The organism is Myxococcus hansupus, from assembly GCF_000280925.3.
Lineage (GTDB): Bacteria > Myxococcota > Myxococcia > Myxococcales > Myxococcaceae > Myxococcus > Myxococcus hansupus.
In genome coordinates, this window is the sequence record NZ_CP012109.1 from 1545511 (window position 1) to 1602766 (window position 57256).

The 57256-nt window shown below is 69.3% G+C and carries 48 protein-coding genes (2 of these 48 running past the window's edge); 36 read left to right on the forward strand and 12 right to left on the reverse strand.

What is annotated here, in order from left to right:
• The 3 genes in view from A176_RS06425 to A176_RS06435 are tightly spaced (at most 45 nt apart) and all read left to right on the forward strand, a layout consistent with a single transcriptional unit that may run on beyond the window.
• Nucleotides 1-1189, forward strand: the 3' portion of a protein-coding gene (locus A176_RS06425) for an acetyl-CoA carboxylase biotin carboxylase subunit (RefSeq protein ID WP_002634370.1). 164 nt of this gene lie to the left of the window's left edge; the window shows 1189 of its 1353 coding nt (coding positions 165-1353); its start codon lies off the left edge, out of view; it ends in the stop codon at nt 1187-1189.
• A gap of 45 nt (nt 1190-1234) precedes the next feature.
• The gene (locus A176_RS06430; RefSeq protein ID WP_002634369.1) at nt 1235-1447 is read left to right on the forward strand and encodes a biotin/lipoyl-binding carrier protein; all 213 of its coding nucleotides are present in this window, start codon (nt 1235-1237) and stop codon (nt 1445-1447) included.
• A gap of 2 nt (nt 1448-1449) precedes the next feature.
• Nucleotides 1450-2232, forward strand: coding sequence for an enoyl-CoA hydratase/isomerase family protein (locus A176_RS06435; protein ID WP_002634368.1), 783 nt, complete (start codon nt 1450-1452; stop codon nt 2230-2232).
• Nucleotides 2233-2266: 34 nt separating this feature from the next.
• Here A176_RS06435 and A176_RS06440 read toward each other — a convergent pair whose 3' ends face one another.
• The 3 genes from A176_RS06440 to A176_RS06445 form a co-directional block, all read right to left on the reverse strand.
• The gene (locus A176_RS06440; RefSeq protein ID WP_002634367.1) at nt 2267-2860 is read right to left on the reverse strand and encodes a response regulator; all 594 of its coding nucleotides are present in this window, start codon (nt 2858-2860) and stop codon (nt 2267-2269) included.
• A gap of 80 nt (nt 2861-2940) precedes the next feature.
• Nucleotides 2941-3405: a tetratricopeptide repeat protein gene (locus tag A176_RS39670; RefSeq protein ID WP_226994217.1), complete on the reverse strand. Its 465-nt coding sequence runs from the start codon at nt 3403-3405 to the stop codon at nt 2941-2943.
• Nucleotides 3405-4655 (reverse strand): FHA domain-containing protein, encoded by a 1251-nt coding sequence (locus A176_RS06445; RefSeq protein WP_226994218.1) that lies wholly within the window; start codon nt 4653-4655, stop codon nt 3405-3407. Before A176_RS06445 ends, A176_RS39670 begins: the two co-directional genes overlap by 1 nt.
• A 228-nt stretch (nt 4656-4883) precedes the next feature.
• Between A176_RS06445 and A176_RS06450 the strand changes: the two genes are divergently transcribed.
• Together A176_RS06450 and A176_RS06455 are read left to right on the forward strand one after the other, a co-directional pair.
• The gene (locus tag A176_RS06450) at nt 4884-6368 is read left to right on the forward strand and encodes a rhomboid family intramembrane serine protease (protein WP_021781089.1); all 1485 of its coding nucleotides are present in this window, start codon (nt 4884-4886) and stop codon (nt 6366-6368) included.
• Between the two features lie 41 nt (nt 6369-6409).
• The gene (locus tag A176_RS06455) at nt 6410-6985 is read left to right on the forward strand and encodes a hypothetical protein (protein ID WP_002634364.1); all 576 of its coding nucleotides are present in this window, start codon (nt 6410-6412) and stop codon (nt 6983-6985) included.
• Between the two features lie 45 nt (nt 6986-7030).
• Here A176_RS06455 and A176_RS06460 read toward each other — a convergent pair whose 3' ends face one another.
• The 3 genes from A176_RS06460 to A176_RS06470 form a co-directional block, all read right to left on the reverse strand.
• Entirely contained in the window at nt 7031-8029 is a 999-nt protein-coding gene (locus A176_RS06460) for an RNA ligase (ATP) (RefSeq protein ID WP_002634363.1), read from the reverse strand.
• A gap of 80 nt (nt 8030-8109) precedes the next feature.
• Nucleotides 8110-8973 carry a hypothetical protein gene (locus tag A176_RS06465; protein ID WP_226994375.1) on the reverse strand — a complete coding sequence of 288 codons (864 nt, stop codon included), beginning with the start codon at nt 8971-8973 and terminating at the stop codon, nt 8110-8112.
• 10 nt (nt 8974-8983) lie between these two features.
• Nucleotides 8984-10195, reverse strand: coding sequence for a hypothetical protein (locus A176_RS06470; protein WP_002634361.1), 1212 nt, complete (start codon nt 10193-10195; stop codon nt 8984-8986).
• A 267-nt stretch (nt 10196-10462) separates the two neighbouring features.
• On the opposite strand from A176_RS06470, the gene A176_RS06475 reads away from it, so the two are divergent.
• The 7 genes from A176_RS06475 (at nt 10463) to A176_RS06505 (ending at nt 21779) form a co-directional block, all read left to right on the forward strand.
• On the forward strand, nt 10463-12766 hold the full coding sequence (locus A176_RS06475) for an ArnT family glycosyltransferase (RefSeq protein WP_002634360.1): 2304 nt from the start codon (nt 10463-10465) through the stop codon (nt 12764-12766).
• Entirely contained in the window at nt 12763-13680 is a 918-nt protein-coding gene (locus A176_RS06480; RefSeq protein WP_002634359.1) for an ABC transporter ATP-binding protein, read from the forward strand. The genes A176_RS06475 and A176_RS06480 overlap by 4 nt, the downstream gene beginning before the upstream one ends.
• Nucleotides 13681-13683: 3 nt before the next feature.
• A complete protein-coding gene (locus A176_RS06485; protein ID WP_002634358.1) occupies nt 13684-14484 on the forward strand; it encodes an ABC transporter permease subunit in 801 nt (266 codons plus the stop codon).
• Nucleotides 14485-14675: 191 nt separating this feature from the next.
• Nucleotides 14676-15728 (forward strand): SPFH domain-containing protein, encoded by a 1053-nt coding sequence (locus A176_RS06490; RefSeq protein ID WP_002634357.1) that lies wholly within the window; start codon nt 14676-14678, stop codon nt 15726-15728.
• Between the two features lie 311 nt (nt 15729-16039).
• The gene (locus A176_RS06495; protein ID WP_044889601.1) at nt 16040-17932 is read left to right on the forward strand and encodes a CotH kinase family protein; all 1893 of its coding nucleotides are present in this window, start codon (nt 16040-16042) and stop codon (nt 17930-17932) included.
• Between the two features lie 194 nt (nt 17933-18126).
• On the forward strand, nt 18127-20133 hold the full coding sequence (locus A176_RS06500) for an ABC transporter ATP-binding protein (protein ID WP_144429505.1): 2007 nt from the start codon (nt 18127-18129) through the stop codon (nt 20131-20133).
• Complete coding sequence (locus tag A176_RS06505) at nt 20130-21779, forward strand: serine hydrolase domain-containing protein (RefSeq protein WP_226994219.1); 1650 nt, start codon at nt 20130-20132, stop codon at nt 21777-21779. Before A176_RS06500 ends, A176_RS06505 begins: the two co-directional genes overlap by 4 nt.
• A 15-nt stretch (nt 21780-21794) precedes the next feature.
• On the opposite strand, the gene A176_RS06510 is transcribed toward A176_RS06505, so the two are convergent.
• Nucleotides 21795-22073, reverse strand: coding sequence for a DUF5132 domain-containing protein (locus A176_RS06510; RefSeq protein ID WP_044889600.1), 279 nt, complete (start codon nt 22071-22073; stop codon nt 21795-21797).
• 77 nt (nt 22074-22150) lie between these two features.
• Here A176_RS06510 and A176_RS06515 point away from each other — a divergent pair, with 77 nt between their 5' ends.
• The 14 genes from A176_RS06515 (at nt 22151) to A176_RS06575 (ending at nt 39175) form a co-directional block, all read left to right on the forward strand.
• Nucleotides 22151-23197 (forward strand): hypothetical protein, encoded by a 1047-nt coding sequence (locus tag A176_RS06515; protein WP_021781088.1) that lies wholly within the window; start codon nt 22151-22153, stop codon nt 23195-23197.
• Nucleotides 23185-24036, forward strand: coding sequence for a 2OG-Fe(II) oxygenase (locus A176_RS06520; protein WP_002634351.1), 852 nt, complete (start codon nt 23185-23187; stop codon nt 24034-24036). The genes A176_RS06515 and A176_RS06520 overlap by 13 nt, the downstream gene beginning before the upstream one ends.
• Before the next feature lie 277 nt (nt 24037-24313).
• Nucleotides 24314-24817: a YcjF family protein gene (locus tag A176_RS06525; RefSeq protein WP_002634350.1), complete on the forward strand. Its 504-nt coding sequence runs from the start codon at nt 24314-24316 to the stop codon at nt 24815-24817.
• Between the two features lie 213 nt (nt 24818-25030).
• Nucleotides 25031-25159 (forward strand): hypothetical protein, encoded by a 129-nt coding sequence (locus A176_RS40760; RefSeq protein WP_002634349.1) that lies wholly within the window; start codon nt 25031-25033, stop codon nt 25157-25159.
• A 162-nt stretch (nt 25160-25321) separates the two neighbouring features.
• On the forward strand, nt 25322-26335 hold the full coding sequence (locus tag A176_RS06530; protein ID WP_226994376.1) for a hypothetical protein: 1014 nt from the start codon (nt 25322-25324) through the stop codon (nt 26333-26335).
• Nucleotides 26336-26338: 3 nt separating this feature from the next.
• Nucleotides 26339-27448 (forward strand): hypothetical protein, encoded by a 1110-nt coding sequence (locus A176_RS06535; RefSeq protein WP_002634347.1) that lies wholly within the window; start codon nt 26339-26341, stop codon nt 27446-27448.
• Complete coding sequence (locus A176_RS06540; protein ID WP_002634346.1) at nt 27445-28260, forward strand: phytanoyl-CoA dioxygenase family protein; 816 nt, start codon at nt 27445-27447, stop codon at nt 28258-28260. Before A176_RS06535 ends, A176_RS06540 begins: the two co-directional genes overlap by 4 nt.
• Nucleotides 28257-29183 (forward strand): phytanoyl-CoA dioxygenase family protein, encoded by a 927-nt coding sequence (locus tag A176_RS06545; RefSeq protein ID WP_002634345.1) that lies wholly within the window; start codon nt 28257-28259, stop codon nt 29181-29183. Before A176_RS06540 ends, A176_RS06545 begins: the two co-directional genes overlap by 4 nt.
• 14 nt (nt 29184-29197) lie before the next feature.
• Complete coding sequence (locus A176_RS06550) at nt 29198-30439, forward strand: cupin domain-containing protein (protein WP_021781087.1); 1242 nt, start codon at nt 29198-29200, stop codon at nt 30437-30439.
• 3 nt (nt 30440-30442) lie between these two features.
• Complete coding sequence (locus tag A176_RS06555) at nt 30443-31594, forward strand: cupin domain-containing protein (protein WP_002634343.1); 1152 nt, start codon at nt 30443-30445, stop codon at nt 31592-31594.
• The gene (locus A176_RS06560) at nt 31591-34743 is read left to right on the forward strand and encodes a type 2 lanthipeptide synthetase LanM family protein (RefSeq protein WP_002634342.1); all 3153 of its coding nucleotides are present in this window, start codon (nt 31591-31593) and stop codon (nt 34741-34743) included. The genes A176_RS06555 and A176_RS06560 overlap by 4 nt, the downstream gene beginning before the upstream one ends.
• A 28-nt stretch (nt 34744-34771) precedes the next feature.
• Nucleotides 34772-36208, forward strand: coding sequence for a S41 family peptidase (locus tag A176_RS06565; protein WP_002634341.1), 1437 nt, complete (start codon nt 34772-34774; stop codon nt 36206-36208).
• A 29-nt stretch (nt 36209-36237) separates the two neighbouring features.
• Entirely contained in the window at nt 36238-37170 is a 933-nt protein-coding gene (locus A176_RS06570) for a polyprenyl synthetase family protein (protein ID WP_002634340.1), read from the forward strand.
• Nucleotides 37154-39175 carry a RiPP maturation radical SAM C-methyltransferase gene (locus tag A176_RS06575; protein ID WP_049872241.1) on the forward strand — a complete coding sequence of 674 codons (2022 nt, stop codon included), beginning with the start codon at nt 37154-37156 and terminating at the stop codon, nt 39173-39175. The genes A176_RS06570 and A176_RS06575 overlap by 17 nt, the downstream gene beginning before the upstream one ends.
• Nucleotides 39176-39236: 61 nt before the next feature.
• Here A176_RS06575 and A176_RS06580 read toward each other — a convergent pair whose 3' ends face one another.
• Nucleotides 39237-40979: a hypothetical protein gene (locus A176_RS06580; protein ID WP_002634338.1), complete on the reverse strand. Its 1743-nt coding sequence runs from the start codon at nt 40977-40979 to the stop codon at nt 39237-39239.
• Nucleotides 40980-41009: 30 nt separating this feature from the next.
• On the opposite strand from A176_RS06580, the gene epmA reads away from it, so the two are divergent.
• The 3 genes from epmA to A176_RS06595 are packed head-to-tail and all read left to right on the forward strand — an operon-like array spanning nt 41010 to nt 43482.
• Complete coding sequence (gene epmA, locus A176_RS06585; protein WP_044889597.1) at nt 41010-42014, forward strand: EF-P lysine aminoacylase EpmA; 1005 nt, start codon at nt 41010-41012, stop codon at nt 42012-42014.
• Nucleotides 42011-42748 (forward strand): lysophospholipid acyltransferase family protein, encoded by a 738-nt coding sequence (locus tag A176_RS06590; protein WP_002634336.1) that lies wholly within the window; start codon nt 42011-42013, stop codon nt 42746-42748. Before epmA ends, A176_RS06590 begins: the two co-directional genes overlap by 4 nt.
• Nucleotides 42745-43482, forward strand: coding sequence for an inorganic pyrophosphatase (locus A176_RS06595; RefSeq protein WP_002634335.1), 738 nt, complete (start codon nt 42745-42747; stop codon nt 43480-43482). Before A176_RS06590 ends, A176_RS06595 begins: the two co-directional genes overlap by 4 nt.
• A gap of 6 nt (nt 43483-43488) precedes the next feature.
• Here A176_RS06595 and A176_RS06600 read toward each other — a convergent pair whose 3' ends face one another.
• On the reverse strand, nt 43489-44331 hold the full coding sequence (locus A176_RS06600; RefSeq protein WP_226994220.1) for an energy transducer TonB family protein: 843 nt from the start codon (nt 44329-44331) through the stop codon (nt 43489-43491).
• 172 nt (nt 44332-44503) lie between these two features.
• On the opposite strand from A176_RS06600, the gene A176_RS40855 reads away from it, so the two are divergent.
• The 6 genes from A176_RS40855 (at nt 44504) to A176_RS06625 (ending at nt 53743) form a co-directional block, all read left to right on the forward strand.
• Nucleotides 44504-44737 carry a hypothetical protein gene (locus tag A176_RS40855; RefSeq protein WP_002634333.1) on the forward strand — a complete coding sequence of 78 codons (234 nt, stop codon included), beginning with the start codon at nt 44504-44506 and terminating at the stop codon, nt 44735-44737.
• A 545-nt stretch (nt 44738-45282) separates the two neighbouring features.
• Nucleotides 45283-46728 (forward strand): nicotinate phosphoribosyltransferase, encoded by a 1446-nt coding sequence (locus A176_RS06605; RefSeq protein ID WP_002634332.1) that lies wholly within the window; start codon nt 45283-45285, stop codon nt 46726-46728.
• An 11-nt stretch (nt 46729-46739) separates the two neighbouring features.
• Nucleotides 46740-47717: a cysteine hydrolase family protein gene (locus A176_RS06610; RefSeq protein ID WP_002634331.1), complete on the forward strand. Its 978-nt coding sequence runs from the start codon at nt 46740-46742 to the stop codon at nt 47715-47717.
• A 263-nt stretch (nt 47718-47980) separates the two neighbouring features.
• On the forward strand, nt 47981-50482 hold the full coding sequence (tssI, locus tag A176_RS06615) for a type VI secretion system Vgr family protein (RefSeq protein ID WP_002634330.1): 2502 nt from the start codon (nt 47981-47983) through the stop codon (nt 50480-50482).
• A 48-nt stretch (nt 50483-50530) separates the two neighbouring features.
• Entirely contained in the window at nt 50531-52549 is a 2019-nt protein-coding gene (locus A176_RS06620; protein WP_002634329.1) for an amidohydrolase family protein, read from the forward strand.
• 12 nt (nt 52550-52561) lie between these two features.
• Entirely contained in the window at nt 52562-53743 is a 1182-nt protein-coding gene (locus A176_RS06625) for a hypothetical protein (RefSeq protein ID WP_002634328.1), read from the forward strand.
• Between the two features lie 342 nt (nt 53744-54085).
• On the opposite strand, the gene A176_RS06630 is transcribed toward A176_RS06625, so the two are convergent.
• The 3 genes from A176_RS06630 to A176_RS06640 all read right to left on the reverse strand — a co-directional run bounded on the left by A176_RS06630 (nt 54086) and on the right by A176_RS06640 (nt 57216).
• Nucleotides 54086-55201, reverse strand: coding sequence for a glycerate kinase (locus tag A176_RS06630; RefSeq protein WP_044889596.1), 1116 nt, complete (start codon nt 55199-55201; stop codon nt 54086-54088).
• Nucleotides 55202-55415: 214 nt separating this feature from the next.
• Nucleotides 55416-55904: a YkgJ family cysteine cluster protein gene (locus A176_RS06635; protein ID WP_002634326.1), complete on the reverse strand. Its 489-nt coding sequence runs from the start codon at nt 55902-55904 to the stop codon at nt 55416-55418.
• A gap of 10 nt (nt 55905-55914) precedes the next feature.
• On the reverse strand, nt 55915-57216 hold the full coding sequence (locus A176_RS06640) for a class I SAM-dependent rRNA methyltransferase (protein ID WP_002634325.1): 1302 nt from the start codon (nt 57214-57216) through the stop codon (nt 55915-55917).
• 29 nt (nt 57217-57245) lie between these two features.
• Between A176_RS06640 and A176_RS06645 the strand changes: the two genes are divergently transcribed.
• Nucleotides 57246-57256 carry the start of a hypothetical protein gene (locus tag A176_RS06645; RefSeq protein WP_044889564.1) on the forward strand. It continues 523 nt past the right edge of the window, so only the first 11 of its 534 coding nucleotides appear in the window; its start codon is at nt 57246-57248; the stop codon falls past the right edge of the window.

The window sequence follows — 57256 nt, forward strand, 5'->3', positions numbered from 1 at the left end:
GGCCAAGGACAGCTACCTGAACGTCGCCGCCATCCTGGAGGCCGCGAAGCAGACGGGGGCCCAGGCCATCCACCCCGGCTACGGCTTCCTGTCGGAGAACGGTGAGTTCGCCCAGGCGTGCCAGGACGCGGGGATTGTCTTCGTGGGTCCGCCGCCGGAGGCCATGGCGCGGATGAAGGACAAGAGCCAGGCCCGCAAGCTGGTGGCCGAGGCGGGCGTCCCGGTGGTGCCCGGCAGCGACGGCGTGGTGCCTGACGTGGCCAGCGCCCAGGCGGCGGCGGAGCGCATCGGCTTCCCGGTGCTCATCAAGGCGGCCAGCGGCGGCGGCGGCATTGGCATGGCGGTGGCCAACAACCCCGCGGAGCTGGAGAAGGCGTACCGCCAGTGCACGGACCGGGCGAAGGCCGCCTTCGGCAAGGAAGGCGTGTACGTGGAGCGCTACTTCCCGGCGCCGCGGCACATCGAGGTCCAGATTCTGGGTGACCACCACGGCCACCTCATCCACGGCCTGGAGCGCGAGTGCTCCATCCAGCGCCGCCACCAGAAGGTCGTCGAGGAGGCCCCCTCCGTGCTGTTCGCGGACGGGCGCAACCCGGAGCTGGCGCAGAAGCTGTTCAGCGCCGCCATCGCCGCGGCCAAGGCCTTTGGCTACGCCAACGCGGGCACGGTGGAGTTCCTGTACTCGGACGGGCAGGTGTACTTCATTGAGATGAACGCCCGTCTCCAGGTGGAGCATCCGGTGACGGAGCTCACCACGGGGCTGGACCTCATCGGCTGGCAGTTGCGCATCGCCGCGGGTGAGCGCCTCACCGTGAAGCAGGAGGACGTGAAGCGGCGCGGGGCGGCGCTGGAGTTCCGCATCTACGCCGAGGACCCGGTGAAGTTCTTCCCGTCCCCGGGGCCGCTGAAGGTGTTCCAGGCCCCCACGGGTGAGGGCGTCCGGCTGGACGCGGGCTACGGCGAGGGCAACACCGTCACGCCCAACTACGACCCGATGATCGCCAAGCTGATTGTCAGCGGTGAGACGCGGGCGCAGGCGATTGAGCGCTCCGTGGCGGCGCTGCAGTCCTTCCGCATCGAAGGCATCAAGACGAACATCCCGCTCCACCTGCGCATCGTGCAGGATGCGGCCTTCCATGCCGGCGAGCTGGACACGCACTTCCTGGAGCACCACGCCAAGCCGGCGTAGCGGGGCCTGGCTCCAGACCCAAACACCCCTGAGGAGGACGGATTCATGGCGGACGTAGCGGCGCACATCACCGGCACGGTGTGGAAGATCGAGGTCCAGGTGGGCCAGCAGGTCAACGCGGGCGACACGCTCGTCATCCTCGAGTCGATGAAGATGGAGATGCCCGTCGAGACGGAGGAGGGCGGGACGGTGAAGGAAATCCGGGTGAAGGAAGCCCAGTCCGTCAACGAGGGCGACGTCCTCGTGGTGCTCGGCTAGCAGTGGAGCCCGTCGTCGAGTCAGGGGCCACTCTGCGGGTCGAGGACCGCGACGACGGGGTCCGCGTGTTGACGCTGTCCAACCCGGCCCGGCGCAACGCGCTCGATGACGGGCTGCTGGCCCGGTTGGACGCCGCGCTGGAGCCGGCACCCCACGTGCGCGCCCTGCTGGTGCGGGGCGCGGGTGGGGCCTTCTGCTCCGGCTACGACTTGACGCACCTGGGGCCACCCGGCGCGGACGGGCGGCTGCCGGATGACCTGCTGGTGGAGTGCCTCCTGAAGCTGGAGTCCCACCCGGCGCCCAGCGTGGCCTTGGTGGAGGGCGCGGCGGTGGGCGCGGGCTTCGACCTGGCGGCCTCCTGCGACTTCCGCATCGGCACACCCAACGCCGTCTTCCTCATGCCGCCCGCGCGGCTGGGCATCGTGTACTCGCCCGAGGGACTGGCGCGGGCCGCGCGGCTGGTGGGCGTGGCCCGGGCGAAGCAGCTCTTCCTCGCGGCGCGGAAGCTGAGCGCGCGGGAAGCCCTGGACTGGGGCCTGCTGGATGACTGCGTCGCGGACGCGGAGGCACGCGCCCTGGCGCTGTGCGCGACCCTGGCGAGTCATGCACCCCTGGCGGTGTCGGGGATGAAGGAGTCCTTCGGGCGGCTGGCGCGAGCGCCGCTGGAGGCGTCCGACCAGGCCCGGCTGCGCGACCTGCGCGCGGCGGCCTTCGGCAGCGAGGACGCGAAGGAGGGGCGGGCAGCCTTCCTCGAAAAGCGCCCGCCCCGCTTCTCCGGCCGCTAGTCAGGGCGGCCGGCGGGGTACCGCGACGGCGACATCAGGTATCGCCGAAGAGCTCGCCCATGCGCAGTTGCAGCGCCGAGGCAATCTTGTACAGCGACGAGATGGAGGCCGAGGACTCCGCGCGCTCGATCTGCGACAGCAGCGACACGGACAGGCCGGTGCGCCGCGCGAGCTGCTTGAGCGTGAGCTCCTGCGTCTTGCGCGCGTCGCGAATGGTGCGGCCAATGGCGCGGTGGAGGTCCGCCTCCGGGTCCTGCGACAAGCCCTTCTTCTGCAGGGCGTTGCGGACCGCGGTGATGAACTGCTCCGGCTCCATGGGCTTCTTGACGTAGTCGGACGCCTGGGCTTTGAGCGAGGCGACCGCCGTGTCCACCGTGGGATACGCGGTGGCGACGATGACGGCCACGTCGGTGTCGTACTTGCGAATCTGCTCCAGCACCTCCGTGCCCGACATCTGCGGCATCATCATGTCGAGGATGACGAGGTGAAAGTCGGAGCCCCGGAGGATTTCCACCGTCTGGGTGGGATCCGTCGTGGTCACCACCTCGTAGCCTTCACGGGTCAGGACCAGCTTGAGGTAGTCGCAGTTGTCCTGCTCATCATCAACTACCAGGATGCGAATCTGCACAGCGTCTCCTCGCTGCAGTTCAGGGACATGTGGCCGGAGGTCCCCAGGGGGGCGGGGGCGCCTCCGGCGGGCCACTACTTCTATTTCTGCTCGTAATCGTCGACGAGCTTCTTCACGCCGGCGTAGCGAGGGTGGTTGGGCGCCAGCTCCATGAAGCGCCGGTAGTGCTTCAAGCCCTGCTCCGTCTGCTGATTCCGTGCGAAGGCGACACCCAGGTAGAGGTGACACTCCGCGCGTTTGGCATCCAAGCCAAGGCAATGCTCGAGCCGCTCGATGGCCTGGCCGTAGCGCTTGTTGGTGAGGTGGTCCAGGCCTTCCTTTTCGGCCTTCGCGGCCTCGGAGACCGGCGCCGGCGGCTTCTCCACACCCGAGGTGGGGACGGCCGCCGCGGCCGCCTTCTTCTGGGCCTCGGTGACCTGCGCCTTCAGCGCCGCGTACTCCTTGGCGAACGCCTTGGTGGCCGCGCTCTCACGCAGGGCCTCGTCCGCCTCGGGCAGCTTGCCGGCCGTCAGCGCCACGCGCGCCTCGTCGAGCCGCTTCTTCATCAACTGCTCGGCGCGGGCCGCGTCCAGCCGCGTCTCGATGTCGCGAGGGCGCTGTCCGTTGGCGTCCTTGATGCCTTCCAGCGCGGTGACGGCCGCGTCGAAGTCGCGCGCGGCGATGGCCTTGTCCGCGACGGCGCGCTGCTCCTCGATGGAGGGGCCCCGCGGAGGCGGAGGCGTCTCGGGCGTCTTCGGCGGCGTCGCCGCGGCCTCGACCGTGTTGGCGGGGGCGGGTCGTCGGGAGTCGGTGCGTCCGGCTCGTCCGGAATCGGCGTGGGCGTCTCCGGCTGCTGCGCGATGGCGATCGGCGGCGTCGGCTGTTGGCCCTGCTGATTCATGAAATAGAAGGCCGCGCCTCCACCGCCCAGCAGCAGCGCGACGAAGCCCGCCACCAGCGGCAGCTTCGAACGGGAGCCACCCCCGCCGGCCACGTCATCCGCGGCGTCGCCGGCGCTCACGAAGCGCAGCTTCACGTGGCCCAGCTCGATGATGTCGCCCGTCGCGAGCGTGGCCTGCGCGTAGTTCTCGCCGTTGACGGTCATCCCGTTGGCGGACTGCATGTCGATGACACGCCACTCCCCGCCGTCCTCTCGGACGAGCTTGGCGTGGGTGCGCGACAGCGACCGATGATCCAACGTGATGTCGTTGTCGTCGGTGCGGCCGATCCGCAGCTCCGTGCGGATGCAGGCGAACTCCTGGCCCTTGAGCTCGTCCGGGGACAGCACGAGCAGCCGGGGGGCGTCGTCCGCGGAGACGTCCACCACCTTCCGGGGGCGCTCCGCTTCCACCTGATCCAACCGGATGATGGAGGTGGAGTGCCGGCGGGCGTCCGCGGCGCTGAGGGAGGGCGGCGTATGGTCGCTCTCCTCGGCGTCGTCGTCGGAGTCGTCCTCTTCCGGCGCGGGTTCAGCCCGGCGAGCGGGCACCTTGGTCGTGATGGGGCCTGCGGCGGCGTTGGCTGCGGCCTCGGCCTGGAGCGCCAGGTCGTAGTCGCCAATCTGAACCAGATCGCCCTCTTTGAGGGGCGACTGGCCCGCGATTCGCTCGCCGTTGATCCGGGTGCCGTTATAGCTCCCCAGGTCTTCCACCACGACGTGGCCATTGAGCCGTACCAATCGTGCGTGACGACGAGACACATTGCGTTCCGTCAGGCGGATGGTGTTTCCCTCCTGACGGCCAATGGTGATCTCGTCACGCACGAAGGGAACGACAGTCTTGCGCCCCTCGTCGTCTTCGATGATGAGCTTCAGCACGGGTCCGATCCGCGTACAGTCATAGCAGAACGCCCTTTCCCTGTACAAGCCATGTATCCCCCTCAAAAGACAGGACTTTCTCCCGAGGAGGAGGGGCAGACGGGCGTGTTGTCCATCGGTCAATCGGCCGGTGAAGTGCGACCCGGGGGGGTACCCTGGGTCACCCTGATCCTGGCCACCCTGCTGGGGGGCATCCATGCCGCGGCGCGTTCCATGGGACCGCTGGGGATGGACACCCTGCTGAGGTGGGGCGCGAAGGCGGGGCCCCTGGTCGTGGACGCGGGGCAGGGGTGGCGGCTCGTCACCGCCAACTTCCTCCACCGGGACCTGCTTCACCTGGGGCTCAACCTCCTGGTGTTGCTGGCGGCGGGCAGCGGCTTGGAGCGCCTCTGCCGGCGCCGGGACTATGTGGCGGTGCTGGCCGCGGCGGGGCTGGCGACCATGGCGGGCTCCCTGGGCTGGTCGGGCGCGGTGAGCGTCGGGGCCTCCGGCATGGTGTACGGCTGTGTGGGGGCCTTGCTGGTGCTGGGCCGCCGCCACCGGACCCGGCTGTCGTCGCGGTGGATGTCCGGGGAGGGGGCGCTGCCCACGGTGCTCGTCTTCCTCTGGATGGGGTGGACCTCGGTGGGCGTGGACAACGCGGGGCACCTCGGCGGGTTGCTCGCGGGGCTGCTGGCCGGCGTGTTCCTGGAGCTTCGCTGGGACGCCTCCTCGAGCTGGCGCCGGCCGGTGGGCCTGGTGGCGGCGGCGGTGGTGCTGGCGTTCGCCGTCGTGGTGGAGCGCTCGGGCTGGCGCACGGAGCGGGATGATGGCTTCGGCATCTCGGTGTCGCTGCCCCAGGACTGGCGGAGCGAGGAGAACGGGCAGGGGCGGCGGGCCTTCTCCAACGGCCTGCCCGGCCGTGGCCGCGCGACCTTCTCCGCGGAGGCCATCGAGACGGGGGAGCCCGGAGACGGTTCGGTGCAGGCGCGGCAGTTCCAGCACGAGGTGTTGGTGCTCGAGGCGCCGGGGCCCGAGGGCCGGACGCTCAAGGTGACGGGCCCCGTCTCGACGCGGGTGGCGGGACGGAGCGCGCAGCGGCTTCGCGCGGAGCTGGACGCGCCCGGTGGCGCCACGCACCTGATGGCCTTCTTCGTGCCTCGGGGCGAGTGGGTCTACCGGCTGGTGTTCACCTGGCCCGCGGCGTACCCCGCATATGAGGAGGTGGTGGGGCGCATGGTGGCGGAGCTGCGCTTCGACGAGCCCTCCGTCCTGCGCGAGGCGCGTGCCAGGGCCCTGTTGGTTCCCGGGGCGCCGGGACCCCTTCGCTCGCTGGGGGGCGTGCTGCGCCGGCTGGGTCTGCCCAGGGAGGCGGTGGGGCCGCTGACCGAGGCCGTGCGGCTGTCGCCAGCGCACGTGGAGACGCGGGTGGAGCTGGCGCGGGCGCTCCTCGAGGCCTCGCGCGTGGACGAGGGGTGTCACGCGGCGGCGGAGGCGCGGTTGTACGGACCTTCGGACACGGGGGCGCTGGAGGCGGGCGTGCGTTGCGAGCTGTCACGCGGTGACGTCGCCAGGGCCCTGATGCGTCTGGTGGAGGCGCGCAGGGTGGATCCTCAAGACGCCCGGCTGCGCGCGGCGGAGCTGGCGCTGCGGACCGTGCTGGAGACCGCCCCTCCCGCCGCGAAAATCGGGTCGGAAAATGTAGGCGAAACTCCTGAGAATCATCGCAGATAACCCCAATGTAGTCTTCAGGCACACGCCTAGGGGGGGACATCATGCTGAGAATCTTTGGGAACAAGTCGTCCTATTCGTCCATCAAGCCACCGGTGTCGGACTTCAAGCCCGGCCCGGTCCTGGTGGAGGTCGGAGACCGGACGACCAATGCGCTTCAGCTCGGAGCGACCATCGCGAAGGGCGTGGGGGGCAAGAACGCGCCTTCGGAGCAGGTGAAGACGCCGACGCCGGTGATGAGCACGGTGGGCAGCATGTCGGGCACCGCGAACAACGCCATCAACGTGCTGGACACCTTCGAGTCGGGCGCGCGCGCCATCAAGGGCGGGCTGACGGGCAACATGCCTTCGGCGATGCCCTCGACGGTCGTCGGGAAGACGGTGGGCAAGCTCGTGCCGGGGCTGAACGTGCTGGGGACGGTGTCCTCGCTGTCCAACACGAAGGACGTGTTCTCCAACCCCAACTCCACGACGGCGCAGAAGACGCACGCGGTCATCGACTCGGCGACGTCCGTGCTCGCCTCGGTGCCCATCCCCAAGGTGGCGCTGGCGGGGACCCTCCTGAACGTGGTGAACAGCGCCTTCACGCCGTCCTCGACGCCACCCTCGACGAACAACTGAGCCGGAGCCGGGCGCTCCTTGGGGGGAGCGCCCGGGCGCCGTGCTTCAGTCCTCGTCCTTGAGCAGGAAGTCGTTGTTGATGACCTTGAACGACAGCCTGCCGCCGAGCGTGGGCGAGGGCCGCTCGACGAGCGGCCTCACCACGATGCCTTCCTTCCGGTGCTTCGTGCCCGTGTAGTGGCCCTGCGCGAGCTTCAGGTAGTGCTCCAGGCCGTGGTCGAACGTCCGCGCGGCCTCACCGGTGACGACGTGCTCCACCGGGACGGTGCGCAGGCCGTGCTCCGCGCAGAACGCGATGAAGTCCGCGTGCCCGAGGAAGTGGCCTGTCCGCGTGTCGTGCACGCTGAACACGAACAAATCCAACGCGTCCAAGCCCAGCCGGTTCTTCTGGATGCCCGGGCCACACAGCTCGCCCTGCACGGCGAAGCCCGGCGGGAGCGCAGTGTCCAGCGCGTACCGCTCCGCCACGCGCCACACGGGGTTCGGCCCTCGCTTCAGGGCCCAGTTTCGCGAGCACGCCACCAACTCGCCTTCGAGCGTGCGGAAGAAGGTCCCGGACGTTCCGTCGAGCTTCGTCGTCACGAAGAAGTCGTGGCTTCGAAGCTCGTCCAGGACGCCGAGCGCCGACTGCAGCCGGATTTCATCCGTCTTCGGCACCTGACCCGGGAAGGGCCCGGCGACCTCGCGTGTGTCGGGCAGCGCCGGTTCGAACTTCACGACGCCCAGCGCGTCGCGCACGTCCGTCCCAAGCGGCGGAACCTCGCCGGGAAGAATGGATGTCGGCAGGGCGAGCCCCTGCGACAGCACGCCTCGCAGCCGCACCGTCTTCACGCGAAAGCCTCGGGGCCGGAGGAACTCGGCCCAGGGCCGGCCCTCTGGCAGCAGGCTGTCGATTTCGAAGAAGACACAGGCGTCACCTGGGGCGTATTCACCCTTCTTCACGACGACGTCCCAGCCCATGACCCGCGCCTTCAGGAGGGTGTCCGCTCCGGACACGGGCTCCAGGTGGTCAATGCGCTGAATCGAAACGAGCTTCCTCTCCATGCACCCTCCTTTCCACGGCGTCAGGCCGGGACCGGGGAGACGGAAGGTCTTCGGCGGAAACTGACACGCCCGCGAGCCGCTCACCGCCGTGCGCCCAAGGCCCGCAGCGCGAGCCCCACGCTCGCCGTCCATTCACTGCGCCGGGCCAGCCCCGCGTCTCGGTGAGCGTAGGTGCCCGCCACCTGGAGCACCACCGGTTGGTCCGCCACGGCCATCACGACACGCTCCAGGCCGAGGTCCGCCCGCGCGCGGAAGTACACGCCGCGCTCGATGCCCAGGCTCCACCCCGCCAGCGCCGACGCGCGCAGGGCGGACAGGCCATCCGCCGACTCCAGCCCCGCGTCGAGCAGCAGCTCGGTGAAGGGCGCCACCGTGTGTTGCGCCCCGTCGCGGCCGCGCCGCACCACGTGGGCCGCCGAGGGGCCCACGCCCAGCCACATGCGCTCTGTCTCCGAGCGCACCGGATCCAAGAGCAGCCCCACGCGCCCCGTCTCCAACGTCCAGCCCGGCCCTTCCCAGAAGCGGCGCTCCAGGTGGCCCAGGCGCGCCGCCACCGTCACGTCGAAAGGGAAGGGGATGCGAAGGGGCCTCGCGGTGGGCACCAGGATGAAGCCTTCCTCCAGATGCCGCCGCAGCGTCCCGTCATACGCGGTGAAGGTGAAGCCTCGCTGTTCACCGTCCCAGACCTCCGCGGTCAGCAGCCGGTGGTTGTTGAACCAGGGGGAGCCCTTGCTGCGGCTGCTCCTGCCCATCCGAATGTGCACGCCGGTGCGCACCGCCCGCGCCATCCCCGCGCCGGAGATGCGCGCGCGTGTCCCCAGTACGAGCCCATCTCCCAGGTCGAAGCAGATGGGATAGGGCTCGCCTCGCGCGTCCAGGGCCTGGCACGCGTCGTCGTCGGCGCCCGGCGCGGCGGTGGCCAGCAGCATCACCAGTCCGAGCATCAACACGCGCCTACTCCCTCGCCGCGACCGCGATGGGGGCGGAGCGCCGCGCGGGAGCCCACAGCGAGAAACGCAGCCCGGCGGACGCGGACCACTCCCATCGCTCGGGAACGCCGGCGATGTCGTCACGTCTCACGCCGCGCCCGTCCACGAGCAGGCTCAGGGGCTGGTCGTTGATGGCCAGGAGGATGACTTCGTAGCCGGCCTGGACCCGCAGGCGCTCGGGCCGCCGGGGACGGCCCTCCACCCGGGGCGCCAGCAGCAGCGTCTCCACCTCCGCGCTCATCCGAAAGTGGTGGAAGCCGTCTGGGTCCAGCGTCACGTCCCCCTCCAGCGCCGCGGAGGGCGCGACGGCGTTGAAGCCATGCACCAGGTCGCTTTCGACGCCCGTGCCGGCGCGCACGCGGACGTAGGACACCAAATCCCGCGAGTGCCACAGGTCGACCGAGGCCTGGACGGCGCCCAACGAGAGGAAGCGCGCCACCTGGCCGTCACGCTTCAGTTGCTCCAGGTGGAGCGCCTCCATCCAGAGCCCCATGTTGAGGTAGAGGTCATGCCGCCGCGGCTTGCCCAGGAACGTGGTGACGCGCAGCAGTGGGTCCTCGCGCTGGATGCTGAAGTCGTAGCGCGCCAGCGTCAGGTCGAGCGAATGCACGCCCAGGTGTAGCTCGGTCTCCAGGAACCGGAGCCGGTGCAGCGTCTTGTCGCCTCGCGTGGGCACCTCCACCGCGATGCCGAAGTCGGCGCGCATGCGGTGCATTACCTGCCCGTCATGGGACATGGGCGCCCAGGCGCCTCCCAGCCACACGCGGCGGTTGAGGTCGAAGTTGAACTGCATCACCCGCCCGCGCTCGTCCCGGTACCAGCCCGGTGGCGCGTCCGCGCGCGCGGGCTCCATCCGGTACGTCTTCACCCGCTCCGCCGTCTCTTCATCGAACGAGACGGAGCAGTGCGTCGCGCGCGCCACGGGCCGGTCGGTTTCCACGCCGTCGGCGCCCAGCTCCCGCACGGGCGCGACGCGGCAGCGCTGGGCGTCGTCGTCGCACTGGGCCCGCCACGCTCCGGAGGGCACGTGCTGGGTGGGCGGCAGCATCAGGCACGCGGTGGGGGCGCCCCACGTCAGCGCGGGGAGCGGGAAGGACGGCGGCTGGAGGACGGGGGCCTCGCTCCCTGGCTGCGCGAGCAAGAGGGCGCCGACCAGGGGCAGTGTGGGGGCGAGCATGGAGGTCTCCTCGGCGTCGGCGTCCCGTCGACCTCGGGAAGCGTTGCCGGGGCCGGGCGTTTCAAGCGCCGTGCCCCTGCCCGGGAGTCGTGCTTTCGCGGGGTTGGCGTTCCTGTCGTGTACAGGCGCCTGCACAGCGGCGCGCAGTCAGGCTCACGTCAGTGGTCATGGCCGTGGTCGACCGGAGAGGGCGGCGGGGATATAACGCCGCGTCCTGCCGAGGGTGGGCCGTCCCACCGCCCGGAACGTCTCAAGGAGCTTCAGTCCGTGGAGAGCGAAGTCGAACAGCAGCAGGAGCAGACCTTCACCGAGGCCATCCTCGGCAAGGACTTCTTCGAGGCGAAATGGGCGAAGCGGTGGCTGGAGCTGTCCTTCAGCCTGCGCGTCGTGACGGCCACCGCGGGCTTCGCGGCCCTGCTCTTCCTCCCCTACCTGGGCGCGGTGGGGCTCTGGGACTGCTGGGAGACGCACTACGGCGAAGTCGCGCGGATGATGATTGTCCGCCAGGACTACGTGTACCCCTTCTGGGAAGGCTCCTGGTTCTTCTCCAAGCCGCCGCTCACCATGTGGATGCAGGCGCTGGGGATGAACGCGGCGGGGGCGGTGAACCCCGACGGGGTGCTCGGGCGGTACATGGAATGGGGCATGCGGATGCCCTTCGCGATTCTGAGCATCGCTGCGGTGGCGCTGTTGTCCCTGGCGGTGGCGCGCGTGGTGTCCAAGCGCGCGGGCCTGGCCACGGGCTTCGTGCTGGCCACCATGCCGCTGTACTTCCTCCTCACGCGGCAGACGGTGACGGACACGCCCTTCGTCACCACGTTCATCTGCGCCATGGCGTGCGCGCTCATTGGCCAGTTGGATGCGACGACGAAGCACCGCGCGGCCTGGTGGTACGGCTTCTACTTCTTCGCGGGCCTGGCCTCGCTGGCCAAGGGCATCCTGGGCGTGGGGCTCCCCGCCGTCATCCTGGCGCTCTACGCGGCCCTGTCCGTCATCCCCTGGGACAGCGCCAGCCTGGACGCGCACCTGCGGTGGCTCACGCAGTCCAGCTTCCGCAAGGACGTGCGCGAGGGCCGTCAGCCCATGCCCGTGCTGTGGGGGCAGATGTTCAAGATGCACCTGGGCACGGGCATCCTGGTGTTCTTCGCGGTGGCGGGCCCCTGGTACCTGACGCTGTCCCTGTTCGGCTCCGTGGACGACGAGGGCAAGCTCTTCTGGTACCGCTTCTTCGTGCACGACCACCTCAACCGCCTCACGGCGGGCGTGCACACCACCACGCCGGGCGGCACGTTCATCTACTTCATCGAGCAGGGTGGCTTCGCCATCTTCCCGTGGGTGGCGCTGCTGCCCGGTGCCTTCTCGGTGGTGGCGCGGATGAAGCTGCGCTCGGAGAAGGCGGCGGACCACCTGGCCATCATCGCGGTGCTGTGGGTGGCCTTCTCGTTCTGGCTGCTGTCCTCCAGCGCCACGAAGTTCCACCACTACGTGTTCCCGGTGCTGCCGGGCGTGGCCGTCCTCCTGGCGCTGTTCATCGACCGGCTGTGGGAAGAGGGCATCTCCGCGCACGCGGTGAGCCTCATCTTCGGGCTGCTGCTCTTCGTCCTGGTGGGGAAGAACATCGCGGAGAACCCGAAGATCTTCACCGACCTGTTCGTCTACAACTACGACCGGCCCTATCCGCAGGACCTGGTGACCAAGCCCATCGCCTTCTTCGCCTCGCGTCCGCTGTGGACCGGCGACCTGGTGACGCTGGTGCTGCTGGGCTTCGGCGTCTACCTCTCCTTCGACGCCTTCTCCGCGAAGGGCCGGGCCCGCACGACGCCGAGCGCCCGCGCGGTGGCGCTGCTGCTGCTGCTGGGCGGCGTGGCCACCCTGGGCGCGGTGAGCGCGCAGGCGCAGGTGTCCGCCAAGGCCCTGGTGGGCGTGGCGGTGGTCATCGTGGCCGCCTACCTGGGCTGGGAGTCGCTCCGGGCGAACGCGGCGTCGCGCGCGTCGCTCCAGACGCTGGCCGGCGTGCTGGCGGTGGTGGGCGTGCTGCTGGCGGTGCGGGGCTTCCGTCAGCCGGCGGCGGAGGACTCGCTGCTCAAGGCGCTGTCGGAGCCGGTGAACATCAAGAAGTCGCTGGGCTTCACCTTCGCGGTGGCGGGCGGCATGGCGGTGGTGGCGTCGCTGATGCGGGCGCGGGCGATGCTGTTCGGCACCTTCTGGGTGCTCGCGGCGGGCATGGCCCTGTGGTTCAACTGGAGCCACTGGGTGGACCTGTCTCACCACTGGACGCAGCGCGACCTCTTCTGGCGGTACTACGCGCAGCGCCAGCCGGGCGAGCCCATTATCGCGTACATGATGAACTGGCGCGGCGAGACGCTCTACTCGCAGAACACGGTGGAGCAGTACCGCGCGTCGGACGCCAACGCGCGCATGCGCGCCACCGCGATGCGCCCTGGCCGGACGTGGGCCCTGGTGGAGCACAACCGGCTCAACCTGCTGCGCACCGCGGTGGGCTCGGACAAGGTCGTCACGCCGGTGGACCGCGACATCAACAACAAGTTCCTCCTGGTGACCATCGATTGAGCGGCATCCACGTCGAGGGGTTGGGGAAGCGCTTTGGCGACCGGGTGGCCGTGGAAGCGCTGTCCTTCCACGTGCGGCCCGGAGAAGTCTTCGGGCTGCTCGGCCCCAACGGCGCGGGCAAGACGACCACGGTGCGCATGCTCACCGGGCTGCTGCGCCCCACCGAGGGCGAGGCCACCGTGTGGGGCCACCGGGTGGACGGCGACGGCGAGCCGCTGCGCAAGGTGGTGGGGCTGCTCACCGAGCAACCCGGCCTCTACGACAGGCTCACCGCGCGGCAGAACCTGCGCTTCTTCATGAAGCTGCACGAACTGGATGAGGCCGCCGTCTGGCCCCGGGCCCAGCATTACCTGGCGCGCTTCGGGCTGGGCGGACGCGAAGAGGAGCCGGTGGGCGGCTTCTCCAAGGGCATGCGGCAGAAGCTGGCCATCGTCCGGACCCTGGTGCACGACCCGAAGGTCATCTTCCTGGACGAGCCCACCAGCGGCCTGGACCCGGAGTCCGCGCGCACCGTGCGCGACGCCGTGGCGGAGCTGGCGTCCGAGGGGCGCACCATCATCCTGTGTTCGCACAACCTGGCCGAGGTGGAGCGCCTGTGTGAGCGCGTGGCGGTGGTGAAGCGCCGCCTGCTGGCCATCGGGCCCATCCGCGAGCTGCGGCACGCGGGGCAGGCGCTGGAGGTGCGCGTGGAGGGGGAGGCGGAGCGCTTCCGCGACGCGCTGGCCCAGCTCCCCTTCGCGCCCAACGTGCTGGCCGAAGGGCCGCGGCTGCGCGTCATGTTGGCGGAGGACGCGCACGCGCCCGACGTGGTGGCGTGCCTGGTGGGCGCGGGGGCTCGGGTCCACAGCGCGGTCCCCACGCAGCGTCCGTTGGAAGAGGTCTACCTGGAGTTGCTGCGCGAGGGGAGGGGGTAGCCCATGGCGTTCCGTCCGAAGCGGGCCCTGGCGGTGTTCTGGAAGGACTTCCTGGACCTGCGGATGAACGTGGGCCTGCTGGTCTCCATGACGGTGCTGCCGGCCGTCATGGTGCTGGTGCCCATTGGCGTGGTGTACGCGTACGCGCGCACGCCGCATGACGCGGACCTGCGCAGCGTGGCGCTGTTCTACGACCCGACGCTGCCGTTTGGCGCGAGCGCCGCGCGCTTCCTCGTCGACAAGACGCTCTCCGACTGGTTCGGCATGTTCCTGGTCATGCCGGTGTTCGTGCCCATCCTCATCGCGTCCCAGAGCGTGGCGGGGGAGAAGGAGCGGCGGACGCTGGAGCCGCTCCTGGCCTCTCCGGTGACGGCGACGGAGCTGGTGGCGGGCAAGAGCCTGGCGGCGCTGGTGCCCGCCGTGACGATTACGTGGGTGGCCTTCGTCGTGTTCTGCGTGGGCGTGGACATCGCCGCGTGGCCGTTGGTGAAGGCGCCGCTGATGCCGAACGCGATGTGGACCTTCGGCGTGTTCGTCATCGCGCCGCTGTTCGCCTTCTTCGGCAACGGCGTGGCGGTGCTCATCTCCGCGCGGGTGAGCGAGGCGCGCATGGCCCAGCAGCTCGCCGCGCTGGTGGTGCTGCCCCTGGTGGGCCTGATGGGCGGCCAGGTGGCGGGCGTCCTCAAGTCGGGCTTTGGCTACTACGTGCTCCAGGGCGCGGTGGTGCTGGTGCTGGACGCCATCCTGCTGTGGGCCAGCATCCGACTGTTGGACCGGGAGCGGCTGGTGAGCCGCTGGGGCTAGCGCCCGCCGCTTTCCAAAGCATCCGGCCCGCCGAGCGGCTAGGCTTTCGCCAGTAAAACTGGCATGTTGCGAGCAGGTGACGGTACGCGAGCGCGCGCGCTTTCGTCCCGGATGCCATGCTCTTAAATGGGGTTGAGGTGGCGGTGCGGGTTGACCGGCTGCCAACGCGGCCACGGAGGCGCTGACTGGCAATGGGTATCTTCGACAGCATCAAGGGTGAGGCGAAGCGCAACTTCATCGCGCGGGCGGACTCGGCGAAGGGCGACATCATCTACAAGTATCCGGAGAACAACGTCCGGATGCTGACCCAGCTCACCGTCGATGCCGACGAGGTCGCGCTCTTCGTGAAGGACGGCAAGGTGGAGGGCAAGCTGGGGCCCGGCCGTCACCAGTTGGACACCAACAACATCCCGTTCCTGTCCCGGCTCATCGAGGGCTTCACGGGCGGCAACCTCTTCATCTCCGAAATCTTCTTCGTCTCCACCCGCGAGGTGGCCGGCGTGAAGTTCGGGGGGCCCATCGGTGACGTGCGCGACCCGGAGACGGGCCTGGGCATTGGCACCATGGTGTACGGCGACTTCTCCATCCGCGTGACGGACCCGGAGCGCCTCGTGGTGGGCCTGGTGGGCATGGGCCGCACGGGCAACGAGGAACTGCTCGGCTGGTTCAAGAACCAGGTCCTCAAGGTGACGCGCGACCGCATCGCGGAGCTGCTCGTCAAGAAGCGCTGGCCGCTGCTCGACGTGACGAGCGGTGCGTACACGGAAGAGATTGAGACGGAGGTCATCTCCGGGCTCAAGCCCCACGTGGACGGCTACGGCCTCACCGTGGTGCGGATGGGCAACTTCCACGTCTCCATCAAGGAAGAGGATGAGGCGACGCTGAAGAAGCTGGGCAAGGACGTGGCGTACTCGCGTCTGGCCGGCGGCTTCCAGCAGTACGCGCAGGGCCAGGCGATGCTCGGCGCGGCCGAGGGCATGGCCAAGGGCGGCGGCAGCGACGGCGGTGGTTCCGGCAACGCGCTGGGCGGCATGGGCATGGGCATGGGTTTCGGCATGGCCCAGCAGTTCATGAACCAGCAGCAGCACCAGCAGCGGCCTCCGGAGCCCGCGCCCGCGGCGGCTCCGGCGGACACGCGCAGCCCCGCGCAGCGTCTGAAGGAGCTCAAGGAGCTGAAGGACGCCGGCGTGCTCTCCGATGATGAGTACAACGCCAAGCGCGCGGAGCTGATGAAGCTCCTGTAGTCCGCCACACGCGGCAACGTTGTTGAGGACCAGGGCCTCCGTCCGACACAGGGCGGGGGCCTTTTTCGTGCCCGGCGCTGCCCCGTGGGTCAATGGACCTCCAACGACTTCTGGGTTACGTTGGGGTGTCGAGCTCGTGACGTGGCGCGCGGACGGGATGCCCCAGGGCACTCCGAGGATGCGCGTCCTGTCCACGGGCGAGATGGGGACGTTGCGAGGTGGGCAGGTGCCACCTTGGGCCGGACGTCCTCCGCCAGCCGTGGCTGGCCGTTGGTTCCCCGGGAGACGCGGTGTTGAGTCCCTTTCGAGAGATGTCCCGTTCCGTGTTGTTGCTGTGCGCCGTGTCGTTGTCCGCCTGCCAGGAGGACGCCCCGCCGCCGGATGAGACACAGCAGCATGCGGAGCAGTCCGTCCCCCACGTCACCATCGACGGGATGGACAACACGGCGGGTGTCCTCCGAGGCACCATCCAGGGGCAGGGCGCCATCCGGGCCGTGGGCATCCAGGTGGATGGCGAGCTGATTGGCTGGGCGGAGGTGCGCGGCGACCAGTGGAGCATCCGCTGGCGGCCGCTGCCGGGGACGCGCTCCGTGTCGGTGGTGGCACATGACGGCTCGGGTGAGCCGGGGCGCGCCTGGCTGGAGCTCGACCACGTGGACTTCGATGCGCCGCACGCGCTCTACCACGCGGCATCGCTGCTGACGCTGCCCACGGCCGAGGGGCGGGTGACGCGCTTCACGTTGGATGGCTCCACGCCGTCGGCCAGCGCGCCTGTCTACGTCGCGCCGTTGATGTTGCTGCGCCCGTCGGGCGAGCCCGCGCCGCTGTCGGAAATCCCCACCAACCCGCCGGAGACGCCGGTGGATTGGCGGTGGCTGCCGCCCGCGGAGCCCGTGGGCCGCGCGGCGGTGGTGCGGTTCCAGCAGTTCGTGGGGACGACGCCCGTGGGCGCGTCCGGCACCCGGACGTACCTCATTGGCGCGTCACACGGCCCGCTGCCCGTGATGTCGCTCACGGTGGACCCCGAGCACCTCTTCGGCTTCGAGCACGGCATCTACGTCCCCGGCCGGGTTCACGCGGAGGACCCGCGTCCGGAGTGGATTTGGGGCAACGGGAACTACCACCAGAGCGGCAAGGACTGGGAGCGGCCCCTGCACGTGGAGTGGTTCCTCCCGGAGGGGACGCCGGTGATTTCCCACGGCGCGGGCGTGCGCATCCACGGCTCGGGCAGCGCGGCGCTGCCCCACAAGAGCCTGCGCCTGTACGCGAAGGAGGACTACGGCCCCAAGACGTTCCGTGCGGCCATCTTCCCGGGCTCCGAGCTGGAGGAATTCACCCGGCTCATCGTCCGGACGTCGGGGCAGGACCTGCTCTCCACCAAGATTCGCGACTGCGCCCTCCAGGGGCTGCTGCGCGAGACGTCGCTCCATCTGCAGGCGTGCCGCCCCACGGTGCTGTACATCAACGGCGAGTACTGGGGGCTGCACGAACTGCGCGAGCGGTATGACGAGTACTACGTGGCCTCGCACCACGGCCTCAACCGCAAGAAGGTGACCATCCTCGAGCACGACGGCGTGCTCGACACCGGCGAGGACGGGGACGAGGTGCCCTACCGGGCGCTGCTCGACTACGTCCGGACGAACGACGTGTCGCAGCCGGAGCACTTCGCGCATGTGGAGTCGCAGATGGATGTCGATGACTTCATCGACTACCAGATCGCCGAAATCTTCTTCGCCAACGCCGACTGGCCCCAGAACAACACGAAGTTCTGGCGCTACACGGAGCCGGAGGTCAACGGGCCCGCCGCGAAGGATGGCCGTTGGCGCTGGCTGCTCTACGACCTGGACGGCGCCTTCCTGGGGGACCCGGCCTATGACTCCCTGGCCCGCGTGCTGACGGACGAGACGCTGCCGGAGTGGTCCGTCGTGCTGCTGCGCAACCTGCTGACGAACACGGACTTCAAGCGGCGCTTCGTGTCGCGGTTCCTGTGGCACCTGGACACCACGTTCACCCCGGAGCGGGTGACGTCGCACCTGGATTCCCTGGTGGGGCAGGTGGAGGCGGAGATGCCCGCGCACATCGAGCGCTGGCGCTACCCAACCTCCCTGGACGTCTGGCGGTACAACGTGGACGCGATGCGCGCCTTCGCCCAGGTGCGGCCCGGACACGTGCGACAGCACCTGGAAGTGGCGTTCGGCCTCTGACCCAGGAGGTTGGATGGGAATGGAAGGGATTCGTTTGGTTCGTTAGATTCTGAGCGGAGCCTGGCGGGGGGCTGCACCGGGGATGGGAGAGGCCGAGATAGCCTCAATCCAAACACAGTTCGTTTCACTGCCTTTGGACCCCCTCCCCGTGAGTCCGCCGCATGACGAGCCCTTCCGCCGCCGCAGCCGCACGGATGCGATTGCGTTCGAGCCTCCCCGGACGCGAGCGCTGGGAAGTGGATGCCTTGTCCGACGCCCCGGCGCTGGCCGCGGCGTTGGAGAAGGCGCTCCTGTCGCACGTGGGCGTATCCAAGGTGAGCGCCAGCGCTGTTTCGGGACGGGTCCTGGTCTTCTTCATTCCAGACACCCTCGTGACGCCGGTGGAGTCGCTGCTGCGGGAGGCATTGCAGCGGCTGTCCTCTGAGCCGACCTCCGAGCCGGAGAGGGGCGCGGTCTCCGGCGAGCGTTCCTCCCGTTCACTCATGGCGTTGCTGCCCGAGCGGGCTCGGCTCGTGCGGCCGCTCGCGCTGTCCGTCGTGAGTCACGGACTGTCCATTGCCCAAGGGTTGCTCGTTGTCGCCACGTTGAACGCCGCCCTGGCGAAGCGCTCCGGGCTCCCGCGAGGAGACGCGGACTCGCGCTTCGGAGTCGTGGGCACCCTGCTCATGCTCTTCACGGGCGTGAACCAGTACGTCCAGCACGAGCGCAAGCGGGCCTGGAGGCAACTCGCGCGCAATCACGAACAGGCGTTGCGAGCGCGGCTGCTGGCGGCCATCGAGGCGCAAGACGTGTCCACCCTGGACGCGCAGGGAACGGGCCGGCTCCTGAGCCTCGTGACCAAGGATGCGGCCCGGCTCGCCTCCTTCCTGGAGCGGGACGTGGACGATGCCGTCAACAGCGCCCTGGTCATCCTCGTCTCGGGCACCTTGCTGCTCACGACCTCGCCGCTGCTCGTGCTCGTCGCCTGTCTGCCCGTGCCCTTCATGGTGCCGCTCCTGCGCAAGCTGGGCCGGAGGACGGCCGCCGCGCGAACGCACCAGAACGAGCGCCTGGACCGTTTCACCCAGCACCTGGAGAACAGCTTCGCCGGCATCATCGACATCAAGAGCTTCACCGCGGAGCAAGACGATGTCCGGCGGGTGTCGGAGTCCGCTCGGCGGCTCGCGGACGCGGAACTGGAGGCGGGGGAGGCCGCCTCGCTCGAGGCCCATCTCATGCAAGGCGCCTTCGCCACCGGGTTCGTGGTGATGACCCTCTACGGTGGGTGGAAGGCTCGCAAGGGCCTGCTCTCCAGCGAGGTCTTCGCGAGGACGATGTATCTGTTTCCGCAAGTCCTGGGGGCGCTCGGCGGCGTGGGTGGGGCGCTGGGGAGCTATCACTCCGCGGTCAGCTCCGCGGAGCGCATCCAGGAGATGCTCGCCTCACGCCCGAGCATCCAAGGCGGTCCTGTCCGGTTGCCCAAGGCGCAGGTGCGGGGCGAGGTCCGCTTCGACGACGTCTCGTTCGGGTATGCGCCTTCAACGACGGTCATCCATGGCATCTCCCTTCACCTGCGCCCCGGGGAGACGCTCGCCATCGTCGGGCCGACGGGGTCCGGGAAGAGCACGCTCCTGAAGTTGCTGCTGCGCTTCCACGACGTGCGAGCCGGGAGCATCCAGGTGGATGGCCACGACCTCCGGGAGCTGAACCTCGAGGACCTCCGCTCCGCCATCGGCATCGTGGGGCAGGAGCCCTTTTTGTTCGAGGGGACGGTGAAGGACAACGTGCTTCTCGGCGACCCGGGGGCGTCGGACGCGGAGGTCGCGGAGGCGCTCGACAACGCGGGGGCGTCGCAGTTCGTCGAGGCCCTTCCGGACCGCATGGACGCTCAGGTGGGCGAGCGCGGCCGGAAGCTCTCGGGAGGGCAGCGACAGCGCATCGCCATCGCGCGCGCGCTCCTGAAGAAGGCCCCCATCCTCGCGCTCGATGAGGCGACCTCCCACCTCGACTACGAGACGGAGGCCGCCATCCAGCGGTCGGTCCGCAACGCGTCCTCGCGGATGAGCATGATTGTGGTGGCGCACCGGCTCTCCACCATCCGCCATGCGGATGTGATTCTGGTGCTCGACCAGGGGCGGGTCCGGGAGATGGGGCGTCACGAGGCGTTGCTCGCGCAGGGAGGGCTCTACGCCTTCCTGTGGAGCCTTCAGCAAGGTGAATGACGTCCGAACCGGGGGCCGTGATGGATGCCGTGCAGCGAGAGCAGATTGACGGTTTGTTCAGCGCCTGGGACCACGCGGAGGGGCCCGGCGGCGCCGTGGGCATCTATCGGGAGGGCGAGCTCATCCACGCGCGGGGCTATGGCGCCGCGAACCTGGAGAGCGCGGTCCCCATCACCCCGGCCACCGTGTTCCATGTGGCTTCGCTCTCCAAGCAGTTCACCGCCGTGCTGGTGGGGCTCCTGGCGCGAGAGGGGCACTTCTCCCTTGATGACGACATCCGGCGCTACCTGCCGGAGCTGCCCAAGGGGCCGCCCATCACCTTCCGGCACATCATCCACCATACCAGCGGCCTGCGAGACCAATGGGACCTGCTGCGTTTGGCGGGCTGGCGCGCCGCGGACCTCAAGACGACCGGTGACATCCTGTGGCTGGCCACGCGCCAGCAGGCGTTGAACTTCCCGACTGGCACCCGGTATCAGTACATCAACACCGGCTACACCTTGATGGCCATCGCCGTCGAGCGCATCACCGGCCGCTCCCTGCAGGCGCAGGCCGAGGCGCACCTCTTCGCGCCGCTCGGGATGCAGCACACGTGCTTCCAGGACGACCATCAGAAGCTCGTCCGGAATCGCGCCCTGGCCTACTCGCGCGAAGCGGGCGGGCCGTGGAAGCTCAACCTCCCCGCGTATGAAACCATTGGCCCCACGGGCCTGCTCTCCACGGTCGAGGACTTCGCGCGCTGGGAGCGCAACTTCCTCTCCCCGACGGTGGGAGACGCGGACTTCATCCGGCAGCTCTCGCGGCCAGGCACCTTCGACGACGGGCGGCCGCTCGGTTATGGGTTTGGCCTCATCCTGGGGCAATACCGGGGCCTGCCCGTCGCGGAGCACGCGGGAGGTGACGCGGGCTTTGCGTCCTACTTCCTTCGCTTTCCCGAGCAGCGCCTCGCGGTCGCCATCTTCTGCAACGCCGCGGAGCTGCGGCCAGGACCGCTGACGCGGCGAATCGCCGACATCCTCCTGGCGGACCACTTCAAGGAAGCGCCGTCGGTGGACCTGCATGCGCCTTCATGGGCGGGCCGGGCCGCGGGAGCCTCCGACGCCGCCGCGGACGCGTTCGAGGCCATGACGGGCCTCTACCGGGACACGTGGAGTGGGACGACGCTCGGGGTCGAGGACCGGGGAGGAAGGCTCTTCCTCGTGCCCAGCACCGGCGGAACGTACGAGCTGTTGCCGGCCGGTCCTGGCTGCTGGCGCTTCCCGGATGTGGAGGCGCAATGCCAGTTCACGCCAGCGAGGGAGGATGCGCCGGCCCGGATGCAGGTGACGCACGCGGGGCAGACCACAGCGCTCTGTGAGCGCGTCGAGGTGGCGCCCAAGAGGCCCGAGTCGCTGGCCGAGTACGCCGGCACCTACCGGAGCGATGACCTGGGCGTTCACTACACGCTCGCCGTCTCGGGCGCGTCCCTGGTCCTGCGGCGGGAGAAGTTCGCGGAGGCCCGTGTCCAGTTCACCTCGGAGGACGATGGCGCGACTCGCAGCGGGGACGGGCTCCACCTTCGCTTCGTCCGGGACTCGCGAGGCCACATCAGCGGCCTGCTCGTGAGCGCCGAACGGGCCTGGAACATCCACTTCGTTCGCGCATGAGCCGCGGCGGCTCCCTCACGCGGTGGAGGAGGAGTCCGGGCTGGAGCCTTCTTTTTTGGGGGCGGGGTGGGTGCTTCCCGTCCCCTGCTCGGCCATCACCTCCGCGACCAGGTCTTCGAGATCCTCGACGAACCGGGCCGCCTGCCGGCGAAGCTCGGCTCCCACGGCTTTGCCATTCTTCAGGGCGCTCTCCGCCAGTGGCTGGAGCTGCTTTCGCAACGCTTCGCGGTCGAGCCTGGCACCCACGACCGCGCCCAGGGTGAATGAGGCGAGGGCAATGAATGGTCGATTCATTGGACAGGTTCTACGTGACCCTTTCATGAAGGGTCAAGCAACAGGCTGCACAGTTCAGAGTGTCACGGGGGAAGACAATGTCATCCAATGCAATGCCAGTCGCGGCACCCGGTCTGGAGTCTTCGGCGGACGCGGTAAGGCTCCTGGAAGCCGCGTGCAGACCGCCTTTCTATTCACGAACGAGTCTGGAGGCGCTCCTGGAGACAGCGGAAGCGCTGCCCACCATCCTCTCCTTGAGCCACATGTTCGAGCGCCCCCTCAGTGGAGGGGAGCATCCCGTCGATTTCTTCCTCTGGCTTTCGGCGAAGGGGCGCCGCGACGTGCTGGCGGGGACCCACGCGGGCCTCCCCGCGGCGTTCCTGGGCCAGGAGTCCTGGAGACGGATTCGCGACTTCGCCCGAGGCTGGGAGGATGAGACCTCGCCCGTGCACGACGTCTGCTCCGTCTGGCTCGAGTTCGACATCCGGGGCCGGCTGGCGGGTGTCCCCAATCCGCTGATTTTCTTCACCATCGAACCGCATGTCTCTCCGCGGCCCGTGCTGGAGTTGCTCCAGCCCAGGTCCTTTGATTCGCCGGAGTTGGCGACCCTGCGTCGCTGCTGGGAGGCCATTCCCTCGAGTTGCCGCTACCGGACGGTGGGCGTCCTCTACTCGCGCCCCACGGAGGCCCTCCGGCTCATCTTGATTCTGAAGCCGGACGAAGCGTTCTCCTACCTGGAGCGGATTGGCTGGCCCGGCGCTCCGGGGAAGCTCTACCAGCGGATGGCGCCGTTCTTTCGCTTCCACTCCGAAATCGCCCTGCACGTCGATGTCCATCCCCAGGGGGTGCAGCCCCAGGTGGGGATGGAAATCTACGTGGACGAGGACGCCATGTACCGAGGCCGGGGCGGGGACTGCGGGCCGCTGCTCGACCTCACCGTGAAAGAATCGCTGTGCACGCCAGGCCTCCGTGACGCGCTCGCGGTGTGGCCTGGCACCGACACCGTGGGTCTGTCCGATGGGAGCACGGTGCGAATCGAGCGCATGTTCCACCATGTGAAGGTCGTGAGTCAGTTGGACCTGAGCCTTCAGGCCAAAGCCTATACCACCGCCGAATACGAGGTGAGCCCGCCATGGAACCGTTAGCCCGCGCAGATTGGTTCAAGTTCCGCTCCGTCGACTTCACGCAGCTCGACGCCCTGGAGGACTGCCTGGAGGCGTTCGCGAAGCGGGAGCTGGATGGCGTGGTGATTCGCCAGGTCTACCCCGAGGCGTACATGCGGGAGATCAGCTCGCGCATCGAGAGACACGAGCCGCCCTTCCATGTCTTTCCCCGGGGCGCCGACCCCCACAAGGCCCGACAGGGGAAACACCTGTATGGCATCACCTTGGTGGCCGCCGACCGTGACCTGCCAGAGTATTTCCGCGTAGCGGAGGGCTTTCGCGTCCAGTGCCGGGATCTGTTCCGGGATGGCGCCGACTACGAGGCGCGGCTGAAGTCCATCTTCGAGGTGCTCGGGGGCGGCCGCTCGGTGGAGCTCCCACGCAACCCCGATGGGCAAGGGTACATGCCCGCGACCATCCGGATTCTCCCCTCGGGCGCCGCCATTGACCTGCACTGCGACAACAACCTCAGCCATCACCCGTCCTACGCGCACCTGAAGACAGTCTGCGACGTCAGCGACCAGCTCAGCTTCTTTCTCACGCTCAATGCTCCGGGAGGCGGAGGGGAGCTGTTCGTCTACTCGCGCCGCTGGTCGGACTCGGATGACGTGGGGAGCCAGTATGTCGTGAGCAAGGATGCGTCCCTGGTGGAGGGTTGCGAGTGCCTGGCCCTCAAGCCCCAGCCCGGCGACCTCATCCTCTTCGCGGGCGGGCGCATCTACCACCGCGTCGCGCCGACCGAGGGGACCCGCCCGCGCTATACCATTGGTGGATTTCTGGCCCGCGCGAACGAGGGGCGAACGCTCTACTATTGGAGCTGAAAGGGTCGTGCGAATATCCCTTTAAGTGCAAGTGATTGCGAGATTGAAATAACTCACCAGGTTGAGCAGGCGTACACCGGACGAGTGAGTTGTGCTGTCCACTATCACCTTGGACGTCCGACTCAAGGGCAGGCAGGGAATCCCTTGGGGCTGTGTGAGTATGTGAATTGCGGCAAAGCGGCTGCGATTGGTGCGCGCGGCGCTGAGCCTGTTTTCCTAACACAGCCTTTCGTAAGTCGGTCTGGATTCCTGCAAGGAAAGGTCGGGTGCGTCTGCCATGGAAGAGACGGCGAAGCAGGAGGCTCGGGAGGCTCGCGGGCGTGACATCGTGAAGAAATACTCCCTGTGGTCGATGGGGGCGGGCGCCCTCCCGCTCCCGGGTTTGGACATCGCGGCGTTCATGGTCGTCCAACTGAGGATGCTGGGGGAGTTGGCCGAGCTGCATTCGGTGTCATTTCACGAGCAGCGTGCCAGGGGCGTTGTCGCGGCGTTGCTGGGCGCGGCCTCCTCCACGTTGCTGGGACGCCCGCTGGTGTTCAGCCTGCTGAAGGGCGTGCCGGTCATCGGTTCCACGGCCGGTGTCCTGTCCGGCGCGGTGTCGATGGCGGGGCTTTCGCGTGCCATTGGCCGTCTGTTCATCCAGCACTTCGAGACCGGGGGCACCCTGCTCACCTTCGACGCGAAGGCCATGCGCGCTCACTTCATGCGTGAGTTCGAGAAGAACGAGGGGGCGGAGGTCCGTTCCGCCACGCCCCCTCCCGTCCCGGGTCCAGCCGTGTAGATGAATGGCTGGCGGCGGGCGACGCCGGGCCGTGAGTGATTCGGCCCGAAAGTCTTGTGCCTGGTGAAACAAGCTCCGGTCGATGCGCACGGGACGCTGTCTGTCTCTCACGAGACGGCACCGCGTCGCGCGTCGCCTGTTCCCTGCCGGGCACTAACGGCGCAGTACCCGCAGTACGTGATGGTGCACGAACCAAACAGGAGGAGTACGAACATGGAAACCACCAACGAAACGCAGCAGGTTGACCAGAATCCCCAGTCGTCCGACCAGGAGCTGACCGACGAGCAGCTCCTGCAGATGGCCGAGGGCTCCTGCACCTGGGGCGCCAACTGCGGCAAGTAGCCGTCAGTCCGCAATAGAACCCCGAACACAGGAGATGGGACGACATCCCGCGGGAGCGGGCCCTGAAAGGCTTGTCATGGTGCCTTTCGTGGCCGCGGCTCCGGCTCGTTGAAGTCCCTCACCGGCGCCATGGAACCTTCGTTGGATTCATCCTTGGAACAAGTGGAGTCCCAGCTTCCTTCGCTGCTCATGTCGCCGGTGAGCTTTTCCCGTATCAGAAAGGTCGCGCGGCTGCTGCCGCGCTCCGTGGCGGACTTCCTGGGCTTCGAGTGCCGCTTGGGGGAGGGTGACTCGCCCACGGATTGCGCCCTCAATCTCACGGCGGATGGCGCGCGCTTCCTGGCGGGACAGCACGACCTGCCGCTGCCGGACACGCTGCGGACGGAGAGCTGGCAGCGCGTCCAGCGCTTCTATCAAGCATGGGGAGAGACCCGGGAGCCCGCCTACGTGGACGCGGGCGCGACGTGGCTGGAGTTCGACTCCACCTCGGACGAGCCCCGGCCCAACCTCCTCTTCGGGTACTGGCCCGGCCAGAAAGACATCCGGCGGCCGCTCTCCTGGCTCGTGGAGTCCATCATCCCCATGTTGCTGGGCACGCCCCTTACCCAGGCATTTCAATCCAACCTGCTGCGTTGTTTCGAGGCGTGTCCGCCCGGCACGGATGACTTCCAGGTCGGGCTGATGATTGGCCGCTCCATCCAGGCCGTGCGGTTGTGTGTGTTCGACATCGCGCCGGATGTCGCGCCGGCCTATCTCGAACGGATTGGCTGGAAGGGGCCGCTGGACGAGGTCCGTCAGCACCTCGCGGCCCTCGCGCCGCACGCGGACTTCATGGGGCTGCACCTGGACGTGGGGGAGCAGCTCTACCCTCAACTGGGACTCGAGCCGGGGTTCGTCGCGGGCCCTTGGGCGCGCCAGCCTCACCTCGAACCCCGCTGGCATCGCCAGTTCGAGCAGCTCGTGGGCCTGGGGTTGTGCACGCCCGCCAAGCGCGAGGCCTTGCTGCGCTGGGTGGGCCATCAGCGCGCGCCAGCCGGTTCGAGAGACGAGGACCTCGTGCTGCTGCGCGGGCTGAGTCACATGAAGGTCGTCCTGCGCGCGGGCGCTCCTGCCCAGGCGAAGGCCTACTTCGGCATCGCGCACCGGCCGCTGCTGGCCGCGGACGGAGTGGCCTGAGCCATGACGACCTCGGGCCTGCACACCCTGGAGACCAGCGCCGAGGCGGCGCTTGCCTTCTTGTTGGGCGCCCAGGACGCGAGAGGGGCTTGGAAGGACTTCATGCTCCCGGCCACCCAGAGTGATGTCTGGGTCAGCGGCTTCGTGGGGACGGTGCTCGCGGGCCTGTCCGAGCCCGCAGCGCGCCGTGCCGCGGAGGCCGCCTGGCGGTATCTCGAAGGCGTGGAGGGGCGGGGCGGCGGCTGGAGCTACAACGCCTGGGTTCCGGGGGACGCGGACAGCACGCTCTGGGGATTGAGACTGGCGGAGGCGCTGGGGGCCGGAGACTCGGCCCGGGCCCGGAGCGCGGGGGCCTTCCTGGCGCGTCACCTGCGCGACGACGGCGGACTGACGACCTATGCCTCGGACGAGGACATCCGGCAGTACGTCGGGCTTCCACCCGAAGTTTCTTTCCACGGCTGGACGCACTCCCATGTCTGCGTGAGCGCCGCGGGGGCCCACCTCTCCTCCCACCGCGAAGGGCTGGGTGCCTTCCTGCTGCGAACGCAGGATGCGCGGGGACACTGGCCCGCCTACTGGTGGTTCGACGAGGAGTACTCCACCGCGGAGGCCGTGGCGGCGCTGACCGCCGCTGGAGCCGCGGTGGCGCCCGCCTCGGAGCGGGCCGCCCGAATCGAGCGAGCCGCCGCGTGGGCGCTGGAGCGCGTGGCGCGTCACGTGGCGTTCGAGGGCTCGCGCCCGCCGTCCTTCGCACTGGCACAGGCACTGCGCGTGGTCGCGCGCGCCAGTCCGTCACCGCGGGGCCGGGAGACCCTCCTCCAAGGGGTCTCCCGGCTCTGCGCGTGGCAGAGGCCACAAGGGGGCTGGTCTCCCTCCGCCCGATTGCGAGTGCCTCGCCCGGACGTGGTGGTGCCGGAGCCCGGTGCGCCGTGGACGCTCTGGCGCGGCCCACCGCCCGGCATCGCCTCGGTCGAGGATGTCCTTCGTCACACCTTCACCAACTACTCCCTGGACCTCCACGCCGTCTTCACGACGGGGACCGTGCTCCGCGCCTTGAACGAGGTGCGCGCCGTGCTCCTGGAGACAGGTTCGCCATGGACGAGGACCGCATGACCGGACTGCCGGAACTCCACGCGCAGTGGACGTCGACCGAGGCGGAGGCCGAGGCAGCGGCGTTGCGCGCCAAGGGCCATGTCCTGCTCCGGGGCGTCTTCAGCCCCGAGGAGCTCGCCGCCTACCGGCCCTCGCTGCGGGACTACATCCAGGACAAGCGGAAGCGGCTCACCGAGGGCGAGCGCAACCTGGGCGCGAGCCCCGAGAACACCCTCTTCAGTCTGGGGGACGCACCCCGGCCCGTGGCCGACTTCGTGACCGCGCCACGGCTGGGGGCCATCGTGGCCCGGCTGCTGGGCGTCGAGGCCGTGCGAATCCTCCACTTCTGCGGCTTCTTCAAGCCCGGCGGCGGACCGCCCACGCCGTGGCATCAGGACCTGACCTTCATCCCGTTGGACAGCGCTCAAGCGCTCTCCGTCTGGATACCGCTGAGGGACGTCACCGCGGAGATGGGAGGACTCGTCTTCGCGGAGGGCTCGCATCAGCAGGGCCATCAAGAGCCCTCGGCCGCGAGCCGCTTCCGGCTGGCGCGGAACGGGCCCATGAAGGCCGGTGACGTGTCGCTGCACATGGGGTGGACCCTGCATGCCGCCGGGGGCAACACGAGCACGGTGATGCGCGAGGCCGTCGCCGTGTGCTTCTACGCGGATGGGGCCCGGGTGACGAGCGAGGAAGGGCTCCCGTTCCGCCGCAGCCTCATGTCGTCCTACTTCGCCGGGCTCCGCCCGGGTGACGTGGCCGCTGGGCCCATGAACCCCATTGTCTTCCGGCGAAGCGGCCCGCCGGGTGACACGCAAGGAGCGCCCCCGTGAGCGCACCCCTCATCTCGCAGGACCCTGTCATCTCTCCCGGAGTCCACTCGCTCGGCCTGCCTTCGCTCGAAGATCGGCACGCGCTGTCTCCCACGGCGATCGACGCCTTCCGCCGGGACGGGCACGTCAAGCTGCCCGGTGTCCTGACCGCCGACGAAATCGCCGCATACCGACCGCACCTGAAGCGGGTGGTGGAGGCGCACTGCGAAGAGGCGCACGCCATGGAGCGCAAGGTGGCGGGCAACGGGAAGAACTGGATGTTCGTCAACAACCTGTGGACGCGGGACGCGCTGACCCGTCAGTTCATCCAGAACCGGCGGCTGGCGCGGCTCGCGGCGGACCTGCTGGGCGTGGAGGCGGTGCGACTGTTCCGCGACCAGTCGTATTTCAAGAGCCCTGGCGGCTCGAACACACCCTGGCATCAGGACTCCCGCTTCATGCCGCTCGACACGGACAAGATCGTCACCTTCTGGGTGCCGCTCACCGCCATCACTCCGGAGATGGCTCCGATGGGCTACGTGACGGGCTCTCATCTGGCCGGCTACCTGGGCACCTCGAACGGGGACGACGCGTCGATGGACCACTTCGAGGCGGAGCTGCGCGGCAAGGGTTTCCAGCTCGCCAACTACGGTCACTTCGACCTGGGCGACATCGCGGCGCACTGGGCCAGCACGCTGCACTCGTCCCGGACCAACGACGCATCCATCCTTCGGGAGATTGTCGTCATCGTCTACTTCGCGGACGGGGCGCGTGTCGCTCCGGAGAAGCCCTTGGCGAAGACGGCCCATCCGTCCGAGTTCTACGCCAACGTCATCCAGCGGGAGAACCGGACCACGTCGTTGCCCGGGTTGAAGCCAGGCGAGCTGGCCGCCGGACCGATGACGCCGCTGGTCTACAGCCGCGCGTGGGATGCGCCGCGATAAAGGAACCCGACCCGATGATGCCAATGGACGACCGGAAGACTCGGGCCGCCGGGCCACGAGTCGGTGAGCCGACGCGCGTGGAGGCGATGGGGTTCGAGGCGCTGCTGGCCCCGCTCACGCCGGAGGCGTTCTTCCGCGAGCACTGGGAGCAGAAGCCCCTGGTGACGCGGGGACGCGCGCCGGACTTCTTCGCGCCCTTGTTCTCCCTCCGCGACGTGGACCGCGTGATTCGCTACCAGAAGCCCGGCCCGGGACGCCTGGACCTGGTGACGGCGGGAGGGTTCGTCCGCGACAACTTCCTCAACCTCGACAACACCGCCAACATCAACCTCGTCTACGAGAACTACCTGAAGGGGAGCACGGTCATCCTCAGCGGGCTCGAGGAGACGTGGGAGCCGTTGGTGGTGTTCTGCCGGAACCTGGAGGGGCAGCTCAGCCACCCGGTCGCCGTGGCCGTCTACCTGACGCCCCCGGGGCATCATGGCGTGCAGCCCCACTTCGACACCCAGGAGAACTTCATCCTCCAAGTGGAGGGAGTGAAGCACTGGAAGGTGTACGGCGTGGGGCAAGAGCTCCCGCGTGTCGAGGGCTCCTATACGCCGGTGGCGCGCGAGCGGCTCCCCGAGCTGCTCCTGGAGACGGACCTCCACCCAGGCGACATGCTCTACGTGCCCCGCGGCTTCGTGCACGAGGCGGAGGCAAGGGAGCACGCCTCCTTGCACATCACCGTGGATGTCCATGTCCGCACGTGGCGGGACTTCCTCGAGGATGCGCTGGCGGCCATGGCGGATCGCGACCCCCGGTTCCGAAGGTCCCTTCCACCCGGCCTCTTGCGCGACCCAGGCGCGGTGAACTCGTTGGAGTCGGGGTTCCGGGAACTGGTGGCGGGCTTCCACCGGGACGTCCGGTTGTCGGACGCACTGGCGAAGCATGCCGAGAAGCTCATCGTCGCTCGGCCCCCGCCGCCGGATGGCCACTTCGCGATGTTGCATGCGGACATCGGCCTGGACACGCCGTTGAAGAAGCGGACCGCGGTGCTGACCCGCTGTTTTCAGGAGGCGGCGGTGGCGGGCATCCAGTTCTCGGGGAACCAGCTTTTGGGGCCCGCGAAAATCGCTGAGGCGCTGCGCTACATCGACGAGACGGACCGCGTGGTTCCGTCCCGGCTGCCTGGGGGGCTCGGTGACAACGAGAAGCTGGTGCTCGTCCGGCGGTTGGTCCGGGTGGGGTTGCTGACGCACGCCTCGGAGGAATAGGTCATGGGCCTGGCGAGACTGCTCTCACCCCTCGCGCCGTCGGTCTTCTTCGAGGAGACCTGGGAGCGCAAACCCCTGGTGCTTCCGGGACCACCCGGGCGGTGGTCGGACCTCTTCGCGTCGCGCGACCTCGGGCGCTTGTTGGCCTACCGGACGCCTCGGTCCATCGAGGACATGGTGCTCGTCAGGGAAGGGCGCCACCGGGATGAGAACTGGCTGGCGCCGGACGGCTCGCCGCGTCTGGAGCAGGTGCAGGCCGCGTGGCGCGAGGGCTTCACGCTCGTCATCAACAGGCTGGGCCGGTTCTGGGAGCCCGTGGGCCGGTTCTGCGCCGCCGTGGAGGAGGAGCTGCATCACCCCGTGGGTGCCAACCTCTACATGACGCCTCCCGGAGCCCAGGGCTTCAAGGCCCACTTCGACGTCATGGATGCCTTCGTCCTGCAGGTCGAAGGCGCCAAGGTGTGGCAGGTGCGAGGCCCCCAGCGAGTCCTCCCACTTCCGGATGAGCACACGACGGAGTTGTCCTCGCCCTTGCCCCCCGTGCTCATGGAGCACGAGCTGAAGAGTGGGGAGGTGCTCTACATCCCTCGGGGCTTCATCCACGAGGCCCGCGCGGCGCGGGAGCACTCGGTGCACCTCACGCTCGGCTTGCAGGCCATCACCTGGGAGGAGCTTCTCAGGGCGGCCATCGCCGTGGCCCGGCGTGATGAGCGGCTGCGCCGGGGGCTGCCTCCGCGGTTCCTGGAGGGGCCCGCGACGATGGCACCGATGTTCCAGGCGCTCCTCGAGGAGCTGCCACGCCAGCTCGAACTGGACGCCGCCCTCACGCAGCTCGCGGAGCGGCTCGTCGTCCAGAAGCCACCGCCCCCCGCGGAGGACCTCCTCGACGCGCCCGTGGCGTTGGAGGCCAGCGCCGTGCTGAGCCGGCGCCCGGGCGTGGTGCTGCGGGTCATGGAGGGACCCGGGTATGCGGGATTGCAGTACTCCGGGGGCAAGCTCCTGGGGCCCGCGAAGATTGGCCCGGCTTTGCGTCACGTCGTCCGCGGTTCGACCCTCGTCGTCCGGGACCTCCCGGGCCTGAGTGAGAAGGAGCAGCTCGTCCTCGCGGGGAGGCTGGTTCGCGGCGGGGTGCTCCGTGTGAAGGAGACGCCATGAGCGAGGCGCGCATGGAGGAGGCCGCCGTGCGTCGGATCGCGGCGCGTGCCTCGACCCTCTGGGAGCGATTGGAGGGGGGCTACGTTCCCGAGGACGACCCGGAGAGTCTCCGGCTGGCGAGCGAGCGACTGGGGCGGTGGCGCGACAAGGCCGCGGGCGGCGACGCGCGCCTGTTCCAGAAACGGCTCGACTGGCTCGGTACTTCTTCGCGGCAGGTGTTGCCCTTGCTGGGAGAGGTCCGGCTCGAGGGGGCGCTGCCCGCGTGGACGCGGACGTTCCGGCGGGCCATGGCGCTGCGACGGGAGGCAGGGCAGGGCGGACAGGGCAGGGAGATTCCCTTCGTCGAGCTGCTGCGCCCCTTCGCTGAGGTGGCCAGGGAGCTGCTTTCCTTCGAATGCCAGGCCGTGTTCACGGACGCCGCCTTCGACGACTTGATGGAGGACCTGCTTCGTGAGTTGAGCCACGTCGCCGCGCCCGCCTTGCTGGCGGAGTTCGTGGCCTTTCGTTCGAGCCAGGGAGGGCGCGCGGAGCCCACGTCCCGTGCGCTGTACGAGGCCTTCATCGCGCGGCAGCTCGCGGAGGGCCCACGGGAGTTCTTCACGGACTACGCCGTGCTCGCGCGGCTGCTCTCGCGCGTCACCGAGCAGTGGGCGCTCCATGTCAACGCGCTCGCCAGTGCCGTGAAAGCGGACCGCGAGGAAATGCAGCGGGTCTTCACGGAGGGCGCGCCGCTGGGGCGCATCGTCGCCATCCAATCCTCGCTCTCCGACCGACACCTGGGAGGGCGCACGGTCGCTCACGTCACGTTCGAGGGCGGGACGCGGCTCTACTTCAAGCCTCGCGGCCTGGGCGTCGAAGTGGCCTGGTACGAACTGCTCGCCGCGCTGAACGCGCGCGGGGGCGACTTCCACCTCTTGCGCGTGCTCGACCGGGGCACGTGGGGTTGGGTGGAGCCGGCGGTCCCCGCGCCATGTGCCGACGCGAGCGAGGTTCGACGGTTCTATGTCCGCTCGGGGATGTTGCTGAGCCTCCTCTACGTGCTCGAGGCGTCGGACTGCTTCTTCGAGAACATCGTCGCCGCGGGCGCCTTTCCCGTCCTCATCGACACGGAGACGTTGATGCACCACGTCCTCCACCAGCGCCGGGACGGTGGGGAGGCCGAAGCACTCGCGAAGGAGCTCGTCCTCGACTCCGTCTGCCGCGCGGGTTTCCTTCCCTCCTGGGACGTGGGGCCGCGTGGCGAGCGCGTCGACATCAGCGGGCTGGGGGCCACCCCGGGGCAGGTGACCGGCTATCTGCGGCGGCAGTGGCATCACATCAACACCGATGCCATGGGATTGGAGCAGGTGCCCATCCGCTTGGAGTCGGAGGACCACCTTCCCCGGCTCGGCGGCGAGCTTCCGCGCGTCTCCGAGCATGCCGGAGCGCTCGTGGAGGGCTTCTCCTGGATGTACCGGCAGCTTCGCGAGCATCGACAGGAGCTGAGCCAGCCGGGCTCGCCGCTCGCGCGCCTGGGCTCGCAGGAGATTCGTTTCGTCTTCCACGCCTCGCGCATCTACGGGCTGTTGCTGAAGCGGCTCGGCGCTCCGCGGCACCTGCGGGTCGGCGTGGAGCGGAGCATCGAAACGGACGTCCTCAGCCGCTTCTACGTGGAGTCGCCCGAGAAGACGCGTTACTGGCCGCTGCTCGCCGCGGAGCTGGAGTCCCTCGAGCAGTTGGACCTTCCCTGCTTCAGGGCGCGCGCGGACAGCCATGCGCTCACCCTTCCCACGGGGCACGTGTTGTCCGGGGCGTTCCTGGAGAGTGGCCGCGAGCGCGCGTGGCGCAAGCTGTCGTCCCTGGATGAGGCCGACCTGGAGTCACAGGTGCGCTTCATCCACGCCGCGCTGAGTCTGGGGGAGACCTCGCGAGTCCATGCGCCCGCCTCACGGCCCAGGCAGGAGGAGTCCGGCCAAGACGACGCGCCCCTGTCTCGCGAGGAACTCGCCGCGGAGGCCAACGCCATCGCCGCCGGGCTGCGCGCGCGGGCCATCCTCACGCCTGGTGGTGGGGCCACGTGGATCGCGCCTCGGATGGTGCCCGACGCGGGTCACCATCCCCTGAGCCCGCTGCGCCTGGACCTGTACGACGGGCTGGGGGGCATCGCGCTGTTCCATGCCGGGATGGAGCACGTCTGTGGAGAGGGCCGCGAGATGGCGCTCGCGGCGTTGTCCTCGTTGAGGCGGTTCGTGGCGTCGGCCACCCCGCGTCGCGCGGCGCAGGAGGGGTATCCCCTGGGCGCGGCTTCGGGCCTCGGGTCCTTCCTCTACGTGCTGTGTCGGGCTTCGTCCTTGTTGGGGGAGCCCTCGCTCCTGGAGGACGCTTCCCGGGCCGCGAGCCTCATCACCCCGGAGGCCATCGAGGCGGACGACCAGTTCGATGCCGTGTCAGGCACGGCGGGAGCCCTCCTCGGGCTGTTGGTGTTTCATCAGGCGACGGGACTGAAGACGGCGCTGGAGCGGGCCCGCCAGTGCGGAGCGCACCTGCTGAGACACCAGCATCCCTGCGAGCCAGCGGGGGCCGCGTGGTCCGCGAGAAAGGGCCGGCCCGTGACAGGGCTCGCCCACGGCGCGGCGGGAATCGCCCTCGCGCTGCTGCGTCTGGATGCCGTGGTGGGGGACTCCCGGCTGCGAGTCGCGGCGGAGCGGGCGTTGGCGTTCGAGGCTTCCGATTTCCGGCAGGCCCGGGAGGGCGCGCTCACCTTCACGAACACGTGGTGTCACGGGGCCGCGGGCGTGGGGCTCGCGCGCCTGTCGGGGCTGTCCCTCCTGGACTCCAGTGCGGTGCGGCGCGACATCGATGACGCCGTGTCGCGAGCGCGGCAGCAGGGCTTGGGGGAGCGGGACGGGGTGTGCTGTGGCCAGTCGGGTGTCATCGAGCTGCTCCTCACCGCGGCGCGCTCGAACGCGGACGCGGCCCTCGATGCGCTGGCGCTCCGTCAGGCCTCCGCGATGGTGAGGCGGGCTCGGACCGGGGGGTACCGGTTCGCGGGGGCAGAGCAGGGCGGCTTCCCCGAGCCAGCGTTCTTCCAGGGCCTCTCGGGCCTCGGCTACCAGCTCCTGCGGCTCGCCTTCCCGGGGCGTCTTCCCTCGGTACTCGTCTGGGAGTGACGGAGGGCGCATGGAGCCGAACGGCACGATGGAACATCTCACCGCCTTCCTGGCGCGCACGCGGGGCCCGGCGCACGGCGGCGACGAGGTCCTCGCGCAGGCCCGCGAGGTGTTGGAGCAGGCCTATGTCCATCTGCCCGACGCCGCGTTGTCGGAGGTGGACCCCCTCGGGCGGCTGGCGGCGCTCCAGCGCGCGATGCCCCTGGAGCGGAGCCTGCTCTACCGGGAGCTGCTCGCCATCTTCGCGCGCATGGGGGACCGCCACACCCACTGCGCCCTGCCCGAGCCCTTCGCGAGCCGGGTCGCGTTCCTGCCCTTCCTGGTGGGAGATTTCCTCGAGCGGGATGCTCCGCGCATCGCGGTGCTCGACTCCGCGGTGAGCGAGCTCGAACGCGGAGATGTCCTCGTCTCGTGGAATGGCGTCGACGTGGCCGACGTCGTGGGACGTCACCGGGCGTGGCAACACGGCGCCCATCCCGAGGCCCGGCACGCGAAGGCGGTGCAGACGCTGACCTTCCGTCCCCTGTCGCTGATGCCACCGCCCGAGGAGGAGGCAGTCGTCCTGGAGTGCGTGTCCGCGCGGGGGATGCGCAAGGAGGTCCGGTTGACGTGGCGGGTGGCGGACGGCGCGTGGCTCGCGCAACGCTTCGCCTCCTTCCACGCCGGAGCCGCCGAGGTCCGCGTCGCGAGCGATGGCGCGATTCTCGCGCGCCGGGTGGACACCTCGCGAGGGACGTTCGGCTACATCCGGGTGGACGCGTTTCTAGGACGCCCCGAGGCCTTCCTGGAGCACTTCGCCCAGGCGCTGGCCGACCTGCCCCGCCAGGGCGTCATCCTGGACATGCGGCGCTGCGAGGACGGCATCGTGCGGATTGGAGAGGGGCTGCTCCAGCTCTTCACCTCGCGAAGGATTCAACCCCAGCCCTTCCAGTTCCGGCTCACGCCGCTGACCGCATCGCTCGTCCGTTCGGTGCCGGCGCTCGCAGACTGGAGAGACGCCGTCGAGCGCGCGGAGGCCCAGGGGCGGACCTTCTCGGAAGGCGTGCCGCTGACGCCCGAGGCGGAGGCGAATGGCCTGGGGCGGAAGTACCCGGGCGCGGTCGTGCTCCTCACGAGCGCGCTGACGTACAGCACCGCGGAGATGTTCGCGGCGGGCTTCCAGGACCACGGGATAGGGCGGGTGGTGGGGACGGCCGCGCGCACGGGCGGCGGCGGCGCATCGCCCTGGCCGCAGAGCACGCTCCACAAGCTCTCCGGCCGCGACGCCTTCCGTCCCTTGCCGGAGGGCCCTCGCTTTCGCGTCGCCGTCCGAAGGTGTCAGCGCGTGCATGCGCGGGCGGGCCTGCCCCTCGAACGCGAGGGCGTGGTCCCCGACGTGCTCCACGCGCCGACGCGGGCGGACCTCTTCCACGGCGACCGGGACCTCCTGGAGGTCGCCGGAGAGGTGCTGGCAGGCATGCGTTAGTCGGAACAACGAAAGGAAGGGGAGCGGCGATGTCCGAAGCGAACCTGGCGGTCAGTGCGCACGAAGTCTCGTCCAGCATCGACTTCCGGCGGCGGTTGCGCGAGCGGCAGCAGCTCGTGACACGCGCGCTGGACGAGCAGTTCCCTCCCGGCTCGGGTCCCCTGACGGCCGCCATCCGGGAGGCCGTGCTGGCGGATGGAAAGCGCCTGCGGCCCATCCTCTGTCTGGAGGCCTGCGAGTGGGTGGGCGGGAGCCTCAAGGCGGCGCTGCCCGCGGCCTGCGCCATCGAGATGATTCACAAGATGTCGCTGGTGCACGACGACCTGCCGGCCATGGACGACGCGGAGACGCGCAACGGCCGGCCCGCGCTGCACAAGGTGCATGGCGAGGCGCTGGCCATCCTCGCCGGAGACGCCTTGCTGGTGCATGCGTTCGGGCTGCTGGCCTCCATCCGGGCGGTGCCCGCCGAACGGGTGCTGGGGGCCATCTCCCGTCTCTGCCAGGCCTTGGGCACCGCGGGCCTTGCGGGGGGACAGGCCCTGGACGTGCTCTCCCAATCCGAGGACGTGACGCCCGAGAAGCTCGACCACGTCCACACCTGGAAGACGGCGAGCTTCTTCGAGGCGGCCATGGTCATCGGCGCGGAGGTGGGCGGCGCGGACGCGTCTCAGGTCGAGGCGCTCGCCCGGTACGGGAAGCTCCTCGGCAGGGCGTTTCAAATCTCCGACGACCTCCTGGATGCCCGGGACGTGAAGGCCCTGGCCCACGGGGAGGCGACGAACTACGTCCAGCTCCACGGGGTGGACGGCGCCCGGCGCAAGCTGCGCGAGCTGCTGGACCAGGCCGTCTCCGCGCTCGCCTCGAACAAGAGGGGCGCGCTCCCGCTGCTCGCGGGGCTCGCGGAGCTCGTCTGGGAACGCTCCTGGCGTCCGGCGGAGGGGCCTCATGGCAATGACACCTGAGACGGCGATGCCCTCGCATGACGTCTGTCTGCTGTCGATGCCGTTCCCGGTGCTGAACCAGCCCTCGATGGCCTTGGGGCTGTTGAAGCCCGCCCTGACACGCGCCGGGCTTTCGGTGAAGACGCTCTACCCGTGCCTGTGGTTCGCGGAGGAGGTGGGGCTCGACGCCTATGTCGCCATCTGCGACAGCAAGCAGGAGTTCCTGGTGGGGGAGTGGATCTTCGCCGAGGCCGCCTTCCCCGACTTCCATCCCGAGATGGACGTCTATCTGGAGCGCGTGCTGTCCGCGCCCGTGTCCCAGGGGCTCTTGAGCAAGAGCCGCTTCAGGGGGGACCCGCGCGCGGCCCTGCTCGCGGCGCGAAAGGCGGCCGGGGCCTTCGTCGAGCGCGTCGCCGCCCGGGTCCTGGAGACGCGGCCCCGCATCGTCGGGTGTACCTCCACGTTCACCCAGCACTGCGCCTCGCTGGCGGTGCTCCGGAAGATTCGCGAGCTGGCGCCCGACGTCATCACCCTCATGGGGGGCGCCAACTGCGAGGGGGACATGGGGGTGAGCGCGCGGCGCCATTTCCCCTGGGTGGACTTCGTCGTCTCCGGAGAAGGCGACGCGCTCGTCCCCGCGCTGTGTCTGCGCATCATGGAGCACGGGCGGGACGTCCCCGCGCGGCTGCTGCCCGTGGGCGTCATCGGTGAAGCGCACCTGCGCCTTCCCGAAGGCGCCCCGGCGCCCAGGGCCTCGGTGTCACGCATGGACACGACCCCCGTCCCCGACTTCGACGATTACTTCGAGGCGCTCGAGGCCTCGCCGCTGGCCCCCTTCATCTTCCCGGGGCTCGCCATGGAGACCTCGCGGGGGTGCTGGTGGGGCAAGAAGCACCACTGCACGTTCTGTGGGCTGAACGGCGGCAGCATGGACTTCCGCTCCAAGAGCGCCAGCCGGGTCCTGGAGGAGCTGGCGGGGCTGTCCGGGCGCTACGGCATCCGCAAGTTCAACATCGTCGATAACATCATGGACCTCGCCTACATCCAGGAGCTGGCGCCACAGCTCGCCTCGGAGAAGCCCTACACCCTGTTCTTCGAGACGAAGGTCAACCTGAAGCGCTCGCAGCTTGAGCGGCTCGCCGCGGCGGGGATCCGGCGCCTCCAACCCGGCGTGGAGAGCATGCACGACGAGATTCTCCGATTGGTCGACAAGGGGACCACGGCGCTGCAGAACGTCCAACTGCTCAAGTGGGCGCGCGAGCTGGGCATCTTCATCACCTGGAACTTCCTGTGGGACGTGCCGGGGGAACAGGACGCATGGTACGGCGAGATGGCCGAGTGGATGCCGTGGGTGACCCATCTCCAGCCGCCGGGTGTGGACCGCATCCAGTTCCACCGCTTCAGCCCCTATCACCAGCGGCCCGCCAGCTTCGGGCTCGAGCTCGTGCCGTACCCGCTCTACGCCCACGTCTATCCGCTCGCCCCGGAGGCGCTGGGGAAGCTGGCCTATTACTTCCACGATGCCCGTCGGAGGTCCGCGAAGGAGGAGCTGGAGCGGCGGCCCTTCCTGAAGCAGGTGATGCGGGAGCTCGGCCGGTGGAACAAGCTGTGGAACCGCGGGGGCTCCGGTGGCACGGCGGAGGCGCCGGTGTTGCGGATGTTCGACGAGGGCCCGCGGCTGCGCCTGCTGGATACCCGGCCTTGCGCCGTGGCCCGGGAACAGTTCCTCACCGGGCTCGCGAGGCAGGTCTACCTCCAGTGTGATGCGATCCAGACCTCGCAGAGCCTGCTCGACGGGCTCGGGGGCGAAAGGGCCCAGCAAGAGGACGTGCAGGTCATCCTGGACGACCTCGTGCGGCGCAAGCTGCTGCTGCGGCAGGGGGAGCGCTTCATCGCCCTGGCACTGCGCACGGTGTCGCGGATTCCAGACTCGGACGAGGACTTCCCGGGGGGATACACGGACGTGGAACTCTGGCGCCGGAGCCTCGAGGAGGAGGAGGGCGCCAGGTGGTCCCAGGCGTCATAGCCGCGGAGCCGGTCCCCGCGGCGAGCGATGCCGGGCGCGTGCGCGTCGCCCGGCCATGACCTCAGGGCTTGGGGGCCGGCGGGGTTTGCGGCGCGCTGAACTCCTCCAGCCCCGGCGCGGGCGGGGGCTGGGTGAAGTCCTCCAATCCCGGCGCGGCGGGGAGGATGGCGTCCTCCACGCCTTCCAGGTTGAGCTTCATGGGCACCTGGAGCGTGGTGCCCAGCCGCAGCAGCAGCACGTCGGGCTCGATGCCCTTCTCGCCAATGGCCTGGGCCACTTCTCGCGCGGAGAGGGCATTGCCCTTCGCCCACAGGCCCTTGAGGAAGTCACCCGCCTGCGGCGCACGCCACCAGGCCGGCCCGAAGCGCGCCTTGAGCTGCGCCTGGAGCTGTCCGGCCAGGAACCACGCGCGGAAGCTGTCCGCGGACTGGAAGAAGTCCTCCTGGTCCACGAGGTAGCGCTCCACGTCCACGTCCTTGAGCGGGATGTCGTCGGAGCGCGACATGATTTCGCGGTACAGCGCCTTCGGGTCCGCCTCCACGCGGCGGTGCAGCTCCAACTGGTAGAGCAGGCGGCCCGCGGCGCGGCGGATGAGGTACAGCTTGTGCGCGCTGGAGGTGGCCAGGTACTGCGAGCGCTGCTCGCCGCTGACGCCCGCGTGCTCCTCCAGCCACACCGGGTCCTCCAGCAGGTCCTCGAAGAGGGCGGAGTAGGCCTCGCCGACGGTGGGGTTGCCCAGCCGCGCCAGCTCGAAGCGCGTCTCCTTCGTGAAGGCCGCGTGCAGCGCGTGCCCGAACTCGTGCAGCACGCGCGCCTGGTGCAGCACGCCCGTGCCCGGCCTGAAGGAGATGCGCACGTCCGAGGGCACCTTCACCGCCAGCGCCAGGGGGCGTGAGCTCTTCCCCTTCAGCTCGCGGGCGTCGATGGTGACGTTGGTCAGCTCGGACAGGTCCAGGTTCATGCCCGACAGCGTCCCGTGGGCCTTGAGCAGGGACTCACCCTTGGGGAAGGCGTCCTCCACCTCGCGGGCGCGGAACAGGCGGGGGATGTCCGCGCGGGTGATGTCCTTGAAGGGCATGCCCAGCTCGCGCTGGCTCAGGCGCTCCATCACCACGCGGTAGGGGGCCTGCGTGGCCTGGAGGATCTCCTCCGCCAGCACGCTCAGGCGGCCCAGGTCCGACTGGCGCAGCTCGCTGCCAAAGGCCTCGTAGGAGTCGAAGCCGAGCTCGCGCACCAGCTCCTCCGCGCGCTCCTCGCGCCGGCGCAGCGTCTGGTTGAGCCGCTCGATGGCGGGCGTGGCCGCAGTGTACATGGCGCGCCTGCGCGCCGCCGTGCGCTCGTTGGCGAGCAGCCGCTCCAGGTCGCGGTAGCGCAGCTCCTTCCCGTCCACCGTGAAGGTGAGGGACGCCTCCAGGTTCGCCGCCGCGTCGTTGAACTCCGCCAGTGCATGGGAGAGGTACTCCCCGGCGAAGTGCGAGTGCAGCGCGGTGAGGGCGCGCACCTCGCGGGCGTCGTCGGTGAGGTTCCGCAGCCGGTCGATGCGGCGGATGCTCTCGACGGTGAAGAGCGCCTCGTGGCCCGTGTACGTCCCGGCGACGTCCACGTGCTTGCCCTCCGTCCAGAAGCCCCACACCAGGCGGCTCTGGTTCTCCAACAGGGCCTCGGCCTTCGTGGCCATGGCGCCGACGTCCGCTTGGAGTTGCTGCTTTTCGGTGAGGGACTGCCGCCCATCGTTGGGCGGGCCCTTGGGGCAGGCGCTGAGGCAGCAGGCGAAGGCCAGCAGCAGGGGAATCCTTGGGTGCATGTGGCTCCTCATGTTACTTGCGCGCTGCCCATGCCCAATCTTTCTCAATGGCGGGCCGCCCGGGGACGTCAGTCCCTCTACTCCGCCCTGCGACGTTTCTTCGCCGCCCACGGTTACCTGGAGGTGGAGACGCCCCTGCTCATCCCCACCCCGGGGATGGAACCGCACATCAACGCGTTCGAGGCCGGCTTCATCCCGGAGACGGATGTGGGCTCCGCGCGGACGCTCTACCTGCACACCAGCCCCGAGTACGCCATGAAGCGGCTGCTCGCGGACGGTGCCGGGCCTTTGTTCCAGCTCTGCAAGGTGTTCCGGAACGGCGAGGTTTCACCGACGCACAATCCGGAATTCACGATGTTGGAGTTCTACCGGCCCCAGGCGGACTACCACGCCATCATGGACGACTTGGAGGGCGCGCTGGCCGAGGCGGGCCGAAGCGCCACCGAAGGGGAGCCCGGGGCCGACCCCGCCTTCTTCACCCGGACGCCCTACGAGCGCCTGACGGTGCGTGACGCGGTGCTGCGGGCCACCGGGGTGGACATCCGTCTACATTCGGACGGTCCGTCCCTCAAGCGGGCGGCGGAGGCGGCTGGGGTGCGCACCGGGGACGCGCAGAGCTTCGACGACGTCTTCTTCCACCTCTTCCTCCAGAAGGTGGAGACGGGGTTGGGCCACGAGCGGCCGACCTTCCTGATTGAATACCCGGCGTCCATGGCGGCCTTGTCACGGCTGAAGCCCGGGGATTCCACGGTGGCGGAGCGGGTGGAGCTGTACGCCAAGGGGTTGGAGCTGGCGAACGGCTTCTCCGAGCTGACCGACCCGGTGGAGCAGCGGACCCGATTGATGGAAGAACAGGAGCTCAGGCGCCAACTGGGTCGGTCCGTGTACCCACTGGACGAGCGGTTCCTTGACGCGGTAGGCCGAATGCCCCCCTCGGCGGGAATCGCCGTGGGGCTCGATAGAATCCTGATGCTGCTGCTCGGGGTCCAGCGCATCTCGGACGTGCTCCTCTTCCCCGCCCACGAGTTCGTTTGATTCGCAAACTCCTGCAGACGGCGTTCGCTGGCACGGCCGCGGTGGGCATCACCGGGGTGATTTCTCCCCTGGTGTCCGCGCTGTCGCTGCGAGACGCCAAGGACGCGGACGGCCTGCTGACGCTGTGGGGTCGGTCGGTGCTGGGGTCGGCCGGGGTGCGTCACGAGGCGGTGGGACTGGAGAACGTGCCCGAGGACACGAACGTCGTCTTCGTGAGCAACCACCAGTCGCACTACGACGCGCTGGTGAACTTCGCCCACATCCGCAAGCACACGCGCTACGTGGCGAAGGCGGAGCTGTTCCGCATCCCCGTCTTCGGCCCGGCGCTCCGGCGCGCGGGCAACATCCCGGTGGAGCGCACGGGCGGTAGCGGAGACAGGGCCCGCTTGTCCGAGGCCGTCACGGCGCTGCGTGAGCGGGTGAGCGTCCTCTTCTTCGCGGAGGGCACCCGCAGCACGGATGGGCGGCTGCGGCCGTTCAAGAAGGGCGCCGCGACGCTCGCCATTCAAGCCGGTGTTCCGGTGGTGCCCCTGGCCGTGTCGGGGACGCGGCTCATCCTCCCCAAGGGGGGCAGGGCGGTGCGGTGGGGGCAGCGGGTGACGCTGATGGTGGGCAAGCCCATCCCCACCCAGGGGCTGACGATGCAGGACCGCGACGCGCTCACGCGCCAGCTCGAGGACGCGGTCGCAGAACTCTATGCCGAGGCGTGCAGGCGCTCGGGAGACACTCCATGAAGAAGCCCATTCAGACGACGTCCCAGGCCCACCCGTGGCACGGCATCACCCCGGGTGAGGACGCCCCCGAAATCGTCACCGCGTACATCGAAATCGTCCCCACGGACGCGGTGAAGTACGAGCTGGACAAGGAGTCCGGCATCCTCAAGCTGGACCGCCCGCAGCGCTTCAGCAGCCAGTGCCCCACGCTCTACGGCTTCATCCCGCAGACGTACTGCGACGAGCTGGTGGCGAAGCGCTGCGCGGAGCGCACGGGCCGCAAGGACATCAAGGGCGACGGCGACGCGATGGACATCTGCGTGCTGACGGAGAAGGTCATCTCCAACGGCAATCTGCTGGTGCGCGCGATTCCCATCGGCGGCTTCCGGATGGTCGACGGCGACGAGGCCGACGACAAGATCATCGCCGTGTTGGAGTCCGACCTCGTGTACGGCGAGCTGCAGCACATCGCGCAGCTTCCGCGCGCGCTGCTCGACCGGCTGAAGCACTACTTCCTCACGTACAAGCAGATTCCGGGCGAGGGGAAGCGCAGCGTGGAGATCGCCGAGGTCTACGACCAGCCGGAGGCGATCGAGGTCATCAAGCGCAGCATGAAGGACTACGAGCGCATCTACGGGCCGCAAATCACGACGCAGGCGCGCAAAACGCGCGTGCGCGGCGCGGCGGTGGAGGCGAAGATCGCCAAGCCCTCGAAGGCCAAGGCGAAGGCGGCGCGCAAGTCCCGCGCGTCCTGAGCGGACTCAGCGGACCTCGACCAGCCGCACGCGCTTGTAGATGCGGCGGTCCAGTGGGAGCCGGGTGTCGATGAAGCCGAGCGCTTCATCGAACTCGAAGCTGAAGGTGGGGATGGGCGGGCTGATGGAGATGATCAGCTCGAACTCCCAGACGCTGCTGATGCGGGCCCTGCCGCCCACGGCTTCGGCGGGTGGCGGTGGCAGCTTCTCCGCCGCGGTGCGCACGTCCTTGATGGCCTCCTTGTCGACCTCGGGCTGGTGGCTGGGCTCCAGGAGCTGCACGTCGAGGAGCTGCCCCTGCGCATCCTGGACGACGCGGATGAGGGCCCGGCGCGTGGTGCGGAACTCCTGCCGCATCTGCTGCCGCATCTCCCGGCGGGCGTTGAGCGTGGGGTCCCCGGCGGTGGTGATGGGCCTGCGCCGGTCTTCCCCTGGGCCGTTCTTCGCGGCGAACGAGCCCGAAGCGCCGTAGTCCGCGGCACGCTCCATCCAGACGCGCGAGTATGCCCGGCCGCGCTCCATGCCCATGTCGAAGTAGCCCTGGAGGCCGTGCTCCTTCACGGAGCGATCGGCGTCCCACGCCTTCATCAACGCCTTGCCGAGCTGGCCGTAGTACGGATGCACGAGGCCACGGTCCACCCGGCCCCGGCCGACGCTCTCCGACACGATGTCCTCCACCAGGGCCTGGGTGGAAGGGGAGGCGTGGCGGTCCGCGACGCCCGCGTCGAGCTCGGCCACCGGCCCCTGCGCTCCGTTCGACAGGGGCGTGAGCTGCCGGGCCGCGAGCAGCAGCCGTGAGCCCGCGACCGGAATGTCGGAGGGCCGCGGCTCCACCCGTGGGATGTCCATGGGGGCCGGCTGAGACACCGTGGGCGCGGTGTCGCGTGCGAGCGGCTCGGATAGTGCCTCCGTCGCTGGAGGCTTCGTGTCGCGTGCGAGCGGCTCGGATAGTGCCTCCGTCGCTGGAGGCTCCGTGTCGCGTGCGAGCGGCTCGGATAGTGCCTCCGTCGCTGGAGGCTTCGTGTCGCGTGCGAGTGGCTCGGACGGTACCTCCGTCGCTGGAGGCTTCGTGTCGCGTGCGAGTGGCTCGGACGGTACCTCCGTCGCTGGCGGCTCCGTGTCGCGTGCGGGTGACTCGGACAGTGCCTCCGTCGCTGGGGGCTCCGTGTCGCGTGCGGGTGGCTCGGACAGCGCCTCCGTCGCTGGAGGCTCCGTGTCGTCGCGTGCGAGTGACTCGGACGTGGGCTGTGACTGAGTCGGCGTTGGGCCGCGCGCGAGCGCGGGGGCTCCGGCGGAACCTTCTCCGGTTCGGGCGCCGTGTCGCGCGCGAGCGCATCGGGCAGCGGACCTGTCGGTTGCGACGCTGTGTCGCGTGCGGGCGCCTCGGGTGTGGGTGCTGAATCTGCGGCCTGTCGCGGGGCCTCCTTGGGCGTGGGTGCCGCGTCGCGCGTCCGTGAATCAGGCTCGGGCGCCGCCTGGGCCACCGGCGCTGTATCGGCCTGCGCTTGCTCGCGAGACTCCGGCGGGGTCGCCACCTCCACATCGACCCATTCGAGGGCCGCCACCGGGGCGGGCGGGGGCGGGGGCGAAACACGCTCCCCTCCCTCCAGTACCAGCCAGAGGAGCCCATGGACGCCCAGGCTGGCGACGAGCGCGGTCAGCAGGCGTGGGGTGGGCGAGGAAGGCATGCGCCTCCATTTAACCCCGCTTTCTCGTCACGCCCTGGGAATCCGAAGGGGAGGATAGGAAACGCAACCCCGACGCGTTTACTCTTCGCGGCATCGGAGGAAGGACCCAAGGATGGCGACCTCGCTGCTCGCGACGGATGGCTACAAGTTCAGCATGGCGGAAGCGGGCTGGCCCCTCCGCCGGGAAACATTCTACTACTCGCACCGCAGGGGCGGTCTGCAGGTGATGCCGCTCGATGTGGCGGCTTTCGTCCAGTCGCTCATCCCCGAGCCCAAGGCCGAGGACTACGATTACCTCAGCCGGTACGACTACGAGATGGGCGTGGGCTTCAAGGCGGCCATCCTCCGCCGTGAGAAACTCAGCATCCGCGCCATTCCCAAGGGCGCGCTCTTCTATCCCCGCGAGCCCATCCTCACCATCAGCGGCCCGTCCGCCCTGGTGTCGTGGATGGAGCCCTTGCTGCTCCAGCTCAACTTCCGCATCCAGGTCGCCACGCTGGGGCTGTCCGACCGCGACGCCCTGGCCCGTGCGCTCGCCACCGTCACCTGCGAAGAGCAGAAGGCCATTGCCCTGGAGACGCTCGACGCGGTGGGCGTGAAGGGGGTGTCCATCACGGTGGATTCGGAGGGCTACGCGAAGCGTGTGACGGCCACCGTGAAGGAGCTGGTGGACATCGTCGAGGACCCGGCGCGCATCTTCGAGGTGGGCCTGCGCGCCGCCACCTGTCTGGAGCAGCACGAGCTGGCGCTGCGAAGCTGCAAGGACGCCGGCGTCACGCGCACCAGCAACGTGGAGGGCGCGGCCAAGCTGGGGATGATTCCCGTGGGCACCATGGGCCACGAGCACATCCAGCGGTATGGCTCGGACGACGCGGCCTTCCGGGCCATGCGCGAGCGGCGGCCCCAGCGCTCCAGCTACCTGCTGGACACCTTCGACACGCTCACCTCCGGCATCCCCGCGGCCTTCCAGCTCATCCGCGAGGAGCCGGGCAACAACGACTCCATCCGCTTCGACTCCGGCAACAAGAAGCTCCAGTACCTCTACGCGGTGACGCTGGCGCGCGACATCGGGATTCGTCCGGTGAACATCCTCGAGGACGGTCTGGACGCGGAGGCCACGCGGGAGTTCGAGGCGCTGCGCCGGCAGGTGGGCTGGGAGCCGTCCGCGCAGTTCTACGGTTACGGCGGGCACATCGTCGCGCGGACCATGGACTGCCCGCTGACGCGAGACCGCGTGGCCGCCATCTACAAGCTGTCGCGCACGGGCAACACGCCGGTGATGAAGTTCGGCAACGAACTGGCCGAGGGCAAGAAGAGCATCCCGGGCGAGCCCGTCCTCTTCCGCCGCCGTCATGGCTCGGGGCCCATCGGGCTCGTCGGGCAGTTGGGGGAGGCCGTCCCGGACGGTTACTTCCCCCTCATGGAGAGCGCGCCGGAAGCGCCGTCGCTGGTGGGCGCGTTGGAGTCGGCCAAGGAGGCCCGAGTCGCCTACACCGCCGCGACCCAGGCGCTGGTGGACGACCTGCACCGGCGACACTTCCCCCAGCAGCAGCGCTGAGCGAGGCCGACATGCGCTTGCCCATCCCCCGTTTCCACGACGAAGCCCGCGTCAGTCAGCTCCACCTGGAGCGCGGAGCGGAGGTGGCCGAGGAGGCCCTCCGTTACGCGGCCGAGCACCGCATCCGTCCCGCGCGTGAGGACGCGGTGCGGGTGGCCGCGTTCGGCATCGACGTGCAGGTGGCGTTCTGCACGCCGGGCGCCAGTCTCTTCGTGCCCGGCGCGGTGGAGGACACGCAGCGCACGTTGCGCTGGCTCTACGCGAACCTGGACCGCGTGACGGAGCTGGTCTTCTCGCTGGACACCCACCGGGCGTTCCACGTCTTTCACCCCTCCTGGTGGCGAGACGCGGAGGGCCGTCCGCCTCCGCCGCTGACGGCCATCACCGCGGGGGACGTGCGGTCGGGTCGGTGGCGGGCCACGCGCTTCCACGAGGAGAGCCTCGCCTACTGCGAGCAACTCGAGGCGAGCGGCCGGTACGTGCTCACCGTCTGGCCCTTCCACGCGATGCTCGGCGGTTTGAGCCACGCGCTGGTGCCGTCCATGTTCGAGGCGAGCCTCTTCCACGCGCTGGTCCGCGACGTGCCCACGCACTTCGAACTCAAGGGCGAGCACCCGCTCACGGAGAACTACTCCGTGCTGTCGCCCGAGGTGACGGAGGTGAAGGGGCAGACGGTGGGGGCGTTCAACACGCGCCTCTTCGACCACCTGATGTCCTTCGACCGCGTCTACGTGTTCGGGCAGGCCAGCTCGCACTGCGTGCTCAACACGCTGCTGGACCTGCGCCGTCACATCGAGCGGACGGACCCCTCGAAGATGGGGCGCGTCTACATCCTGGAGGACGCGATGAGCCCGGTGCCCGCGCCCCCGTTGGAGCCGCTGCCGCCCTCGCTGGACTTCCCCCGGCTGGCGCGCGAGGCGCTCAGCGAGTTCCAGGCGGCGGGCATGCGGGTGGTGCGGACCACGGACGGAGTGGACGTCGGCACGTAGCGACGGGTGAAGCTGCTCGACGGACCTGGAGGGTCCTGGCGGCGGCGAAAGCCAGCAGGGCGTCGTCGCCCTGCGGCCTCACTGCCTTGAGCCCAGGAGGGCTCCAGCGTCCCTCGGGGCACCCTGGAGTGCTAGGGTGGAGGCGCTGGACGCGGGACGTGGAAACGATTGCCGGGTGGGTACGCCCACGTACGCAGCGTGTGTTAGCATTCCCCGTTCGTTCCCGGCGAGGCTGGGACCTCCGCGTCGGTGAAGGGGGAGTCATGGCCGCTTCTATCAATCCGTCCGCGTTCAAGGTGCAGGTCGGGGCACACGGCGTCGACGCTCTCTTCGTCACGGGCGTCTCAGGCACCGAGGCGTTGAGCCACCTCTTCGACTTCCGGGTGGACTTCTTCGCTCGCGATGGCGAACCCCTCGACACCACCGAACTGGTGGGCAAGGACGCGCTCCTCACCATCTCCATCCGCGACAGCGCGCCTCGCCAGGTGCACGGCTGGGTCCGGGAGGTGGAGTCGCTGGGGATGAAGACGGGCCGCCGCCGCTACCGCGCGCACGTGGTGCCCAAGCTGTGGCGCCTCACGCAGCAGCACCGCAGCCGCATCTTCCAGCACAAGTCCGTGCCGGAAATCCTCAAGGACGTCCTGGGCGAAGCGGGCGTGAAGACGCGGCAGGCGCTGTCGGGAACCTATGCGTCCCGTGACTACTGCGTGCAGTACCGCGAGAGCGACTTCGCCTTCATCAGCCGGTTGATGGAGTGGGAAGGCATCTTCTACTTCTTCGAGCACTCCGAAGACGGGCACACGCTGGTGCTGGGCGACAAGCCCAGCGCGCATGCGCCGCTGCCGCAGGGCGCGCGGCTTCCGCTGCGCCCCCACCTGGGCAAGGAAGTGGTGGACGGGGAGTACCTCTCCTCGCTGGAGCTGGTGCATCGCCTGCGGCCCGGCGCCGTGCACGTGAAGGACTTCGACTTCGAGAAGCCCAGCCTGGACATCTCCGGCAAGGCGAATGCCCCCGAGGGAGTCACCGCGCTGGAGCTCTACGAGTACCCGGCGGGTTACGTGGAGCCGGGCGTGGGCAAGGCCACGTCGAACGTCCGCTCCGAAGCGGCCAGCATGGGCGGGCGGACGTTGTCGGGGCAGGGCGTGGCGCCGCGCCTGACGCCGGGCTTCCTGTTGGAAGTGCAGGCCCCGGAGGACGGCACCTTCGCGGGGGAGTACCTGGTCACCGAGGTGACGCACTCCGGCACGCAGCCGGAAGTCACGCCGGACAGCGAGGCGCTCCAGGGCGTCTACCGCAATCAGTATCAGTTGCTGCCCAAGGCCGTGCCCTATCGCCCCCGGCGTCTGACGCCGCTGCCGCAGATCGCCGGCCCGCAGACGGCCACGGTGGTGGGACCCGCGGGTGAGGAGATTCACACCGACGGGCACGGGCGCATCAAGGTGCAGTTCCACTGGGACCGAGCGGGCAAGCGCGACGACAAGGCGTCGTGCTGGGTCCGCGTGGGGCAGCCCTGGGGCGGCCCCGCCTGGGGTGACGTGTGGCTGCCGCGCATCGGCCAGGAGGTGGTGGTGCGCTTCCTGGAGGGTGACCCGGACCGTCCGCTGGTGGCGGGGGCCGTCTACAACGGCGCCAACACGGTGCCGTACGGCCTGCCCGGCGAGAAGACGAAGTCCACGCGCAAGAGCGCCTCCAGCCTGGGCAGCGACGGCTTCAACGAGGTCCGGGTGGAGGACGCCACGGGCCAGGAAGAGGTCTTCACGCACGCGCAGAAGGACGAAGACCTGCTGACGGAGAACGACAAGGACCAGCAGGTGCGGGGCTACGAGGACCTGCTGGTGAAGAAGGACCGCAAGCGCACGGTGGAGGGCAACCAGGAGCTCCGCGTGGGCGCGGACGACGTGAGCATCGTGGAGAAGAACCAGACGCTCCTGGTGCAGGGCAACCGCTCCTCCACGACGACGCAGTCCCACTCCGAGGAGGTGGAGGGCAACCAGGTGATGACGGTGGGCGGCAACCTCACCGGGCTGGTGCTCCAGGGCGCCATGGAGAACGTGGGCGCGGCGAAGGCCACCACCATTGGCGGTGCCTACAGCGTCAACGTGGCGCTGGCCTACAACGAGGCCACGGGCGGGGCGCGGGCGCTGCAAGTCGGCGCGGCGCACACCGAGCACGTGCTGGGCGTGCGGCAGGAGACGGTGGCCAAGGACAAGACGGTGGACGTGGGCGGCGGGTGGGACCTGCGGACCAAGGGCCAGCTCACGTTGACCATTGGCAAGGACTGGGACGAGGACATCGGCAAGAAGACGGGCATCTTCGTCACCGACGTCATGGCCGGCCTGTCCAAGAAGTTCGAGCTGAAGGCGGACACCTTCTCGCTCATCGTCGGGGACAACCTCATCCTCAAGATGGAGAAGTCCGGCAAGGTGACGTTCGCGCTCAAGACGCTCACCGTCGACGGCAAGGAAGTGAAGATCAAGGGCGCGAAGGTGAAGATGGAGGCGGCGGGTTCGCTCAAGAGCGACAAGCGCAAGGCCGAGGAGCTGGAGCACTTGAAGGACCCGGACCCCCTCAACGTCGAGTTCACCCTCAAGGACATCAACGGCAAGCCCGTGAAGGATCAGCCCTTCGAGCTGCACATGCCCGACGGCAGCATCAAGAAGGGCAACGTGGACGGGAGCGGGAAGGCGGTGGTGGAGAAGGTGCCACCCGGCGACTACCGCGTCGTCTTTCCGGAGATGTCAGGCCGCATCAACAAGGGTTCCTGAGGCGGAACGGCCCGCGCGGGCACACGCGCCAAATCGGATAGGCCAACGATGGAAACGTACGTCGTCAAGGACGGGGACTCTCCCGACGCGATTGCCCAGAAGTACGGGTTCAAGGAATGGAAGCTCATCTACGAGCATCCGGACAACGGCGCCTTGCGCGCCACGCGCGGCGCGAACGAAATCAAGGCGGATGACCGGGTCCTCATCCCGGACCTGCCGGAGAACAACATCTCCGCCGGAGGGCCGCAGGCCCTCATCGCCACGTCGGGAAGGCCCCTGGTGCTGCCGCCCGTCCACTTCGACGCGCACATGCACATCATGAGCGGCAACTGCACGCCCATGCCCGCCATCGTCCAGATGATGAAGGACAAGGGGCTGGGGTGGGCCATCGACACGGGCACCAGCCGCACCGCCGTCAACCGCCTGGGCTGGTGGGTGGCGCGCGTGCCGTTCGGGCTCGCGCCAGAGATTGGTGACCTGTCGCACCGCACCACGTTGCGCATCGGGCAGGAGGCGGTGCGGCTGAGCAACAGCCTCGTGGTGGACGAAATCAGGGTCGCGGCCACCGGGATGGGCGGCGCGACGACGTACGAGGTCCCCGCGACCTTCCGCAGCTATCCTTCCTCGAAGGGGCACTACGAGGCGCGCAAGTCCTACCTGGGCATGTCCGTGGTGCTCACCATGGACATGGATTACTGCCACCTGGATGGCTACCAGGGCGAGCCTGTCTACAGCACCGAGTCGACCGAGGACGGCCCGCGAATCACCTACCGGTGGCGCACGGATTCGCACAAGGAGGGCGAGAAGATCGTCGCCAGCTCCTCGGAAGTGGACCTCCACGAGACGTGGACGCGGCAGATGCTGCACACCGCGCGCGCCGCGGCGGAGAACCCCTTCCGGCTGCTGCCGATGTATCACTTCGAGCCTCGCCGCTACATCAAGAGCGCCAAGAAGGAGACCCCCTTCTCCAAGGTGGTGACGGCCTCGCAGGCCGCGCCCTTCCTGGGCTTCAAGATGTATTCGCCGCAGGGCTACATGCCCGTGGAGCGGCACTCGCAGGTGAAGGGCGTCCTGAGCTGGTTCTTCGGGGAGTGCGAGAAGAAGGACATCCCCATCATGACCCACTGCACCCCAGCGGGTTTCTACACGCACGAGCGGCGCTTCTACCTGGACAACGAGCCGGACGAGGCCATCCGCAAGGACGCGAAGTACGCGCCCGACCGGGAGAAGCTCGAGGCCGCGGACAAGGCCATCTACCAGGCGCGCGAGCACCTCAAGGAGGTGGAGGACAGTTGGGTGAGGCGGAACATCCCGCTGAACGTCCGCCGCGCGAAGGGCGCCATCGAGGATGCGATTGAAGCGCGCGAGGCGGTGCTGAACCCGGGCCGGATGCGCTACTTCTACGAGAACTACGTGCACCCGGAGGCGTGGCGGCCGCTGCTCAAGTCGCACCCGAAGCTGCGGCTGTGTCTGGCGCACTTCGCCAGCGACGGGAGCTTCTGGAACTGGCGCAAGGGGCTGACCGTCACCACGGACGGGCAGAAGATTGTCTACGACAAGAGTTGGATTGGCTCCATCATCGAGCTGTGCAACGAGTACGAGAACTTCTACACGGACATCTCGTACCTGGACTTGATGGATGGCGAGAAGTGGAAGCTGCTCGCTGACATCCTCAAGAAGCACCCGTGGATGTTGAAGAAGGTCATGTTCGGCACCGACTGGTACATGATCACCGCCGAGCCCGTGGCCTATGCGGACTGGTACAGCCGTACGCTGCGTGGCCTGGAGTTCATCCAGAAGGAGCTCCCCACACAGGTGAACCTCTTCACCCAGTTCGCCACCGTCAATCCGACGCGCTTCTACCGGTTGATGGAGGTCGCCCCGAAGATGAAGGAGGGGCTGAAGACGCTCCAGGGCCGCCTGGACATCAAGGGCACGCCGGTGGACCTGCTCGAGGACAACTTCACGACGCTGATGCGGCTGCAGAGTCCCCTGGAGCAGCTCGACAAGGCCGGCGGATTGGCCAGCGGCCCGATTCACTACACCGCTTCTTCGAAGCCGAAGTAGGAGCGCCCGTTCATGGATTCCAAGCCCACGCCGAATCAAGCCGGAGGCGCCGCGCCCGGGAGCAAGGACCCGCTCCTGTTGACGCCCGGCATGCCTGGGCCCGCCGCGCCCAGCCGCCTGCGCTCGCCCTTCCCGTGGAACAAGGTGGCGCTGCTCACGGCCATCCCCGAGCCGGACTCGGTGGCCGTCATCACCCTGGACGACAAGCTGTGGCGGCTGAAAATCGAGGGCAACGAGGTCCGCCGCATCGAGCTGGATGATGAGTATCTGGAGCAGGCGTCCGGTGGCGAGCTGCACCCGCTGCTTCCGCCGTCGCCCACGCAGCTTGCGTATCTGCAGACGCGGCGGCTGGTCATCTACGACTTGAAGTGGCAGCAGGCCAAGACGTGGTCCCTGGCGGGCACGTTGGAGGAGGTGGCTTCTCGTGGCGGGTGGGTGTCCACCGAGCCGCCCGTGTTGGCGGTGGAGCTGGAGGACACCACGAACTTCCTCACTGAGGACCGCATCGACTTTCGGCTGCGCACGTGGCGCCTGAATGGCGACAAGCGCGCGCAACTGGGCATGCTGGAGCTGGGCTCCGTCGTCGGCGCGGTGAAGTGGGACGCGGGCGCGGGGCTGATTGCGGTGCAGCGGCCCGGCGCGCCGCTGGAGCTGTATGGGCCTGATTTGGGCAAGCCGCAGCCGGAGCACCCGCTGGCGCTCGCGCTGCGCAAGCTGTTGGTGGATGGCTTGACGGTGCAGTCGTTGCGGCTGCATCACTCGCTGCCAGTGGCGCTGGTGGCGCTGGGCCGGGACGCGGTGCCCAAGCGGGAGGAAGGGAAGCCGCCGCCCGAGGAGCCGGGCATCTGGCGGGTGTCGTGGGAAGGCTCGGCGGTGACGGCGCGGGTGGCGCGTTATGCCTCGGGCGAGTCGTTGAGCCTGGGGGCGTTGTCGCCCGAGCACGACTGGGTTCACTACCGCGTGACGGATGCGTCGGGGAAGAACCCGCACCTGTACGTGCAGCAGGTGGCCGCTGCCCTGAAGCCGCCTCTGGCGTTGGGGCCCGTGCCGGAGTCCGGCGCGGCGCTGCTGTGGACAGGAGGCGCGACGTCGCTCGTCATGTACGACGGGACGAAGGACACGCTGGTGCAGTGGAAGCTGGCAGGTGCCGCGCCCGCGAAGCCGCCCGCGTCGACCAAGCCGGACGGCAAGTAATCGCCGTGCGGTCCGGCGCGCCGCGACGCGCGCGGAGGCTCCGTTCAGCGCGCCTTGAGGTGCAGGGCGGCCATCGCGAGCCGCTCAAGCGCGCCTCGCGCGGAGGTTCAGCTCAGCGTGCCTTGATGTGCAGCGCGTCCCGTCGCGAGCCGCTCAAGTGTCTATCGCTAAGCGACACGTCGTAATGGGCGCACGGGTCAGCGCGCCTTGAGGTGCAGGGCGGCGCGAGTCGCCCAAGTCCCATCGCTAAGCGACACGTCGTATGGGCGCGGCTCAGCGCGCATCGATGCGCTGGGCGGCCCACCGTGAGCCGCTCAAGCGCCCCTCGCGCGGCGGCTCCGCTCAGCGCGCCTTGAGGCGCTGTGCCGCCCATCGCGCCGCGGCCTCGCACAGTGTCGTCGCGGCGTCTTCACCGGGGCGTGCCTGTGAGGCCAGCTCCACCACCTCGTGGAACAGGTCCAACTCCAGGCCCTCGTCGCGGCGCACCTGCCCGGCGAAGAGCACCACCGGCGTGCCGTGCTCGCGCGCGAGCCGGGCGATGCCACCCGGCCCCTTGCCCAGCGACGTCTGCCGGTCGAAGCGCCCCTCGCCCGTGAGCACCACGTCCGCCATCAGCACGCGCCGCTCCAGCCCGAGCGCACGCGACACCAGCTCATAGCCAGGAACCAGCCGCGCCCCAGCGAGCGCCAACAACCCAAAGCCGAATCCACCCGCGGCCCCTGCACCGGGCCAGCCCGCCGATGTCTCACCCAGCACCCCGGCCACATGCGCCAGCGCCGCTTCCAGCGCCTCGACATCCGCCGCGTCCGCGCCTTTCTGCGGACCGAAGAGCCGCGCGGCGCCATCTGGCCCCAGCAGCGGCGACGTGACATCCGTTGCACCCAGCAGCTCCACCGCGCCCAGCCGTGGATGCCGCGCGCTCGCATCCACCGTGGCGAGCCGAGCCAACGCCGCGCCACCTGGGGGCAGCGGCTGCCCCGCCGCGTCCAGGAAGCGGAAGCCCAGCGCACTGAGCGCGCCCGTGCCCGCGTCCGTGGTGGCGCTGCCACCCAGCCCGACAATCAGCCGCTCGCAGCCCGACTCCAGGGCCGCGCGCATCAGCTCGCCCGTGCCGTAGGTGGACGCGTTCCGCGCGTCGCGGGACTCGGGCGGCAGCAGCGACAGGCCGGAGGCTGCGGCCATCTCCACCACCGCGGTGCGGCCGTTCTCCACGAGCGCCCAGTGGGCTTCCACTGGCGCGCCGAGCGGCCCCCGCACCACGAGCGAGTGACGTTCACCCCGCAGCCCGGTGAGGAGCGCGTCCACCGTCCCGGGCCCGCCGTCCGCCAGCGGTGCCACGTCCAGGACCACCTCCGGAGAGGACTCGCGGAGGCCCTGGGCCATGGCTTCGGCGGCCTCCGCGGCGGTCAGTGTTCCCTTGAATTCCTGCGGTGCAACGAGCCAACGAGGAGAAATCACGATGAAGGGCTTGGCGTTTTCTGAGGTGTCCAGGGAACTCCAGAAGGCCAGGGGACCCATACCGCGTCCTGCACCTGCGAGAGCCCCCACCCCTGGCATACCACTCCCAGCGTCATTCCCACTCCTGGGGTGATGCGTGTTTCATCACTTCGATGTTTCAACGAGGTCGCTGCGACGTGAATTCCTGCAAAGACTTGAGTTTAAGTATTGGAATTCAAGTTTTCTCTGCGTCGCGCCAAGCCTCCGCATGCCAGTCCAGCAGGGGCCGAGGGGCCTTCAGCGAAGGGGCCACGCGCTGGGACACGCGCTCCAGCCGCTCCAGCAGCGTGGCCACCATCTCCGCGGGCTGGCGCGCCGGTCCGCGGATGCGCTCGCAGAAGAAGGTCCGGCAGCCGAAAGGCCGGTCCGCGTACACCGAGCAGCGCAGGCCGGTGGCGTCCAGGTAGGGGCAGCCCCCATCCGCGCGAGGGGGCGGCAGCGGACGGCCGCGCGACAGCAGCTCCCATTCGGGCTGCCACAGCCAGGGCTGCCGCCGGGTGACGGCGAGCTGGCAGCACTCGCCGCTGGCCGGGCAGGAGTAGGGCGCATAGGCCGCGTCCGCCTGGCGGTAGACGGCGCGCACTTCCTTCAGGGCGCGTTCCCGCTCGCGGGTGCCGCCTCGGGGGGCGTCGTCTTCCTCGTCCCAGTCGTCCCGCGTCCGCATGGCCGTGGCCTCAGAGCACCCGGAGCACGAAGCACTTCAGGTAGCGCGTCTCGCGCAGGTTGAGCAGCACGGGGTGGTCCCGGCCGGCGCCACGGCGCTCGATGATTTGCACGCGGCGGCGGGCGTCCGCGGCGGCGGAGGCGAGCATGTCCTCGAAGCCCTGTTCGTCCACGTGGTACGTGCAGCTCGCGGAGATGAGGATGCCGCCGGGCCGCAGGAGCTGCATGGCGCGGAGGTTGATTTCCTTGTACCCGCGCACCGCGGCGGGGATGGCGTCCTTGTTCTTCGCGAAGGACGGCGGGTCCAGGACGATGGTGTCGAAGCGCTTGCCGTCGTCCACCGCGTCGCGGAGGAAGTCGAAGGCGTTGGCCACCACCACGTCCAGGTTGCTCAGCTTGTTGGCCTCGGCGTTCTCCCGAAGCTGCGCGGAGGCCGCTTCCGAGATTTCAATCGCGGTGACGTGCTTGGCCCGCGTGGCGAGCTGGAGCGCGAAGCCGCCGACGTACGAGAAGCAGTCCAGCGCCTCGCCGTGGGCGTACTGCGAGGCCATGACGTGGTTCTCCCGCTGGTCCAGGAAGGCGCCCGTCTTCTGGCCCTCCAGCAGGTCCGCGCGCATCTTCACCAGGCCCTCGTCGAAGGACACGGGGCCGGGGCGCTCGCCACGCAGCACGCCCTTCTCCGGGACGAGCCCCTCCAGGTTGCGCACGCCCACGTCGGAGCGGTTGATGATGCCGCGCGGGTTGAACTGGGCCTGGAGCAGGTCGGCGATGAGCTCCTTGCGCTGCTCCATGGCGGGGACCAGGAACTGCGCGCTGAGGAAGTCGCCGTAGCGGTCCACCACCAGGCCGGGCAGGCCGTCCGCCTCGCCATGCACCAGCCGGTACGTCTTCTCCCCCGGCAGCGCGAGCTTGCGCAGGCTCTCCGCGGCCAACAGCCGCTCGCGGAAGAAGTCGGCGTCCACCGCGACGTCGTCGAAGCTGAGCCAGCGCAGGGAAATCTTCGAGTGCTTCGAATAGAAGGCCTTGCCCAGGAACCAGCCCCGGCTGTCCGTCACCCGCACCACCTCGCCGCCGGCCAGGCCCGGGTCGCCGTTGAGGTCCGCGCGGTAGATCCACGGGTGGCCGCCCTGCCAGCGCTCCACGCCGCGGCGCAGCAAGGAGACCTGGGGGAGTCCATCCGGGCCCAGCTCGGGCTCCGTGCGGTCCGGGGCGGGCTTCTCGGGGCGGGCGTGGGGACGGCCCCGGCCTTGGGGCGGAGCGGGAGGCCGGGAGGCGCCTCGATGCGGGCGGGGAGGCTTGGAAGAGGTGGGCATGGCGTTCGCGGCGTATACTCGCAACCCGCGTGAGATACGA

Coding starts and splice junctions, on each gene's coding strand:
- A176_RS06430 (WP_002634369.1), top strand. CDS start 1,235: ATGGCGGACGTAGCGGCGCACATCACCGGCACGGTGTGGAAGATCGAG.
- A176_RS39670 (WP_226994217.1), bottom strand. CDS start 3,405: ATGAAGAAGCGGCTCGACGAGGCGCGCGTGGCGCTGACGGCCGGCAAG.
- A176_RS06450 (WP_021781089.1), top strand. CDS start 4,884: ATGGACACCCTGCTGAGGTGGGGCGCGAAGGCGGGGCCCCTGGTCGTG.
- A176_RS06455 (WP_002634364.1), top strand. CDS start 6,410: ATGCTGAGAATCTTTGGGAACAAGTCGTCCTATTCGTCCATCAAGCCA.
- A176_RS06460 (WP_002634363.1), bottom strand. CDS start 8,029: ATGGAGAGGAAGCTCGTTTCGATTCAGCGCATTGACCACCTGGAGCCC.
- A176_RS06465 (WP_226994375.1), bottom strand. CDS start 8,973: ATGCTCGGACTGGTGATGCTGCTGGCCACCGCCGCGCCGGGCGCCGAC.
- A176_RS06470 (WP_002634361.1), bottom strand. CDS start 10,195: ATGCTCGCCCCCACACTGCCCCTGGTCGGCGCCCTCTTGCTCGCGCAG.
- A176_RS06485 (WP_002634358.1), top strand. CDS start 13,684: ATGGCGTTCCGTCCGAAGCGGGCCCTGGCGGTGTTCTGGAAGGACTTC.
- A176_RS06490 (WP_002634357.1), top strand. CDS start 14,676: ATGGGTATCTTCGACAGCATCAAGGGTGAGGCGAAGCGCAACTTCATC.
- A176_RS06495 (WP_044889601.1), top strand. CDS start 16,040: ATGTCCCGTTCCGTGTTGTTGCTGTGCGCCGTGTCGTTGTCCGCCTGC.
- A176_RS06500 (WP_144429505.1), top strand. CDS start 18,127: ATGCGATTGCGTTCGAGCCTCCCCGGACGCGAGCGCTGGGAAGTGGAT.
- A176_RS06505 (WP_226994219.1), top strand. CDS start 20,130: ATGACGTCCGAACCGGGGGCCGTGATGGATGCCGTGCAGCGAGAGCAG.
- A176_RS06510 (WP_044889600.1), bottom strand. CDS start 22,073: ATGAATCGACCATTCATTGCCCTCGCCTCATTCACCCTGGGCGCGGTC.
- A176_RS06515 (WP_021781088.1), top strand. CDS start 22,151: ATGTCATCCAATGCAATGCCAGTCGCGGCACCCGGTCTGGAGTCTTCG.
- A176_RS06520 (WP_002634351.1), top strand. CDS start 23,185: ATGGAACCGTTAGCCCGCGCAGATTGGTTCAAGTTCCGCTCCGTCGAC.
- A176_RS06525 (WP_002634350.1), top strand. CDS start 24,314: ATGGAAGAGACGGCGAAGCAGGAGGCTCGGGAGGCTCGCGGGCGTGAC.
- A176_RS40760 (WP_002634349.1), top strand. CDS start 25,031: ATGGAAACCACCAACGAAACGCAGCAGGTTGACCAGAATCCCCAGTCG.
- A176_RS06535 (WP_002634347.1), top strand. CDS start 26,339: ATGACGACCTCGGGCCTGCACACCCTGGAGACCAGCGCCGAGGCGGCG.
- A176_RS06540 (WP_002634346.1), top strand. CDS start 27,445: ATGACCGGACTGCCGGAACTCCACGCGCAGTGGACGTCGACCGAGGCG.
- A176_RS06550 (WP_021781087.1), top strand. CDS start 29,198: ATGATGCCAATGGACGACCGGAAGACTCGGGCCGCCGGGCCACGAGTC.
- A176_RS06555 (WP_002634343.1), top strand. CDS start 30,443: ATGGGCCTGGCGAGACTGCTCTCACCCCTCGCGCCGTCGGTCTTCTTC.
- A176_RS06560 (WP_002634342.1), top strand. CDS start 31,591: ATGAGCGAGGCGCGCATGGAGGAGGCCGCCGTGCGTCGGATCGCGGCG.
- A176_RS06565 (WP_002634341.1), top strand. CDS start 34,772: ATGGAACATCTCACCGCCTTCCTGGCGCGCACGCGGGGCCCGGCGCAC.
- A176_RS06570 (WP_002634340.1), top strand. CDS start 36,238: ATGTCCGAAGCGAACCTGGCGGTCAGTGCGCACGAAGTCTCGTCCAGC.
- A176_RS06575 (WP_049872241.1), top strand. CDS start 37,154: ATGGCAATGACACCTGAGACGGCGATGCCCTCGCATGACGTCTGTCTG.
- A176_RS06580 (WP_002634338.1), bottom strand. CDS start 40,979: ATGCACCCAAGGATTCCCCTGCTGCTGGCCTTCGCCTGCTGCCTCAGC.
- epmA (WP_044889597.1), top strand. CDS start 41,010: ATGCCCAATCTTTCTCAATGGCGGGCCGCCCGGGGACGTCAGTCCCTC.
- A176_RS06595 (WP_002634335.1), top strand. CDS start 42,745: ATGAAGAAGCCCATTCAGACGACGTCCCAGGCCCACCCGTGGCACGGC.
- A176_RS06600 (WP_226994220.1), bottom strand. CDS start 44,331: ATGGACATCCCACGGGTGGAGCCGCGGCCCTCCGACATTCCGGTCGCG.
- A176_RS06605 (WP_002634332.1), top strand. CDS start 45,283: ATGGCGACCTCGCTGCTCGCGACGGATGGCTACAAGTTCAGCATGGCG.
- A176_RS06610 (WP_002634331.1), top strand. CDS start 46,740: ATGCGCTTGCCCATCCCCCGTTTCCACGACGAAGCCCGCGTCAGTCAG.
- tssI (WP_002634330.1), top strand. CDS start 47,981: ATGGCCGCTTCTATCAATCCGTCCGCGTTCAAGGTGCAGGTCGGGGCA.
- A176_RS06620 (WP_002634329.1), top strand. CDS start 50,531: ATGGAAACGTACGTCGTCAAGGACGGGGACTCTCCCGACGCGATTGCC.
- A176_RS06625 (WP_002634328.1), top strand. CDS start 52,562: ATGGATTCCAAGCCCACGCCGAATCAAGCCGGAGGCGCCGCGCCCGGG.
- A176_RS06635 (WP_002634326.1), bottom strand. CDS start 55,904: ATGCGGACGCGGGACGACTGGGACGAGGAAGACGACGCCCCCCGAGGC.
- A176_RS06640 (WP_002634325.1), bottom strand. CDS start 57,216: ATGCCCACCTCTTCCAAGCCTCCCCGCCCGCATCGAGGCGCCTCCCGG.